This window comes from Streptomyces sp. (genome assembly GCF_019510245.1).
GTDB lineage: Bacteria > Actinomycetota > Actinomycetes > Streptomycetales > Streptomycetaceae > Streptomyces.
Map to the genome: position 1 here is coordinate 59,361 of NZ_JAEKKT010000142.1, position 56,296 is coordinate 115,656.

The 56,296-nt window shown below is 71.0% G+C and carries 51 protein-coding genes and 2 pseudogenes (1 of these 53 running past the window's edge); 21 read left to right on the forward strand and 32 right to left on the reverse strand.

The window, feature by feature from the left end:
• Together JF597_RS23745 and JF597_RS23750 are read left to right on the forward strand one after the other, a co-directional pair.
• A partial coding sequence (locus tag JF597_RS23745) for an IclR family transcriptional regulator (protein WP_293998142.1) occupies positions 1–658 on the forward strand: 658 nt, incomplete at its 5' end.
• A complete protein-coding gene (locus JF597_RS23750) occupies positions 655–1,506 on the forward strand; it encodes an SMP-30/gluconolactonase/LRE family protein (RefSeq protein ID WP_293998144.1) in 852 nt (283 codons plus the stop codon). The genes JF597_RS23745 and JF597_RS23750, both read left to right, overlap by 4 nt.
• Before the next feature lie 141 nt (positions 1,507–1,647).
• Here the strand turns inward: JF597_RS23750 and JF597_RS23755 are convergent, their stop codons facing one another.
• The 3 genes from JF597_RS23755 to JF597_RS23765 are packed head-to-tail and all read right to left on the reverse strand — an operon-like array spanning position 1,648 to position 4,896.
• Positions 1,648–3,051, reverse strand: coding sequence for an FAD-dependent monooxygenase (locus JF597_RS23755; protein ID WP_293998147.1), 1,404 nt, complete (start codon positions 3,049–3,051; stop codon positions 1,648–1,650).
• A complete protein-coding gene (locus JF597_RS23760) occupies positions 3,044–4,276 on the reverse strand; it encodes an MAB_1171c family putative transporter (protein WP_293998150.1) in 1,233 nt (410 codons plus the stop codon). The genes JF597_RS23755 and JF597_RS23760 overlap by 8 nt, the downstream gene beginning before the upstream one ends.
• Positions 4,273–4,896: a toxin-antitoxin system, toxin component family protein gene (locus tag JF597_RS23765; protein WP_293998153.1), complete on the reverse strand. Its 624-nt coding sequence runs from the start codon at positions 4,894–4,896 to the stop codon at positions 4,273–4,275. The genes JF597_RS23760 and JF597_RS23765 overlap by 4 nt, the downstream gene beginning before the upstream one ends.
• A 275-nt stretch (positions 4,897–5,171) precedes the next feature.
• Between JF597_RS23765 and JF597_RS23770 the strand changes: the two genes are divergently transcribed.
• From JF597_RS23770 to JF597_RS23790, 5 genes are all read left to right on the forward strand, one after another.
• Positions 5,172–6,530 (forward strand): extracellular solute-binding protein, encoded by a 1,359-nt coding sequence (locus tag JF597_RS23770; RefSeq protein WP_293998156.1) that lies wholly within the window; start codon positions 5,172–5,174, stop codon positions 6,528–6,530.
• A complete protein-coding gene (locus tag JF597_RS23775) occupies positions 6,527–7,480 on the forward strand; it encodes a carbohydrate ABC transporter permease (protein WP_293998159.1) in 954 nt (317 codons plus the stop codon). The genes JF597_RS23770 and JF597_RS23775 overlap by 4 nt, the downstream gene beginning before the upstream one ends.
• Positions 7,477–8,337 carry a carbohydrate ABC transporter permease gene (locus tag JF597_RS23780; protein ID WP_293998162.1) on the forward strand — a complete coding sequence of 287 codons (861 nt, stop codon included), beginning with the start codon at positions 7,477–7,479 and terminating at the stop codon, positions 8,335–8,337. The genes JF597_RS23775 and JF597_RS23780 overlap by 4 nt, the downstream gene beginning before the upstream one ends.
• A 10-nt stretch (positions 8,338–8,347) precedes the next feature.
• Positions 8,348–9,319 (forward strand): arabinan endo-1,5-alpha-L-arabinosidase, encoded by a 972-nt coding sequence (locus tag JF597_RS23785; protein ID WP_293998165.1) that lies wholly within the window; start codon positions 8,348–8,350, stop codon positions 9,317–9,319.
• Positions 9,320–9,429: 110 nt separating this feature from the next.
• Positions 9,430–10,941: an alpha-N-arabinofuranosidase gene (locus JF597_RS23790; RefSeq protein WP_293998168.1), complete on the forward strand. Its 1,512-nt coding sequence runs from the start codon at positions 9,430–9,432 to the stop codon at positions 10,939–10,941.
• 89 nt (positions 10,942–11,030) lie between these two features.
• Here JF597_RS23790 and JF597_RS23795 read toward each other — a convergent pair whose 3' ends face one another.
• The gene (locus JF597_RS23795) at positions 11,031–14,012 is read right to left on the reverse strand and encodes a beta-galactosidase (protein WP_293998172.1); all 2,982 of its coding nucleotides are present in this window, start codon (positions 14,010–14,012) and stop codon (positions 11,031–11,033) included.
• 73 nt (positions 14,013–14,085) lie between these two features.
• On the opposite strand from JF597_RS23795, the gene JF597_RS23800 reads away from it, so the two are divergent.
• The gene (locus JF597_RS23800; protein ID WP_293998175.1) at positions 14,086–14,544 is read left to right on the forward strand and encodes an Rrf2 family transcriptional regulator; all 459 of its coding nucleotides are present in this window, start codon (positions 14,086–14,088) and stop codon (positions 14,542–14,544) included.
• Positions 14,545–14,742: 198 nt separating this feature from the next.
• Positions 14,743–15,411 carry a DUF4360 domain-containing protein gene (locus JF597_RS23805; protein WP_293998178.1) on the forward strand — a complete coding sequence of 223 codons (669 nt, stop codon included), beginning with the start codon at positions 14,743–14,745 and terminating at the stop codon, positions 15,409–15,411.
• Positions 15,412–15,486: 75 nt separating this feature from the next.
• Here the strand turns inward: JF597_RS23805 and JF597_RS23810 are convergent, their stop codons facing one another.
• Positions 15,487–16,473, reverse strand: coding sequence for a helix-turn-helix domain-containing protein (locus JF597_RS23810; RefSeq protein WP_293998181.1), 987 nt, complete (start codon positions 16,471–16,473; stop codon positions 15,487–15,489).
• 65 nt (positions 16,474–16,538) lie between these two features.
• Between JF597_RS23810 and JF597_RS23815 the strand changes: the two genes are divergently transcribed.
• Positions 16,539–17,204, forward strand: a complete 666-nt coding sequence (locus JF597_RS23815) for a Type 1 glutamine amidotransferase-like domain-containing protein (RefSeq protein ID WP_293998184.1) — start codon at positions 16,539–16,541, stop codon at positions 17,202–17,204.
• Here the strand turns inward: JF597_RS23815 and JF597_RS23820 are convergent.
• From JF597_RS23820 to JF597_RS23830, 3 genes are all read right to left on the reverse strand, one after another.
• A complete protein-coding gene (locus tag JF597_RS23820; RefSeq protein WP_293998187.1) occupies positions 17,201–17,728 on the reverse strand; it encodes a hypothetical protein in 528 nt (175 codons plus the stop codon). The two genes, JF597_RS23815 and JF597_RS23820, sit on opposite strands and share 4 nt — an antisense overlap.
• A gap of 796 nt (positions 17,729–18,524) precedes the next feature.
• Complete coding sequence (locus JF597_RS23825) at positions 18,525–18,767, reverse strand: DUF397 domain-containing protein (protein WP_293998190.1); 243 nt, start codon at positions 18,765–18,767, stop codon at positions 18,525–18,527.
• The gene (locus tag JF597_RS23830; protein ID WP_293998196.1) at positions 18,764–19,585 is read right to left on the reverse strand and encodes a helix-turn-helix transcriptional regulator; all 822 of its coding nucleotides are present in this window, start codon (positions 19,583–19,585) and stop codon (positions 18,764–18,766) included. Before JF597_RS23830 ends, JF597_RS23825 begins: the two co-directional genes overlap by 4 nt.
• Before the next feature lie 129 nt (positions 19,586–19,714).
• On the opposite strand from JF597_RS23830, the gene JF597_RS23835 reads away from it, so the two are divergent.
• A complete protein-coding gene (locus JF597_RS23835; protein WP_293998198.1) occupies positions 19,715–20,179 on the forward strand; it encodes an ATP-binding protein in 465 nt (154 codons plus the stop codon).
• A 16-nt stretch (positions 20,180–20,195) separates the two neighbouring features.
• On the opposite strand, the pseudogene JF597_RS23840 reads toward JF597_RS23835, so the two are convergent.
• Positions 20,196–20,549: pseudogene (locus tag JF597_RS23840) on the reverse strand (protocatechuate dioxygenase); the annotation flags it as partial.
• Between the two features lie 124 nt (positions 20,550–20,673).
• Here JF597_RS23840 and JF597_RS23845 point away from each other — a divergent pair.
• Both JF597_RS23845 and JF597_RS23850 read left to right on the forward strand, forming a co-directional pair.
• A complete protein-coding gene (locus JF597_RS23845; RefSeq protein WP_293998201.1) occupies positions 20,674–21,612 on the forward strand; it encodes a UTP--glucose-1-phosphate uridylyltransferase in 939 nt (312 codons plus the stop codon).
• 203 nt (positions 21,613–21,815) lie between these two features.
• Positions 21,816–22,109, forward strand: a pseudogene (locus tag JF597_RS23850) (FAD-dependent monooxygenase); the annotation flags it as partial.
• 140 nt (positions 22,110–22,249) lie between these two features.
• On the opposite strand, the gene JF597_RS23855 reads toward JF597_RS23850, so the two are convergent.
• From JF597_RS23855 to JF597_RS23890, 8 genes are all read right to left on the reverse strand, one after another.
• Positions 22,250–23,929: a histidinol-phosphate transaminase gene (locus JF597_RS23855; RefSeq protein WP_293998204.1), complete on the reverse strand. Its 1,680-nt coding sequence runs from the start codon at positions 23,927–23,929 to the stop codon at positions 22,250–22,252.
• A 195-nt stretch (positions 23,930–24,124) separates the two neighbouring features.
• Entirely contained in the window at positions 24,125–25,279 is a 1,155-nt protein-coding gene (locus JF597_RS23860; RefSeq protein ID WP_293998206.1) for an aldose epimerase family protein, read from the reverse strand.
• A gap of 161 nt (positions 25,280–25,440) precedes the next feature.
• On the reverse strand, positions 25,441–26,685 hold the full coding sequence (mmsB, locus tag JF597_RS23865) for a multiple monosaccharide ABC transporter permease (RefSeq protein WP_293998208.1): 1,245 nt from the start codon (positions 26,683–26,685) through the stop codon (positions 25,441–25,443).
• Positions 26,682–28,232 (reverse strand): multiple monosaccharide ABC transporter ATP-binding protein, encoded by a 1,551-nt coding sequence (mmsA, locus tag JF597_RS23870; RefSeq protein ID WP_293998211.1) that lies wholly within the window; start codon positions 28,230–28,232, stop codon positions 26,682–26,684. The genes mmsB and mmsA overlap by 4 nt, the downstream gene beginning before the upstream one ends.
• A 44-nt stretch (positions 28,233–28,276) precedes the next feature.
• On the reverse strand, positions 28,277–29,386 hold the full coding sequence (gene chvE, locus JF597_RS23875; protein WP_293998214.1) for a multiple monosaccharide ABC transporter substrate-binding protein: 1,110 nt from the start codon (positions 29,384–29,386) through the stop codon (positions 28,277–28,279).
• Between the two features lie 118 nt (positions 29,387–29,504).
• Positions 29,505–30,485, reverse strand: coding sequence for a hypothetical protein (locus JF597_RS23880; RefSeq protein ID WP_293998216.1), 981 nt, complete (start codon positions 30,483–30,485; stop codon positions 29,505–29,507).
• A 113-nt stretch (positions 30,486–30,598) separates the two neighbouring features.
• Entirely contained in the window at positions 30,599–31,603 is a 1,005-nt protein-coding gene (locus tag JF597_RS23885; RefSeq protein WP_293998218.1) for an alcohol dehydrogenase catalytic domain-containing protein, read from the reverse strand.
• Positions 31,600–32,757, reverse strand: a complete 1,158-nt coding sequence (locus JF597_RS23890) for a mandelate racemase/muconate lactonizing enzyme family protein (RefSeq protein ID WP_293998220.1) — start codon at positions 32,755–32,757, stop codon at positions 31,600–31,602. Before JF597_RS23890 ends, JF597_RS23885 begins: the two co-directional genes overlap by 4 nt.
• Positions 32,758–32,958: 201 nt before the next feature.
• Between JF597_RS23890 and JF597_RS23895 the strand changes: the two genes are divergently transcribed.
• Entirely contained in the window at positions 32,959–33,795 is an 837-nt protein-coding gene (locus JF597_RS23895; protein WP_293998223.1) for a hypothetical protein, read from the forward strand.
• 138 nt (positions 33,796–33,933) lie between these two features.
• Positions 33,934–34,407, forward strand: coding sequence for a carboxymuconolactone decarboxylase family protein (locus JF597_RS23900; RefSeq protein ID WP_293998225.1), 474 nt, complete (start codon positions 33,934–33,936; stop codon positions 34,405–34,407).
• 35 nt (positions 34,408–34,442) lie between these two features.
• Here JF597_RS23900 and JF597_RS23905 read toward each other — a convergent pair whose 3' ends face one another.
• Positions 34,443–34,892 (reverse strand): MarR family transcriptional regulator, encoded by a 450-nt coding sequence (locus JF597_RS23905; protein WP_293998228.1) that lies wholly within the window; start codon positions 34,890–34,892, stop codon positions 34,443–34,445.
• Positions 34,893–34,983: 91 nt separating this feature from the next.
• Here JF597_RS23905 and JF597_RS23910 point away from each other — a divergent pair, with 91 nt between their 5' ends.
• Both JF597_RS23910 and JF597_RS23915 read left to right on the forward strand, forming a co-directional pair.
• Entirely contained in the window at positions 34,984–35,982 is a 999-nt protein-coding gene (locus tag JF597_RS23910; RefSeq protein ID WP_293998231.1) for an NADP-dependent oxidoreductase, read from the forward strand.
• Between the two features lie 192 nt (positions 35,983–36,174).
• Positions 36,175–39,000 carry an NPCBM/NEW2 domain-containing protein gene (locus JF597_RS23915; RefSeq protein ID WP_293998233.1) on the forward strand — a complete coding sequence of 942 codons (2,826 nt, stop codon included), beginning with the start codon at positions 36,175–36,177 and terminating at the stop codon, positions 38,998–39,000.
• A 158-nt stretch (positions 39,001–39,158) separates the two neighbouring features.
• Here the strand turns inward: JF597_RS23915 and JF597_RS23920 are convergent, their stop codons facing one another.
• Positions 39,159–40,316, reverse strand: a complete 1,158-nt coding sequence (locus JF597_RS23920; RefSeq protein WP_293998236.1) for a serine hydrolase domain-containing protein — start codon at positions 40,314–40,316, stop codon at positions 39,159–39,161.
• A gap of 248 nt (positions 40,317–40,564) precedes the next feature.
• On the opposite strand from JF597_RS23920, the gene JF597_RS23925 reads away from it, so the two are divergent.
• Positions 40,565–41,353: an EI24 domain-containing protein gene (locus tag JF597_RS23925; RefSeq protein WP_293998239.1), complete on the forward strand. Its 789-nt coding sequence runs from the start codon at positions 40,565–40,567 to the stop codon at positions 41,351–41,353.
• Here the strand turns inward: JF597_RS23925 and JF597_RS23930 are convergent.
• The 3 genes from JF597_RS23930 to JF597_RS23940 form a co-directional block, all read right to left on the reverse strand.
• The gene (locus JF597_RS23930; protein ID WP_293998241.1) at positions 41,343–42,590 is read right to left on the reverse strand and encodes a pyroglutamyl peptidase; all 1,248 of its coding nucleotides are present in this window, start codon (positions 42,588–42,590) and stop codon (positions 41,343–41,345) included. The two genes, JF597_RS23925 and JF597_RS23930, sit on opposite strands and share 11 nt — an antisense overlap.
• Positions 42,591–42,880: 290 nt before the next feature.
• Positions 42,881–43,855, reverse strand: coding sequence for an aldose epimerase family protein (locus tag JF597_RS23935; protein WP_293998243.1), 975 nt, complete (start codon positions 43,853–43,855; stop codon positions 42,881–42,883).
• Positions 43,856–43,877: 22 nt separating this feature from the next.
• The gene (locus tag JF597_RS23940; protein WP_293998245.1) at positions 43,878–44,777 is read right to left on the reverse strand and encodes an SGNH/GDSL hydrolase family protein; all 900 of its coding nucleotides are present in this window, start codon (positions 44,775–44,777) and stop codon (positions 43,878–43,880) included.
• 253 nt (positions 44,778–45,030) lie between these two features.
• Here JF597_RS23940 and JF597_RS23945 point away from each other — a divergent pair, with 253 nt between their 5' ends.
• The gene (locus tag JF597_RS23945; RefSeq protein ID WP_293998246.1) at positions 45,031–45,525 is read left to right on the forward strand and encodes a DUF3145 domain-containing protein; all 495 of its coding nucleotides are present in this window, start codon (positions 45,031–45,033) and stop codon (positions 45,523–45,525) included.
• A gap of 149 nt (positions 45,526–45,674) precedes the next feature.
• Here the strand turns inward: JF597_RS23945 and fabF are convergent, their stop codons facing one another.
• The 5 genes from fabF to fasR form a co-directional block, all read right to left on the reverse strand.
• On the reverse strand, positions 45,675–46,937 hold the full coding sequence (gene fabF, locus JF597_RS23950; RefSeq protein WP_293998250.1) for a beta-ketoacyl-ACP synthase II: 1,263 nt from the start codon (positions 46,935–46,937) through the stop codon (positions 45,675–45,677).
• 85 nt (positions 46,938–47,022) lie between these two features.
• A complete protein-coding gene (locus JF597_RS23955; RefSeq protein ID WP_046425089.1) occupies positions 47,023–47,271 on the reverse strand; it encodes an acyl carrier protein in 249 nt (82 codons plus the stop codon).
• An 89-nt stretch (positions 47,272–47,360) separates the two neighbouring features.
• Complete coding sequence (locus JF597_RS23960; protein ID WP_293998259.1) at positions 47,361–48,392, reverse strand: ketoacyl-ACP synthase III; 1,032 nt, start codon at positions 48,390–48,392, stop codon at positions 47,361–47,363.
• Between the two features lie 17 nt (positions 48,393–48,409).
• Positions 48,410–49,330 (reverse strand): ACP S-malonyltransferase, encoded by a 921-nt coding sequence (locus JF597_RS23965; protein ID WP_293998262.1) that lies wholly within the window; start codon positions 49,328–49,330, stop codon positions 48,410–48,412.
• 89 nt (positions 49,331–49,419) lie between these two features.
• Positions 49,420–50,625 (reverse strand): fatty acid biosynthesis transcriptional regulator FasR, encoded by a 1,206-nt coding sequence (gene fasR / locus JF597_RS23970; protein WP_293998265.1) that lies wholly within the window; start codon positions 50,623–50,625, stop codon positions 49,420–49,422.
• Positions 50,626–50,698: 73 nt separating this feature from the next.
• On the opposite strand from fasR, the gene JF597_RS23975 reads away from it, so the two are divergent.
• Complete coding sequence (locus JF597_RS23975; protein ID WP_293998325.1) at positions 50,699–51,352, forward strand: pirin family protein; 654 nt, start codon at positions 50,699–50,701, stop codon at positions 51,350–51,352.
• A gap of 180 nt (positions 51,353–51,532) precedes the next feature.
• Here the strand turns inward: JF597_RS23975 and JF597_RS23980 are convergent, their stop codons facing one another.
• Both JF597_RS23980 and JF597_RS23985 read right to left on the reverse strand, forming a co-directional pair.
• Positions 51,533–52,357 carry a serine hydrolase domain-containing protein gene (locus JF597_RS23980; RefSeq protein ID WP_293998267.1) on the reverse strand — a complete coding sequence of 275 codons (825 nt, stop codon included), beginning with the start codon at positions 52,355–52,357 and terminating at the stop codon, positions 51,533–51,535.
• Between the two features lie 18 nt (positions 52,358–52,375).
• Entirely contained in the window at positions 52,376–52,846 is a 471-nt protein-coding gene (locus JF597_RS23985) for an N-acetyltransferase (protein WP_293998270.1), read from the reverse strand.
• 97 nt (positions 52,847–52,943) lie between these two features.
• On the opposite strand from JF597_RS23985, the gene JF597_RS23990 reads away from it, so the two are divergent.
• A complete protein-coding gene (locus JF597_RS23990; protein WP_293998273.1) occupies positions 52,944–53,411 on the forward strand; it encodes a MerR family transcriptional regulator in 468 nt (155 codons plus the stop codon).
• Positions 53,412–53,520: 109 nt separating this feature from the next.
• On the opposite strand, the gene JF597_RS23995 is transcribed toward JF597_RS23990, so the two are convergent.
• From JF597_RS23995 to JF597_RS24005, 3 genes are all read right to left on the reverse strand, one after another.
• Positions 53,521–54,372 carry a DUF4429 domain-containing protein gene (locus tag JF597_RS23995; RefSeq protein WP_293998276.1) on the reverse strand — a complete coding sequence of 284 codons (852 nt, stop codon included), beginning with the start codon at positions 54,370–54,372 and terminating at the stop codon, positions 53,521–53,523.
• Positions 54,373–54,439: 67 nt separating this feature from the next.
• Positions 54,440–55,657 carry an alpha/beta hydrolase gene (locus JF597_RS24000; protein WP_293998279.1) on the reverse strand — a complete coding sequence of 406 codons (1,218 nt, stop codon included), beginning with the start codon at positions 55,655–55,657 and terminating at the stop codon, positions 54,440–54,442.
• A 115-nt stretch (positions 55,658–55,772) separates the two neighbouring features.
• On the reverse strand, positions 55,773–56,296 hold the 3' portion of the coding sequence (locus JF597_RS24005; protein WP_293998282.1) for a TetR family transcriptional regulator. 103 nt of this gene lie beyond the right edge of the window; 524 of the gene's 627 nt are visible here — the last part of the coding sequence; its start codon lies beyond the right edge, outside the window — the gene reads right to left on this strand; its stop codon occupies positions 55,773–55,775.

Consider the following 56,296-nt stretch of genomic DNA (forward strand, 5'->3'; position numbering starts at 1 on the left):
CACCGTGCACGAGCTGGTGACCACGCTCTCCGCCCGGTCGTACATCGTGCCCGTACCCGGACAGCCCGGACGTTACCGGCTCGGCGTCCGTCCGTACCAGCTCGGCAGCCGGTACGCGGAGCAGCTCGACCTCGCCGCCGAGGGCCAGCAGGTCGCCCGGTCCGTCGCCGAGACCTGCGACGAGACCGTCCACGTGGCGATCCTCGAAGGCACCGACGTCATCTACATCGCCAAGGTCGACTCCACGCACGCGGTCCGCATGGTCTCGGCCGCCGGCCGCCGGCTGCCCGCCCACTGCACCTCGGTCGGCAAGATGCTGCTGGCCTCGCTGCCGGAGCCGGAGCTGACCGCGCGCATCCCCGACGACGCCGGCCTCGTCGCGATGACCCCGAACAGCATCACCGAGCCGGGCGCCCTGCGCGAGGCCCTCACGGAGATCCGCGCGCGCGGCATCGCGGTGGAGAGCCGGGAGTCCAACCCGGACGTCTCCTGCGTCGCCGCGCCGGTCCGCGACCGCACCGGCCAGGTGGTCGCGGCGCTGTCCATCTCCGTCCCGATGATCCGCTGGAGCGACGAGCGCCGCGGCGAGCTGGAGCAGCTCGCGGCCAAGGGTGCGGCCGAGCTCTCCGAGCGCCTCGGGCACCGGAGCGTGGCATGACGACGACGGCGTACGAGGTCGCGGTGGCGGCGGAGGCGACCCTCGGCGAGGGCCCGACCTGGGACGCGGCGACGGGCCGCCTGATATGGATCGACATCCTGGGTTCCCGCGTCCACACGTACGACCCGGCCACCGGCCGGCGCACGATCCGCACCACCGACCAGCACGTCGGCGCGGTCAAGCCGCGCGCGGGCGGCGGCCTGGTCCTCAACCTCCGGGACGGCGTGGGACTCCTCGACCCCGACGGCACGTTCCGCTGGCTGCACCGCGAGCCGGTCCCCGGCCGCCGCGCCAATGACGCGGCCGTCGCCCCCGACGGCTCCCTGTGGGCCGGCACGATGCGCTACGACGAGAAGACCGGGGGCGGCACGCTCTCCCGGGTGGCACCCGACGGCACGGTGACGACGCTGCTGCCGGACGTGACGGTCAGCAACGGCACGGGCTGGAGCCCGGACGGCCGCCTCGTCTACTACGTCGACACGCCGACCCGCCGGGTGGACGTCTTCGACTGTGCCGACGGACTCCCCGTCGACCGCCGCCCGCTGGTGACGATCGAGGAGGGCGCCGGCTTCCCCGACGGCCTCACGGTCGACGCGGACGGCTGTGTGTGGGTGGCGCTGTGGGGCGGGGCGGCGGTACGCCGCTACACGCCGACGGGCGAGCTGGACCGCGTCATCAGCCTCCCCGCCACGCTCACGACGGCGTGCGCGTTCGGGGGCGCCGATCTGACCGACCTGTACGTCACGACGGCCCGCGTGGGCCTCGACCGCCCGCACCCGACGGCGGGCTCCCTCCTGGTGATCCCGGGCGCGGGCAAGGGCATTGCCCAACCGGCGTTTCAAGGCTGAGCGCCCCGCAAGGGGCGCGGAGAACTGCGCGCCCAGCCCCCACGCGCCCGCAGGTGAACGACGGCCCTGCCGCGCCAGGCAGCAGACCGTCTGCGGCATCGTCGTGGCTGGTCGCGCAGTTCCCCGCGCCCCCATGGGGCGCTACTGCAAGCCGGCTCTCTTCAGCTCCTCGGCCGTCAGCGGTGGGCCGGTCAGGGCCGGCTTCAGGGGGCCCGCCAGGGCCGCCAGGAGGACGGAGGGGGTCAGGAGGACCTCCGCGCGGCGTTCCAGTGAGGTCACGTCCGTGACGCGGCGGGCGATGCGGCCGTTGCCCGTGGCCGTGTACATGAGCCGGGACACGTAGGCGGACAGGATCCGGTCCCGGGCCGTCGGCCCGTTCTCCGTCGCGCCCGGATATAACACGTCCTGCCCGATGGCGAGGTCCCAGGCCGCTCCGACCGGCCGGGCGACCGCCTTCTGGACGCGCCGGGACAGGCCAGGCGTGCCGAGTCCGTGGCGCCGGGTCAGGTCCCGCAGCAGCAGGGAGCTCTGCGCGCCCACGGCCAGTCCGTGGCCGTAGACGGGGTTGTACGCGGCCAGGGCGTCGCCGAGGACCGTGAAGTTGTCGGGCCAGGCACGCATGCGTTCGTAGAAGTACCGGCGGTTGACGGTGGCGCGGGTGACGGCGACGTCGGACAGCGGCTCGGCCTGCGCGAGCAGCTCGCCGATGAGGGGGTGCCGCAGCCGGTCGCGGGCGAACGGGACGAAGTCGTCGGCGGAGGACGTCGGTTCGCCTCCGCGGGTGCCGTTGAGGGTGACGATCCAGCGGCCGTTCTCGATGGGCAGCAGGAAGCCCGCCCGGCCGGGGCCGCCGTCCCGCGGGTCCGGCTGCACGTTGATCACCGGGAAGCCGGCCCGGGCCTGCTCGGGTGCGAGGTAGAGCCGGCTGGCGTAGGCGAGGCCGGTGTCGACCTCGCGCCGCTCCGGCGCGGGCAGCCCGAGGGCCGCGAGCCAGCGGGGGGCTCCGGAACCCCGGCCGGTGGCGTCGACGACCAGGTCCGCCCCGACGGTCCGCTCCCGGCCGTCGCGGTCCCGCACCCGCACCCCGGTGACCGCCGCCGCGCCGCCCGTGAGTCCGAGCACCTCGGTGCCCCCGAGCACCTCGACGTGTCCGTCGGCGAGGACCCGCGCGCGGACCGTCGCGTCCAGCAGGTCCCGGCCGGCCAGGAGCACGTGGTGGGACTCGGGCCAGCGGCGGAACCAGCCCTGTGCCGAGAGGGCGACCATGTCCGTGGTGACCGGGGCCCGGCGCGCACCGGCGTCCAGGAGCGCCGCGGTGACGCCCGGCAGCAGTTCCTCCATCGCCCGTACGCCGCCCGACCAGAGCATGTGGGCGTGCCGGGCCTGCGGAAGTCCCCTGCGGGGAGCGGCCGTCACGGGCAGTTCGTCGCGTTCCACGACGACGACCCGGTCGGCGAGGCCGGCCAGGGCCCGGGCCGCGAGCATGCCGGTGTGTGATCCCCCCAGGACCACGGCGGCTCTGGCGGGGGAGGGACGTTCACTCATGCGCGGACATGCTCTCTGCCGGGACGGTCGCACGGGTGCGTACCGCCGTGATCTCGTCGGAGTGGCCCAGGACCTCGGAGACGGCCTGGATCTCCTGGAGCAGGTACGAGGTGTCGGTCTCGCCCGTGCCGCCGTCCTCCCGGGCGTGCCGTCCGCTTCCGACGGCCTCGAGGATCGTCACGGCGGCGGCGAGGGACCGGGCCCGGCCGGGTTCGTGGCCGAGGGCGAGAGCGGCGTCGTAGGCCCGGCCGCGCAGCTTCTCGTCGAGGAACCGGGACAGTTGCAGGAGCGCGTCCCGGATGTACGTCTCGCGGCGGATCAGGCGCATCTCGGCGGTGGCGCGCAGGGCGAGCGGTTCACGGTCGCCCGTGACGGTCCGCACCAGCCGGGCGAGCGGCTTCAGGGCGCGGTGCCGGCGGCGCAGCAGCCAGCGGTCGTGGAAGTACTGCCCGGCGTGCGGGACGATGAAGCCGATCGCGACGAGCGTGGCGGCGATGCAGGCGGCCGACGGCGCGATGTTGGTGTTCAGCCAGTCAAGGTCGTGACCGGTCCAGCGGGCCACCACGGCCGTGAACTTGGCCGCGCTGAAGACCAGGTTCGTCGCGAAGCCGATCCCCAGGAACCTGAGTCCCCAGCGCAGCCAGGCGTCGAGGCCGTCGGTGCGGATCCAGTTCCACACCAGCCGGGTGGTGATCGCACAGGCCACGGTGTGGGCGAGGAGGTACAGCAGGATCTCCTCGCGCATGAACGGCGTACCGGCGTAGTACGTGTCCAGGTTCCGGACCTGTTCCACGGGCACGTCCGCGAGCGCGAACAGCACCCACAGGGCGACGACCACGGCCGCGTAGACGCAGACCACCCAGCGGGTCGCGCGCCGGGTCTGCGCCCGGCGGTCGGTGTGGCCGTTGCGCCAGTGCACGACCAGCAGCAGCCAGGACGCGGACAGCGCGGTGATCAGGGAGTACACCAGGGGCGCCGAGACGTTCGGCACGCCGGTGACCCGGTTCGTCCAGGCGATGGTGGCCGGAGCGGCGAAGGCGAACACCGCGCAGGCGAACAGCAGCAGGCCGCCGACGGCGCGCAGCAGCGGGTCCCGCCAGAGTTTGAGGATGCTGGGCAGCTTGATCACCAGGGCGGCGGTGAGCACGAGGCCCGGCAGCCAGAAGGAGACGTACAGACCGGTGAAGAACGCGGTCGGGCCCTCGGCCGACAGGGAGTACGTCACCGCGGTCCGCCTTCCCGTCCGCGGTAGCCGAGTGACCGCTGGACCGGGTCGGGCGCGGTCTCCCCGCCCCGTCCGGGCAGGAAGGGCCGCAGCGCGGCCGCGAGCCGGTGCCCGAAGTCGTCGGCCTCGGCCTCGTCGGTCTCCCGGGAGCCGTCGCGGGCGGCCACGGTCAGGGCGACGGAGTTCCAGTCGGGCCGTCCGGCGAGGGCGTTCGCCGCGGCCGCGTGGTGGTGCGTGTGACGCGCGTGCAGGTGCCACAGCTCATGGCCCAGGATGACCAGTTGCTGTACGGCCTCGGCCCGCTCCTCGACGATCACCAGGTCGAAGTCCTGGAACTCCACCCACAGTCCGGTGACCTCGATCTCGTCGGGGAACCGTTCGAAACGCAGCTCGACGGGCCGGCCCTCGCGGCCGCGGCTCATCTCGTCGCACAGCGCCCGGCACAACTCCCTCACCCCGGCCGGCCTCTTGGGTCTGGCGCGGACGGCGGCGGTGAGGTCGGCGGCGAGCCGGCGCATCCGCGCGTTCGCCCGGGACCGCCGCAGCCCCACGGCCGGCCGGGACCGCCGCAGCCCCGCGGCGATCCCGGCCCACCGGTGCCGCGCGCCGGCCAAGTCCATCGCTCCCCCTTCACACCGCCCCGACGGCGGTCACCGCGCTGCGTCGGCCCGTCCGAGACTACGCGGCCGGATGTGTCCGCGTCATGCCATCAGGGGCCGCCGGTTCGAGCGGTGGTTCAGATGACAACAACTGCCCGGTGCAGGAAAGTCACGCGCGACCCATTGACGCGCAAGCGCTTCGATTTTACGGTCCCGTTCGAAGTTACGAGCAGGAGCCGATATTTCGAACAAGGATCACGGGCGAGTACGACGGATCCCGAAGGTAAGGGCAGGCAATGGGACGACCTGGCCTCAGGCGCAGGCAACTACTGGGCACGGCGGGCGGGCTGGCGGTGGCGGCGAGCTTCGGCTTCGCGGCCCTCGGCACCGGCGCCGACGCACTGACATCGAGCGCGCGCACCCGCGTCCGCTACTGGAACCTCTTCTCCGGCGGCGACGGCGCCAACATGCAGGCCATGGTGGACGCCTTCCACGCGGCCCACCCGGACACGGACGTCAAGGCGTCCACGCTCACGTGGGGCGACCCGTACTACACCAAGCTCGCCATGGCGGCCGCCGGCAACCGCGCCCCCGACCTGGCCGTCATGCACCAGGGCCGGGTCACCGGCTTCGCGCCGGGGCGCCTCCTCGACCCCTGGGACATCGGCAAGCTCGCCGAACACGGGCTCCGCGAGGCCGACTTCAACCCCACCCTGTGGAAACGCGGCCTCGTCGGCGGCCAGTTGTACGCCCTGCCCCTGGACGTCCACGTCCAGCTGAACTTCTACCGCAAGGACGTCTGCCGGAAGGCGGGCCTGCTCGACGCGGACGGCCGGCTCCCGCACGCCACCTCCGAGGACGACTGGTTCGCCATGCTCAAGGCCGCCAAGTCCAAGCTCAAGGGCGGCCTGCAGACCCTCGGCATGCACGCCAACGACCAGAACTTCTCCTGGTGGTTCTTCGTCGCCTTCTACCAGCAGCTCGGCGGCGGCTACTTCGACGCCGACCAGAGCGGCGTCGTCTTCGACACCGACAAGGCCACCCGGGTCCTGGAGTTCTTCCGCAAGCACGTCACCGACGGCTACGCGATCGCGGGTTCCGACGACGCCGCGATGTTCCTGGCCGGGGCCCCCTTCGTCTGGGAGGGCGACTGGTCGGTCCCGGTCTACACCCCCGCGAAGCTCGACTACGGCGCGACCCCGCTGCCGCCCGTCTTCGGCACCCCCGGCACCCACGCCGAGTCGCACTCCTTCGTCCTGCCCCACCAGGCCGACCGCGGCGGCGCCGCGAACGAGGGCGCCTACGCGCTCGCCGCCTACCTGGTGAAGAACGCGGCCACCTGGGCCCAGGGCGGCCACGTGCCCGCCTATCTGCCGACCTTCAAGGACCCGGCGTACACGAAGCTCTCGCCGCAGCGCGAGTACTCCCAGGACGCCATGCAGCACCTCGCCACCGAGCCGCACATCTGGTTCGCCGGCTCCACCGGCACCCTCTCCAAGCGGGTCGGCCCCCTCATCGCCGGCTCCAACCTCGGCTCCACCAAGCCCGAGGCCACCGCCCGCGCCATGAAGAGCGCCCTGGAGGCCCTGCTCGCCTCGAAGAACCCGATGGACGGCAAGACCGCCGCCCAGGAGCTGAAGGGAGCCGGCGCATGAGCTCCACCGCCTCCACCACGGCCATCCCCGCCGCCACCCGCGCGGCCCGCACCGCCACCGGCGCCGACACCCTGCGCCTGCGCTGGGGCCGCCGCCTCCAGCACGGCGGCTGGTTCGTCACCCCGTTCTTCGTCCTCTACGGCCTCTTCGTCCTCGTCCCCATCGTCCGGGGGCTGTATCTCTCCTTCACCGACGCCAACATCTCCGGCGACCACACCAGCTTCATCGGCCTGGACAACTACCGCGAGGCCCTCCAGGACGACCTGGTCTGGCAGTCCCTGTGGCACAGCGTCAAGTTCACCCTCTGGGTGGTTCCGCTGATCGTCGTCATGGCGCTCCTGATGGCGCTGATCGCCCACCACACCGTCCACTTCAAGTGGCTGTGGCGGTTCTGCTTCTTCGCCCCGTTCCTGCTCCCGTCGGCCGTCGTCGCCAACCTCTGGTGGTGGCTCTTCCAGCCGGTCAACGGCCTGGTCAACCACACGCTCGGCCTCGACACCCCCTGGCTCACCCAGAAGTCCACGGCCCTGCTCGCGAGCGTCGTCGCCACCCTGTGGTGGACCGTCGGCTTCTCCTTCCTCCTCTACCTGGCCGCCCTCCAGAACATCCCCCAGCACCTCTACGAGGCGGCCGAGCTGGACGGCGCGGGCGCCCTCCAGCGCATGATCCACATCACGGTCCCGAACCTGCGCAACATCACCGGCCTGGTCATCGCGCTCCAGATACTGGCCTCGCTCCAGGTCTACGACCAGGTCGTCATCATGTTCCAGTTCGGTTCGGGCCCCGAGAACTCCACCCGGACCTTCGTCCAGTACATGATCGAGCAGGGCTTCACCAGCTACCGCGTGGGCTACGCCTCCGCGATCTCCATGATCCTCTTCATCATCATCGCCGCCGTCGCCCTGGCCCGCATGTGGCTGCTGCGCACCCGCGAGGAGGCCACCCGATGACCAGCACCACGCCCCCCGTCCTGCGCAAACCGCGCTCCACCTGGACCCCGGCCCAGATCGCCCTCACGATCGTCGCCGCCGGCCTCTCCCTGGTCTGGATCGCCCCCCTCTTCTGGGCCCTGTCGACCTCGCTCAAGACCTCGACCGAGTCGGTCGCCTCTCCGCACTGGATCCCGGACCACCTCACCTGGGACTCCTGGAAGGGCATCTTCGACGCCGGCAACATCCCCAACTGGTTCGTCAACTCGGTCGTCGTCTCGGTCTGCGTCACCTTCGTCGTGCTGCTCGTCGCGTCCCTCGCCGGATACGGCTTCGCCCGCACGGAGTTCCGCGGCAAGGGCGCCCTGCTCTCGGTCACCATGGCGGGCCTGATGTTCTCCCCGGCCATCCTCGGCGTCCCGCTCTTCACCACGGTCCAGTCGCTCGGCATGGTGGACACCTACTGGGGCATGATCCTCCCCCAGTGCGCCCCGGCCGCGATGGTCTACATCCTCTACAAGTTCTTCCAGTCGCTCCCCAAGGAACTGGAGGAGGCCGCCTTCATCGACGGCGCCGGCCGCTGGCGCATCTTCTTCACGATCGTCCTCCCCCTCTCCAAGCCGTCCCTCTCGGCGGTCGGCATCTTCACCTTCATCGCCTCCTGGAACAACTTCCTGTGGCCGTACATGGTGACCAACAACCCGGACCTGATGACGATGCCGAACGGCATCGCGACCGTGCAGAACGCCTTCGGCATCGTCTGGCCGCAGCTGATGGCCGGCGGCCTGATCGCGGGCCTCCCGCTGATCATCGTGTTCGTCTTCTTCCAGAGCCAGATCGTGCGCGGCGTGGCCCACACGGGCCTGGCCGGCCAGTGAGGAGCCGGAGTTGAAGCGCTTCCCCAGACTCGCCGCCCTGCTCGCGGCCGCGGCCGTCGCCCTCCTCCCCACCACCGCGACCGCCGACGTCACCTACCCCGACCCGCTGCCCCTGACCGGCCAGCAGATCATCCATGACCCCACCGTCCACCAGCTCGGGAACGGCCAGGACGTCGCCTACTCCACCGGCGGCATCATCGGCGCCCGCCTCTCCACGAACCTCCGCGACTGGACCGACGCGGGCAACGCGTTCACCGCACCCCCCAGCTGGTGGTACGACTACAGCTCCACCGCCGACCCCTGGGCCCCCGACCTCTCCTACCGCGACGGCCGCTACTGGCTTTACTACGCCGTCTCCTCCTGGGGCACCAACCACTCCGCGATCGGCGTCGCCACCTCCCCGACCGGCCTCCCCGGCACCTGGACCGACCACGGCCCCGCCTTCACCTCGGCCACCACCGACTCCTGGAACGCCATCGACCCGGCGCTCGTCCGAGCCGACGGCAAGCTGTGGATGGCCTTCGGCTCGTACTGGACGGGCATCCGCATGGTCGAACTCGACCGCAGGACGGGCAAGGCGGTACCGGGCGCCCCGGTCGCCCACCTGGCCACCCGCCCGGACGCCCCCTACGCCGTCGAAGGCGCGTCGATCCTCCACCACGGCCGCTACTACTACCTCTTCGCCTCCTACGACGCCTGTTGCGCAGGCGTGAACTCGACGTACAGGATCAGGGTGGGCCGCTCGACGACGGTGACGGGCCCGTACGTGGACAGCACGGGCACACCGATGCTGGAGGGCGGCGGCGACCTCCTCCTCGCCTCCCACGGCCGCTACATCGGCCCCGGCGGCGAGTCCACCTTCCGCGCCCACGGCAAGACGTGGCTGGCCTACCACTACTACGACGCCGACGACAACGGCACACCAAAGCTCGGGCTCAACCCCCTGAACTGGACAAAGGACGGCTGGCCAGTGCCCCTTTAGGGGCGCTGGGGGTACCCCCGGCCGAAGGCTCGGGGAGGAACTGCGCGACCAGCCACAACGCATCCGCACCCGCCCATGAAACACAAGGCACCCACCCCGAAAGGCGAACATTGCGCACCGCCCGCTTCACCCTCGACCCCGCCTTCACCACCGGCGAAGTCAACCCCCGCCTCTTCGGCTCCTTCGTCGAGCACCTAGGCCGCTGCGTCTACACCGGCATCTACGAGCCGACCCACCCCACGGCCGACGCCGAAGGCCTCCGCACGGACGTCCTCGACCTCGTCCGCGAACTCGGCGTCACCACCATCCGCTACCCCGGCGGCAACTTCGTCTCCGGCTACAAGTGGGAGGACTCGGTCGGCCCGGTCGAGGACCGCCCCCGGCGCCTGGACCTCGCCTGGCGGTCGACCGAGACCAACCGCTTCGGCCTCTCCGAATACATCGCCTTCCTGAAGAAGGTCGGCCCGCAGGCCGAGCCCATGATGGCGATCAACCTCGGCACGCGGGGCGTGGCGGAGGCCCTGGAACTCCAGGAGTACGCCAACCACCCCTCCGGGACGGCCCTCTCCGACCTCCGCGCCGCGCACGGCGACAAGGACCCCTTCGGCATCAAGGTCTGGTGTCTGGGCAACGAGATGGACGGCCCCTGGCAGACCGGACACAAGACCGCCGAGGAATACGGCCGCATCGCCGCCGAGACCGCCCGCGCCATGCGTCAGATGGACCCGTCCGTGGAACTGGTCGCCTGCGGTTCCTCCAGCCAGTCCATGCCGACCTTCGCGGAGTGGGAGGCGACGGTCCTCGCGGAGGCGTACGACCTGGTCGACTACATCTCCCTGCACGCCTACTACGAGCCCCACGACGGCGACCTCGACTCCTTCCTGGCCTCGGCCGTCGACATGGAGTCCTTCATCGAGAACGTGGTCGCCACCTGTGACCACGTGGGCGCCAGGCTGAAGTCGAAGAAGAAGATCAACCTCTCCTTCGACGAGTGGAACGTCTGGTACACGTCGAGGTGGCACGAGATCGAGAACTCCGCCGCGCGGGACTGGGCCGAGGCGCCCCGCCTCCTGGAGGACAACTACAGCGTCCTGGACGCGGTGGTCTTCGGCTCCCTCCTCATCGCGCTGCTCCGCCACGCCGACCGCGTCACGGTCGCCTGCCTGGCCCAGCTGGTCAACGTCATCGCCCCGATCTTGACCGAGCCCGGCGGCCCGGCCTGGCGCCAGACGACGTTCTTCCCCTTCGCGCAGGCGTCGCGGTACGGCAGGGGCCGGGTCCTGGACGTCCGGGTCGACTCCCCGACCCACGAGACGAAGAAGTACGGCGAGACCGACCTGCTGCACGCCACCGCCGTCCGCGCCGACGACGGCACGGTCACCGTCTTCGCCGTGAACCGCAGCCGGACGGAGCAGCTGCCCCTGGAAGTGGCCGTGGGCGGCCTCGGCCTGACACAGGTCACGGAACACAGCGTGCTGTCGGACGAGAACCCCGACGCCCGCAACACCTTGGCGGACCCGGACCGAGTGACCCCGCATCCGGCCAAGGGCACGACACTGACCGAGGGCACCCTGACGGCCGTTCTCGAACCCTTGTCCTGGAATGTGATCCGACTGGCGTAGGGGGCAACGCGCCCCGTCAGGGGCGCTGGGGGTACCCCCGGCCGAAGGCTGGGGGAGGAACTGCGCGAGCAATCACACACAGCCCGTAGTCAACGGCCGGGGGACGGAACCGTCTCCACGGAAACTCCCCCGACCGAACTGCCAAGCAACTCCAGCCGCACAACCCCCGGCCCTGCCTCACTCGTCCCATCCGAAAGCACGGCCAACGCCAACGTATTCGAACCCCGGGTCCGCAGAATCCCGTTCGGCAGCACGAACGTATGCTGCGGCCCCACATCATTCACGTACTGCCCGAGGTTCCACCCGTTCAGGAAGATCTGCACCCGATAGGCCCGCGCCGGATCGTCCTCCAGCACCAGCCCCACCGACGCGTCCACCCCACCCGGCACGGACATCCGGAACCCGGTCCGGTACCAGGTGACCCCCATCCCCTTGTCGGCGCGGGGAAGCGCGGCCTCCTCCCACCCTTCGTCCGCGAAACCGGGCAGGTGCCAGCCCTCCCGCTCCCCGTACAGCCCGCCGTTGTTCTGCGGCCCCCGCACCGGATCGGGAGCCGCGGCCCCCTGGATCCGCCAGCTCACCTTCGGCGAGACCCCCTTGAAGGAGACGGCCGTCAGCCCGCGCGCCACCTTGTGCGTGTCCAGCGACCCGCCGTCCATGTCGTGCTGCATCCGCCGCACCAGCACGGACAGCACGTGCCCCGGCTTCTTCCGCTGCTTCTTCTTCAGCGCTGCGGCGGAGAACTCGGCGGTGGCCGCCCAGCTCCCCTTGCGTACCGTCTTCGCATCCGGCACCGGCATCCGGTGCGAGCCCAGCGGCACCCCGTCCAGCCAGGCCATCAGCATGCCCTGGGTGCCCGTGCTGTAGGCGAGCGAGACCGACTCCAGGTCCTCGATGCTGCCCTCCACCCGCCCCCGGTACCAGACGTCCCCGTAGTGGAAGCCGTAGTCGTCGGCGAAGAGCACCGGCTGACCCGCCGGGACGGCCGTCGTGCTGAACGACGTCTTCCGGTCGGCGGCGGTCCACGCCGAGTCGTCGAAGCCGGTCGCGGCCTCGGGGTTCTCGGTCTTCCGGCGCCAGCCTCCCAGGACCGGCAGCGCAGGCCGCGGCGCCTCCGGCATCTCCGACAGGGCGACCAGGCTCTCCGAGACGGTCACCCGCGTCGGTACCGGCTGCCCGTTCCAGGTGACCGAGGTGATCCCGCGGGGCCCCCAGACCTCCACGCCGCTCGCCCCGACGATGTCCCCGGTGAGCCGGACCGCCGACCCGTCGAGCTTCGCGTGGCGCAGCAGTGCCGGGCCGTAGACCAGGAGTGTGCCGGACGGGGTGTCGTACGGGAACAGCCGTACGGAGGTCGCGTCGTCGGCGAAGAGGAGGAGCAGCGGGGTGTCGGACTCGCCGCGCTGGACCAGGACCCGGGTGAGCCCGCCCTGCCCGAGCGGAGCGGTGACGTGCAGGACGCCCTGGTCGTAGACCCAGGCCGCCTCGGCGTCGAGGCGCTGCACGAACGGCTCGGTCGGGCACTCCAGCACGAGGTGCGCCATCTCGCCGTGGCGGCCGGTGAACAGGGCGATGTCCTGGCGTCCCGCGGTGAGCACGAACATCGGCTGGGCGGTGCAGTAGCGCAGCTTCCGCTTGCCGAGGGAGAGGCCGGTGGTGACGAGCTTGGCGTCGTGGGCGGCGACGGTCAGCTCGACGTCGTCGCCGTCGGCGGTCCGCAGCGTGGAGGTGACCTCGTCGGCGCCGTCGTTGCGCAGGACGTAGACGTGCGCCTGGGTGTCCGGGTTGGTGAGGTGGTACGCCTTCAGCCCGGGCACGTGGACGTCGGCCGCGCGGTCCAGCTTCGCGAAGTCCGGGACGCGTTGCAGGAGGTGGCCGAGCTGGTGCATCGGCGCGATCTTCGTGGTGACGTTGCGGGCTTCGTCGATGGCGGCGCCGTAGTCGTACGACGTGTAGACGACCGGCGCCGGCAGCCAGCCCCAGGTGGTGCCGCCGTAGGTCATGTAGACGTTGTGGAGGGTGAGGCCGTTGGCGAGGTTGGTGAGGTAGAAGCGGCGTTCGTAGGCCGCGTCCCGGGTGCGCCGGGACTCGGCGTACCCCTTGCCGCCGAACTCGACGCCGCCCCACGGGTCGAACCAGCCGCCCCCGTACTCCGGCACGAACCCGGGCGTGCGCGGGCTCGCGGTCGCGCCGCCCTTGAGGCCGCCGATCCCGAAGTCGCCCCAGTCCGGCGGGGGCTGGGAGGGCGACGGGTAGCCGTCGAAGCCGTACAGCCACTTGCCCTTCTCGCCGCCGGTGTCGAAGGAGCCGGGGATCCAGTAGCCGTTGCGGCCCTTGTCGTTGTGGAAGAGGGGGACGTGGATGCCGTCGGCCCGCACCTTCCGGTAGAGGTGGGACATGTAGGCGGGGCCGCTGGGGTCCGTGACGTGGCCGTCGTACTCGTTCTCGATCTGGTAGAGCAGGACGGTGCCGCCGCCGTCGGTGTGCTGGTGGCGGCGGACGATGCGGTTGACGGCCGTCAGCCACTGGTCGACGTGGCCGAGGTAGGTGGGGTCGGTGCCCCGGGCGGCGCCCTCGGTGGCGGTGAGCCAGCCGGGGAAGCCGCCGGCGTCGACCTCGGCGTTGATGTAGGGGCCGGGGCGGACGATGACGTACAGCCCGGTCTCGGCGGCGGTGCGCAGGAACAGGTCGAGGTCGCGGACGCCGGTGAAGTCGTACGTCCCGGGCGCGGGGGAGTGGTAGTTCCACGCCACGTAGATGCTGACGGTGTTGTAGCCGTGCGCCCGCATCTTCTCCAGGACGTCCCGCCACAGGGAGGGGCTCGGGAGGCGGAAGGGGTGCATCTCGCCGGACCAGACCACCAGCCGCCGCCCGTCGACGACGAGGGAGTGGTGGTCGTAGCCGATGGTGTGCCGCTGTCCGTCGGCTCTCGGCGCGGCCGGTGCCGGGCCGGTCGGCACACTGCGTGCCGCGTAGGCCGCGGGCGCCCCGGGGCCGCCGCTGCCGCCCAGGGCGAAACCGAGCGCGGCCGAGCCGGCGAGGGCACTGAAGGTACGTCTGCTGAGCGCCAAGGGATCCTCCCGGGCGATCTTACGGGGCGCGGGTGCGGCCATTGTCCACGGGAGGACGCTCCACAATGGACGCATGAGGATCTCGGCACGAGCGGATTACGCGGTACGGGCGGTTCTGGAGCTCGCCGTACGGCAGGGTGAGGCCCCCGTGAAGGCGGAGGAGATCGCCGGCGCCCAGGACATCCCGCACAAGTTCCTCGAGGGCATTCTGGGTGACCTCCGGCGCGCCGGGATCGTCGACAGCCGGCGGGGCGGGGGCGGCGGCTACCGGCTGGCGCGGGAGGCGTCCGCCATCACCGTGGCCGACCTGATCCGCGCGGTGGACGGCCCGATCGTCTCGGTGCGCGGCGAACGCCCGACGGGGCTGGCCTACACCGGCACCGCCCAGCCGCTGCTGCCCCTGTGGATCGCGCTGCGCGCCAACGTCCGCAGGATCCTCGAGGGCGTCACGGTGGCGGACATCGCGGCGGACGCCCTGCCGGAGCCGGTCCGGGCGCTGGCGGCGGAACCGGCGGCCTGGGAGAACCCCTGAACCACTGAGTTTGCGAGCCTTGGGCGTCATGTGAAATCCGGCGGTGTGAATGGCCGGAGTTCGACCTGACCGGTTCATGCCATGGTTCCTACGATTCGAGCGCCCCGGTCTTCACAGGAAACGCACAGTTTCTTCAAAGTTGAACCTTGGGGACCGCGGGTGCAACCCCCCACTCGAATCACCCGAACTGGAGAAACCATGGCACCCAGGAGACAAGGCCTCCTGCTCGGCGGAGCGCTCGCGGCGCTGCTCACCGCCGGGTTGCCCGCCCAGGCCAACGCTTCGTCGTCACCGGTGTTCGACAACCCGCCGCCGGACAAGATCGTCATCACCGTCGCCACCGTCAACGGCTCCGGCTGTCCGGCGGGCACCACCGCGGTCGCCGTGTCCGAGGACAACGAGGCCTTCACCGTCACCTACAGCGACTACCTCGCCCAGGCCGGCGGCAACTCCGACCCCACCGCCTTCCGGCGCAACTGCCAGCTCAACCTGGTCGTCCACGTGCCGGGCGGCTTCACCTACGCCATCGCCAGCGCCGACTACCGCGGCTTCGCCTCGCTCCAATCGGGCGCCACCGGCACCCAGCGGGCCTCGTACTACTTCCAGGGCTCCTCGAACACCGCGTCCGCCAGCCACCCCTTCACCGGCCCCTACAACGACAACTGGCAGGCCACCGACACCACCGACTGGGCCCAGCTGGTCTGGGCGCCCTGCGGGGTCCAGCGCAACTTCAACATCAACACCGAGCTGCGCGTGAACGCCGGCAGCGCGAACCCCGGCAAGGTCAGCTTCATGACCATGGACTCCACCGACGGCGAGATCAGCACCGTCTACCACCTCGCCTGGAAGCAGTGCCCCGGCAAGTAGCCGCACGCCCGGCCCCGGCTCGCCCCGGCGCGACCCGTCCCGGTGACGGGACCCCGCGCCGGGGCGAGACCCTGCTCAGGCCTTGCTCACCGCCGTGGCCCGGAACGTGTTCCGGTAGGCCTGCGGGGAGACGCCGATCGCCGCGTGCAGGTGCTGCCGCAGTGACGTGCCCGTGGCGAAACCGACCTCGGCGGCGATGCGGTCGACCGACAGCTCGCTGGTCTCCAGGAGGTCGCGGGCCCGCCGCACCCGCTGCTGGATCAGCCAGCGCCCGGGGCTCGTCCCCGTCTCCTCCTGGAACCGGCGGGCGAAGGTGCGCCGGCTCATCCGGGCGTGATCGGCCAGCTCCTGCAGCGCGAGCGGCCGTTCCAGGTTCTCCAGGGCCCACGCCCGGGTGGCCGCCGTCCCCGTGGCCCCCTCGTCCGGCACCGGCAGTTCGATGTACTGCGCCTGGCCGCCGTCCCGCCATGGCGGTACGACACACTGCCGGGCCACGCTGTTGGCGACCGCGCTGCCGTGGTCGGAGCGCACGATGTGCAGGCACACGTCGATGCCGGAGGCGGCCCCGGCCGAGGTCAGAACGTCCCCGTCGTCGATGAACAGCACGTCGGGATCGAGGGCGACCTGCGGGAACATCCGCCGGAACCGCGGCGCCAGCGCCCAGTGCGTCGTCGCCGGCCGCCCGTCGAGCATCCCGGCCGACGCGAGCGCGAACGCCCCCGTGCAGATGGAGACGATCCGGGCCCCGGGCCGGATCCGCGCCAGCGCGGCGGCGACGGGCTCGGACAGCTCCTGGGTGATCCGCGCCATGTCGTACGGCGGCACGACCACGGTGTCCGCACTCTCCAGCGCCTCGGGCCCGTGCCCGACGGTGACGCTGAAGTCGGCGCTGGTCGTCACCGTACGGTCCGCGCTCGCCGCACAGGTCACCACGTCGTAGGCACCAGGCACGCAGGGAAAGACCCGGTTCGGGATCCCCAGCTCGAACGGGTAGACCCCGTCGAGGGCGAGCACGACGACGCGGTGCGGGCGGCCGGGCAGGAAGTCGATGTCGGCGGACATGGCACAATCCTATCGCTCACGGCCTATCCTGCCATCGGACGGGGACCCTACTCAGCGGGGGCTTGATGAAGCTGCTCCTCACCGACTCCGGTGTCCGGAACGAAAGCATCCGGGCGGCGCTGGTCGACCTCCTCGGCAAACCGATCGCCGAGGCCGACGCCCTCTGCATCCCCACCGCCGGGTACGGGGGCCCGTACGGGGATCCGGGCGGGCCATGGAGTTTCATCAGCGGCCGGTCCCCCAGTCCCATGACCGGGCTGGGATGGCGGTCGGTGGGCGTGCTGGAGCTCACCGCACTGCCCGGCATCGACAGGGAGTGCTGGGTCTCCTGGGTCCGGGCGGCGGACGCCCTGCTGGTGAACGGCGGCGACGCGCTGTACCTGTGCCACTGGATGCGGGAGTCCGGACTCGCCGACCTGTTCCCGTCGCTGCGTGACACGGTCTATGTGGGGCTCAGTGCCGGGAGCATGGCGCTGACCCCCCGCGTGGGGAAGTTCTTCGTGGGCTGGGAGCCCCCCACCGGCGACGACAGCGCGCTGGGAGTCGTCGACTTCTCCCTCTTCCCGCACGTGGGCAGCCCCGACTGCCCGCAGAACACCCTGGCCGAGGCGGAACGCTGGGCCGCCGGGATGGCGGGTCCGGCGTACGCCATCGACGCCCAGACGGCCGTCAAGGTGACCGACGACGGCGTCGAGGTCGTCTCCGAGGGGAACTGGAAGCGGTTCGACTAGCCGTCGAGGGGCTTGCCGAGGCGGATCCGGGTGTCGCAGCGCAGGTCCTGGTGATACGTGGTGGAGCCCTGCCGATACGTGTAGCGGCAGGTGGTCAGGTCACCGCGCACCGTGCCGGTCACCTTGACCCGGGCCTCGTAGTACAGGTCCGACGTGTCGTGCGCCTTGACCGGAATCGAACTGCCCTTGTGGGCGCCGGCACGGTCGACGGCCTCCGCGTCGCCGACGCGTATCGGCCCCAGGGGATGACCGCCGCCGCCGGAGCTGTTGATCCGGTACCCCGTGATGTGCAGCCCGGCCGGCACGTGGGCGATCTTCCCGCTCAGGACGGTGAGCGGCTCCCCCGACGTGTTGGACATCTGCGGCAGGCTCACCCAGTACTCGTCGCCGACCTGGGCGTGGTCGAACCCGGAGATGCCGTAGGTCTGCAGGCTGCCCCCCAGGGCCGTGCCCCCGCCGTCGGAGCACGAGGTGAGGGCGGCGGCGCTCAGCGCCAGGAACACGGCGAAAAGGCGTCTGGACATGGCTGGATCCCCCCGGTCGTCTCGCGGTACCGGGATCCAATCACGCCGTTCAGGAGATGTGTAGGTCAGGTGTGCGAAGTGTGTGCGCGCGTCCGTTGTAGAGGCACCGTCGGGCCGCCCGCTTCTGCGGCCAGTGTCGTGCTTCCGCGCCCCGAGTAAAGGGCGCTGCGCGCCGCCTTCGGCGATGGGCCTGCGGCCCACCCTTGACTCGGCGCGCTCCAGCACGGGGGAGAAGCGTGCGGGCGGCCGGAGGGGAACGGGGGCCGACCGGGGCGTTCCCAGCCGTCGGCCGAGCCCGCATCGACGCCGGGGCGCGGCCGCGCCTCGCAGGCACGCCGGGCGGGCAAAGCGGCGAACGGCCGGTGGCGGCCGCACCGTAATGCCCGGCTGGGCCCCCGCCGTTCCGGCGCCACGGGGGGTTTGGTGAACACTTCCCTGCCTGGCACACATCCTCCTGTCACCACTCCGGACGGGGTGGGAGGGAGCATGGCCGATGCGGAGCCGATGGCTCCGGCCCTGCCTTTCGGCCACTCACCACCGGCCGTTCGCCGCTTGGCCGTCCCGGCGTGCCGGTGAGGCGCGATCGCGTCCCTTCACGCCGGCCGCGTACGCAGCCGACCGTGGGGCCCGTTGGCCTGAGCCGCCCACTTTCCCGGGCTGCCCGCTCGCTTCTTCCCCGTGGTGGAACGACCCGTGTCAAGGGTGGGCCGCAGGCCCATCGCCGAAGGCGACGCGCAGCGCCCTTTACTCGGGTCGTGGAGGCACGACGATGAAAGAGAAGCGGGCGGCCCCACGGTCACTTTCCGGCGTACGTGAGGAAGTCGGTCCAGGCGGCGGGGGAGAGGGCGAGCTCGGGGCCCCGGCGGTTCTTGGAGTCGCGGATGTGGATGGTGGTGGGGCAGGTGGCGACCTCGACGCAGTTATCGCCGGATCCGCTGCTGTAGTTCGACTTGTGCCAGGTGAGGGCGACTTCGATGCAGTTGTCGCCGGAAGCGCTGCTGTAGCTGCTCTTGAACCAGGCCAGGTCGGACGTGTTCATAAGTCCCCTCGCATCCGTTGCAACAGGCTCACGGAGTCCTGGATGGTGAGAGCCTGCGAACGCATCCTGGCATACCGCCTCTGGAGAACGCTGACCACTTTCGGGTCGGAGATCAACTGCCCGCTTTCCTGGCCCTCGTTGTAGGCGTACCACCTGTTCTCGGGGGTTTCCAGCAGGCAGATCGGACCTTGTAGGCCCGAGTGTGCCTCCTGGACGAGAGGCATGACCTGGATCTCGACGTTCCGGAGCTCGGCGACCTCCAGGACGTGGTCGATGAGATTCCGTGTGACTTCAGGGCCCCCTGTGCGTCGGAGGAACAGGTGCTCTTCGAGGATGAAGCTGAAGGCGGTGTTCGCCCGTTCCCGTAGCAGCTTCTGGCGTTCCGCTCGCGCAGCCCACCGCTCCTCGATCTCCGCGTCGTCCAGGGGCGGTAGCTGAGCCGCGGACAGCGCATCCACGTAGGCCTTCGTCTGGAGAAGTCCCGGCAGCATGCGACTCTCGTAGGTGTACAGCGTGATCGCCGACGCCTCCATCCGCGCCCACCGCCGAAACCAAGCCGCAAGTCCCGGCTGCCGAGCCACATGCCCCGCCGCCCGCCGTAAGGCCCCCGTGTTGCCCAGGGCCTGTTCCGCCGCCTCCACGAAGGACTCGTCCGGCATGCGGCGGCCCAACTCCACTGACGCCACCGTATGTTTCGAGAACTGCACCCGCTCGCCGAACTCCTCCCTGCTGAGCCCCGCGTGCTCGCGCAAGGCCTGGACCACCGCCCCGAAAGTCCGCAGACTGTCCGACGACTCCGGCTCGACTCCGTCGCCCACGTAGGCCACCTCCCGGACCCATGGTCACGGAAGGTGATCAGTACAGTCCAGTAGGTCACCGAGTACGCGTGCGGGGAGTACGCGGCCGGTACCTGGAGAACCGGCCGTTGCGCGCGGCACATTGGGCGCATGGACGCACCCCCCACCACCGTCACCGTCAGTCGAACACTCGCCCAGCGGCTCAGCGGCACCCCGCGGGGTGCCCGGCTCGCGAGGCATCTCGCCGTTGCCCAACTCCATGCGTGGGGTGGCCGGTTCGCGTCGGCGGAGGTGATCGACAAGGTGTCGGTGATCGTCGCGGAGCTGGCCGCGAACGCCGTGACGCACGGGCGCGTGCCGGGGCGGGACTTCGAGCTGCGGCTCTCGCTGGTGACGGGGAGCGTGCGGGTCGAGGTCACCGACACGCGGGCCGAACGGCGGCCGCCCGGCCCCCGGGACGTGCGGCCGCCGGGGCCGCTGGACGCCGGGGGGCGCGGGCTCGTGCTCGTGGACGCGCTGGCCGATCGGTGGGAGGTGCTGGAGCGGGACTGCGACGGCGCACCGGGCAAGACCGTACGGGCCGAGGTGGACCTGCCGCTGCGTCGCAGTCCCTGAGCGGGCCCCGGGGGTGTCAGGTCGAGACGCCCAGGGTGAGGGTGCCGGTGTAGCCGGCGGACGTGGAGCCGGTGACGGTCATGAGGCCCGAGGGGGCGCCTCCGTCGTCGTGGATCCCGTCCTGCGCGAGGGTCGTGCGGGTGACCGTGTTGGTCGAGTAGGGCGAGACCTTGGCGACCGCCGTGGTGATGGTCTCGTTGATGAAGAGCTGTCCCGTGTGCAGGGTCGAACCGCCGGTGAAGGAGCCGTCGGAGGTGAGGGTGACGCCCGTGTGGACCTTCACGTGGATGTGCACGCACCGGCCCCGGTACCAGCCCGGGTAGATCGTGGTGATGTTGGCGACGCCGCTCGAGTCGGTGAGGACGCCGCCGAGGTGTCACCCGCACGTCACCCGGACGAAGCGTCCCCGGCAGCCCACGTTCTCCCGGCCGCACAGCCTGCGTTGATAGCGTCCCCGTACCCGTGTGCCACGCCGTCCGACCGAGAGAGACCTGATGTCCCCGACGATCCGCAGGGCCGTGATCCCCGCCGCCGGGCTGGGCTCCCGCCTGCTGCCCCTGACCAAGGCCACGCCGAAGGAGATGCTCCCGGTCGGTGACAAACCGGTCATCGAGCACACCGTGCGGGAGCTGGTGGACTCCGGGATCACCGACATCACCATCGTCGTCTCGGGCGGCAAGAGCCTGATCCAGGACCACTTCCGGCCCAACCCGGCCCTCGTCGAGCAGCTGCGCGCCGACGGGAAGACCGCCTACGCGGACGCCGTCGAGGAGGTCGCCGAGCTGGCCCGCAAGGGGCACATCACCTACCTCGACCAGTACGGGCCGTACGGCAACGGCACGCCCGTGCTGAACGCCGCCCGCTCCTTCGGCGACGAGCCCGTCCTCGTGCTCTGGCCCGACGACGTGTTCGTCGCCGAGGTGCCCCGCGCCCAGCAGCTGATCCGCGCCTACGAGCAGACCGGCTGCCCGGTGCTGGCCCTGCTGCCGATGGACCCCGCCGACTCCCAGCGCTACGGCGTGCCCATAGTCAAGGAGGACCTCGGCGACGGCCAGCTGCGCATCACCGGCCTCGTCGAGAAGCCCGCGCCGGCCGACGCGCCGTCGCCGTACGCGGCCATCGGCGGCTACGTCGTCACCCCCGGCATCATCGACGAGCTGCGCGAGCAGACCCGCCGCTGGTACGAGCACCGCACCGGCGAGGTGTACCTGACCGACGCCATCAACGCCTACGCCGGCAGCCGGGCCGTGTACGGCCAGGTCATCCAGGGCCGCTGGTACGACACCGGCAACCCGGCCGACTACCTCGTCGCGCAGATGGCCTTCGCCCTCGCCCACCCCGAGTACGGGCCCGTGCTGCGCGGTCTGGTCAGCAAGCTCGATGAGGGCGGGAGCACGGGCGACGTGCAGGGAGGCGTGCGGCGTACGGTATGATCGTTTCAGAGCTGGTCGCCGTAACTCACGGTGGTTGGTGCTGCGTTGGTGGTCCAAGGAAAGACGCCCCGCTTCCTGTGGGGAAATGCAGGTGCAAGGCCTGCCCGGCGCTCGATCCGGTGCCCGTTCGCGTTCGATGCGGACGGGCACCGTGCCGTTTCCCCCGTTTCCCGGCGCTGGCAACTCCAGGGGCGGGGCGGGGAATGACAACAGCACAGGCCGGCGTGGTGATCGTCGGCGCCGGTCCGGCCGGGCTCGTTCTGGGGAACCTGCTGCTGGACCGGGGCGTCGACTGCGTGATCCTGGAGCGGCGCGACCGCGCCGCGGTGGAGGGCCGGTCCCGCGCCGGACACCTCGCCGCCCACTCCGTGCGCGTGCTCACGGAACACGGCCTGGCCGGCGGCCTGTCGGCCCGCGGAAAGACCCACACCACCTGCCTGTTCCACAGCGACCGCGGCGAGTTCACCCTGGACTGCGGCAGGTCGGGCCCCGGTGAGCCAGGTCTGCCGCACGGTCGCCCCGCGAACTCGTCAGGCGCCCGACCGATGTGACTGGGTCGAGCGCCTGACGCTGCTTCAGTGAGGGGGGCAGGTCGGCCGATGGCGGGGTTGCCACCCGTCGAGTCGGCCGGCTGGAGTCAGCCCGCCTGCCCCATCCCCGCCGCGTTGGGCCAGCTCTGGGCGTTCGGCCAGCCGGTGGCCGGTGCCGGCGCCAGGTTCGGGACCGGTGGGGCGGGCGCGGTCATCCCGCGGACCTGCGCGGCCGTGAGACCACCCCGCGCGGGGACCCCGGGCGGCGTCGGACCGGCCGGCGCGGGAGCCGGAGCAGGTATCGGAGCCGGGGCCGGAGCAGGCACCGGTGTCGGCGCGGGGACGGGTGTCGGCATCTGCATGGGCATCGGTGCCGGCGCCGGTGTCATCGGAGTCACCGGTGCCATCATCGGCTGCTGCATCTGCTGAGGCTGCTGCATCTGCATGGCTGCCGCCGGCATCGGCATCCCGGCGCCACCCTGCTGCGCGGCGACGGGGAGCGGCATGCCGACGCCGGCGGCGGGAGCGGCGGCGAGTCCCGGGAGGGGCCCCGCGCCGACGGCCTGCGCGAGCTGGATGCCCGCCCCGTTGGTCTCGCTCACCAGCCGGTCCACCGCCGCCGTACCCGAGCTGTAGCTGGTCCCGGCGCTCAGCTCGGGCACGGCGGCTCCCCTCCTGGTCCCGTAGAGCACCTGTTCCATGGCGGACACCAGGCGACGCACGTCCACTTCGGGGCGCACCACGAGACGCAGGAAGCGGCTGGAAGACCCGATCTTGTTACCGCACTCGCGGACCAGGATCCGGTGCTCGGTGAGCATCCGGTCCCGCACCACGGTGCCCTCGGCGCCGACGGGAAGGCGCACGAAGAGGAAGTTGCCCTGCGAGGGGTAGACCGTCAGGCCGGGCAGGGTGGCGAGCTGGCTGGCCATCTCCAGGCGGTCCTTGCGGACCTGGAGCAGGCTCTGCGCGTACTCGACGCCGTGCTCCTTGAGCATGAAGACGACGTACTCGGCGAGCGCGTTGAGGTTCCACTTCGGGAGCATCGAGCGGACCTTGCCGGCCAGCGCGGGGTTGGCCACCATGTAGCCGAACCGGATGCCGTGCAGGCCGAAGTTCTTGCCGAGGCTGCGCAGCACGATGACGTTCGGCCGGAGCATCGCCTCCTGGACGACGCTGGGCTCGGCCTCGGCGTCGGCGAACTCCAGGAACGACTCGTCGACGACGATCAGGTCCAGGTCGGCCATGGCGTCCATGAACTGCACCAGCGCCTGCTTGTGCAGGAAGCCGCCGTCGGGGTTGTTGGGGTTGCAGATGACGGCGACCCTGGTGCCGCGCTTGCGGATGAACTCGGCGTACTGCGCGAGGTCGAGCGCGAAGCCGTTGGACTCCTGGAGCGGGAACATGTCGACGCGCTTGCCGGTCTCCATCGGCTGGTCGGTCCAGCGGCCGAAGGTGGGGACGGGGACGGCGAGGGACTCGCGGACCAGCAGGTGGTCGATCCAGGTGATCAGCTCGGTGGACCCGTTGCCCATGGCCACGGCCTGCGGGGGGAGCTGGAGGAGCTGGCACAGCTCGGCGGTGATGGTGTCGGCGCTGCTCGGGTAGAAGGTGATGATGTCCTTCAGCCGGGACGCCATCGTTTCCATCATGGCCGGGGTGGGGAAGTAGGGGTTGCAGGGAATGCAGAAGTCGACCGGACCGGTTCCGTCGCCCCCCTCGCGGGTCAGCGCCGCCATGGACGGGCTGTGGGCACCGCTGCGGAACAACGAGGTGACGCTGCCGGCCATTGAACCTCCGTATGAGGCGGGCCCGATGGGGACGTCCGGGCCCGTCGTCTTGGGCGGCCCGCGCGGGGGAGCACGGGCCGCCCTTGAGTACGGATGCGCCTGCGGCGTTGTTCAGCCAGTGTGAAAGAAGTGTGAGTTCACGTTTCTTCCCCGGCGTGGGCGCGACCAGCCCCTTACCGGCCGCGCCCACGCGCCTCAGGCGTCGAACGAATGGACCGTCCGCGTCCGGTAGACCTGTCCCGGTCGCAGCACCGTCGACGGGAAGTTCGCGTGGTTCGGCGAGTCCGGGAAGTGCTGGGTCTCCAGGCACAGCCCGTCGCCCTGCCGGTAGGTGCGGCCGGAGGTGCCGATGAGGGTGCCGTCGAGGAAGTTGCCCGAGTAGAACTGCAGACCCGGCTGGTCCGTGGCGATCTTCAGGGTGCGGCCGGAGCGCGGGTCGCGCAGCGTGGCGATGTGCTCGGGCCTGGCCGTGACACCCTTGTCGAGGACCCAGTTGTGGTCGAAGCCCTTGGCCTGCACCTGCTGGGGGTGACCCGCGCGGATGTCCCGGCCGACCGGCTTGCCCTTGCGGAAGTCGAAGGGGGTGCCGGCGACCGTGGCCAGCTCGCCCGTCGGGATCAGACCCGAGTCGGTGGGTGTGTAGCGGCCGGCGGCGATCGTCAGCTCGTGGTCCTCGATCGTGCCGTTGCCCTCACCGGCGAGGTTCCAGTAGGTGTGGTTGGTGAGGTTGACCACGGTGGCCTTGTCGGTGGTGGCCCGGTAGTCGATGATCCACTCGCCGTGCCGGTTGAGGGTGAAGGTCACCTTCGTCTTCAGGGTGCCCGGGTAGCCCATCTCGCCGTCGACGCTCGTGTAGTGGAGGTGCAGGCCGACGTCCGAGCCCGAGGTGAAGCCCTCGATGTCCCAGACCTTCGTGTTGAAGCCCTTGGCACCGCCGTGCAGGCTGTTGACGCCGTCGTTGACGGAGAGCTGGTAGGTCTTGCCGTCGAGGGTGAACTGACCCTTGGCGATCCGGTTCCCGTACCGGCCGATGGTCGCGCCGAAGAAGGTGGTCCCGGCGACGTACGCGGCGAGGTTGTCGTAGCCGAGCGACACGTTGGCGTACCTGCCGTGCCGGTCCGGGATCTCCAGGGACTGGATGATGCCGCCGTAGGAGAGGACCTTGAGGCGGGTGCCGCCGTTCTCCAGGGACCAGCGGTAGACCTTGGTCCCGTCGGCGAGCGTGCCGAAGAGCTCCTTCACCGGCTTCCTGCCTCCCGGGGCGGCCTCGGCACTCCCCGTGCCGAGGGTGGTGGCGGCGATGCCCGCGGCCGCGGCTCCCGCGATGACCGTGCGTCTGTTCAGTTCCATCTAGCGGCTCCTTGAAAAGAGAGTTGAAGGCGCCCGCTGGAACCCGCGCCCCGTAGGGGCGCGGGGCCGTGCCGAAGAGGCGGCTGCCGCCGCGCGGGCGCGACCAGCCCCCACCGGCCCGCAGCTTTTGTTCGGCCTTCCAGCGGAGCGTCGTCGCTGACTTACGAACCGGACTTGCGCTTGTTCCACACGTCGAAGCCGACCGCCGCGAGGAGGGCGAGGCCCTTGATGACCTGCTGCCAGTCGGTGCCGACGCTGAGGAGGTTCATGCCGTTGTTCAGCACGCCGAGGACGAGACCGCCGATGATGGCACCGAGGATGGTGCCGACACCGCCGCTCATGGAGGCGCCGCCGATGAACGAGGAGGCGATCGCCTCCAGTTCGAAGCCGTCGCCCGCCTTCGGCGAGGCCGCGTTCAGCCGGGCCGCTACCACCAGCCCGGCCAGGGCCGCGAGCACGCCCATGTTCAGGAAGACGTAGAAGGAGACCTTCTTGTCCTTGACGCCGGACAGCTTGGCCGCCGGCAGGTTGCCGCCGATGGCGTAGATGTGCCGGCCGAAGACCGCGTTGCGCATCACGTAGCCGTAGCCGACGACCAGCGCGCCGAGCACGATCAGGATGATCGGGGCGCCCTTGTAGCTGGCCAGCAGCATGGTCATGACGAGGATGGCGGCGACCAGCGCGGTCAGCTTCAGCAGGAACAGCCGGGTGGGCGGCACCTCCAGCGCGAACTCCTGCTGGCGGCGCCGGTCCCGGAACTCCTGCCAGACCACGGCGGCGATCAGCACGATGCCCAGCAGCAGCGTGATGTTGTGGTAGTTGGTGTTAGGGCCGACCTCGGGGAGGAAGCCGTTGCCCAGGTTCTGCAGCCCGTTCGGGAACGGGCCGATGGTCTGGCCCTGGAGCAGGATCTCGGTGAGACCGCGGAAGAGCAGCATCCCGGCGAGGGTGACGATGAACGACGGTATGCCCAGGTAGGCGATCAGGAACCCTTGCAGCGAGCCGGCCACGGCGCCCATCACCAGGCACAGGACCAGCGCGATGGGCCAGGCCACCCCGTGGTTGACCGTCAGCACGGCCGCGAAGGCGCCCACGAACGCGGTCAGCGAGCCGACCGAGAGGTCGATGTGCCCGGCGATGATCACCATCATCATGCCGATGGCCAGGATCAGGATGTAGCTGTTCTGGAGGACCAGGTTGGAGACGTTGCGCGGCAGCAGCAGGTCGCCGTCCGTCCACACCGCGAACAGGGCGACGATCAGGCCGAGCGCGATCAGCATGCCGTACTGGCGCATGTTGCGGCGCAGCCCGCCGAGGACCAGCTGGAGCAGGTTCCCGTCGGCGGCCGATCCGCTCTTGCCCGGCGGCGCGGGCGCCGGGCTCTTGGCGGTGACATCCGTGCTCATCGCGTTACCTCTTTGTCCTTCGTCATATGGCGCATCAGCACTTCCTGCGTGGCCTCGGCCCTGGGCACCTCACCGGTCAGACGGCCCGCGGCCATGGTGTAGATGCGGTCGCACATGCCGAGCAGTTCGGGCAGCTCGGAGGAGATGAAGACGACCGCCTTGCCCTGGGCGGCGAGCTGGTCGATGACCGTGTAGATCTCGTACTTGGCGCCGACGTCGATGCCGCGGGTCGGCTCGTCGAGGATCAGCACGTCCGGACCGGCGAAGATCCACTTGCTGAGGACGACCTTCTGCTGGTTGCCGCCCGACAGCTTGCCCACCGGCTCGAAGACCGTCGGCGCCTTGATGTTCATGGACTTGCGGTAGCCCTCGGAGACCTGCCGCTCCTCGTGCTCGTCCACGATCCCGCGCTTGGCGACCTTGTTCAGCGCGGTCAGCGAGATGTTGCGGTTGATGGTGTCGATGAGGTTGAGGCCGTAGTGCTTGCGGTCCTCGGTGACGTACGCGATGCCGTGCCGGACCGCCTCGGCGACCGACTTGGTACGGATCTCCGTGCCGTCCTTGAGGACCGTGCCGCCGTCGTAGCGGCCGTAGGTCCGCCCGAAGACGTTCATCGCGAGCTCGGTGCGGCCGGCGCCCATCAGGCCCGCGATGCCGACGATCTCGCCGCGCCGGACGTGGATCGACACGTCGTCGACGACCTTGCGCTCGTGGTCGATCGGGTGCCGCACGGTCCAGTTGCGGATCTCCAGGGCCGGCGCCGCGTCCGTCTCGCCCTCGTACGCGGTCCGCTCCGGGAAGCGGTGGTCCAGGTCGCGGCCGACCATGCCAGCGATGATCCGCTCCTCCGTCGTCTCCTTCGACTTCACGTCGAGGGTCTCGATGGAGTGGCCGTCCCGGATGATCGTCACCGAGTCGGCGACCCGGCGGATCTCGTTGAGCTTGTGCGAGATGATGATCGAGGTGATGCCCTGGTTCTTCAACTCCAGGATCAGATCGAGGAGTTTGCCGCTGTCCTCGTCGTTCAGAGCCGCGGTCGGCTCGTCCAGGATGAGCAGCTTCACCTTCTTCGACAGCGCCTTCGCGATCTCCACCAGCTGCTGCTTGCCCACGCCGATGTCGGTGACGCGGGTCTCCGGGTGGTCGTCGAGACCGACCCGGCGCAGCAGTTCGGTGGCGTGACGCAGGGTCTCCCGCCAGTCGATGAACCCGCCCTTGGCGTGTTCGTTGCCGAGGAAGATGTTCTCCGCCAGCGAGAGGTACGGCGACAGCGCCAGCTCCTGGTGGATGATGACGATGCCGCGCTGCTCGCTCGCCCGGATGTCACCGAACTTGCAGAGCTCACCCTCGAAGAGGATGTCCCCCTCGTAACTGCCGTGCGGGTGGACGCCGGAGAGGACCTTCATCAGGGTCGACTTGCCGGCGCCGTTCTCCCCGCAGATGGCGTGGACCTCGCCCTGGCGGACGGTCAGCGTGACGTCCGACAGCGCCTTGACGCCGGGAAAGGTCTTGACGATCGAGCGCATTTCCAGGACGGGTCCCGCCATGGTCGTGCCTTCCAATCAGTAGGACAACGTGTGGGGGACGGACGTCACTTGAGCTCGGCGTCGGTGTAGTAACCGCCCTTGACGAGGACTTCCTCGTAGTTGGACTTGTCGACGCTCACCGGCTGCAGCAGGTAGGCGGGGACGACCTTGGACCCGTTGTCGTACGTCTTGGTGTCGTTGACCTGCGGGGTCTTCTTGTTCAGGACGTCGTCGACCATGGTCGCGGCGACCTTGGCGAGCTGCCGGGTGTCCTTGTAGACGGTCTGCGTCTGCTCACCCGCGATGATCGACTTCACCGAGGCCAGCTCGGCGTCCTGCCCCGTGATGACGGGCAGCGGCTGGCTGCTGGAGCCGTAGCCGTCCGACTTCAGCGCGGCGATGATGCCGATCGAGATGCCGTCGTACGGCGAGAGCACCGCGTCGACCTTGGCGGACTTGTAGGACGAGGTGAGGATGTCCTCCATGCGGGACTGCGCGGTGGCACCGTCCCAGCGGAGCGTGGTGACCTTGTTGAGCGCGGTCTGGCCGGACTTGACCACCAGCTGCTTCTTGTCGATGTACGGCTGGAGCACGCTCATCGCGCCGTTGAAGAAGTACTTGGTGTTGTTGTCGTCGTTGGAGCCGGCGAACAGCTCGATGTTGAACGGGCCCTTCTTGCCGCTGTCCAGGCCCAGCTTGTGCACGATGTACGTGCCCTGCTCGACGCCGACCTTCTCGTTGTCGAAGGACGCGTAGTAGTCGACGTTCTTCGTGCCGAGGATCAGCCGGTCGTAGGCGATGACCGGGATGTTGGCGTCCGCGGCCTCCTGGAGCACGTTGTTCAGGGACTTGTTGTCGATGGCCGCGATGATCAGGCCCTTGACACCCTGCGTGATCAGGTTCTCGATCTGGGAGACCTGGGTGTCCGGGTCGTCCTCGCCGTAGACCAGCTTGGTCTTGTAGCCCTTGGACTGCAGGTCCTTGACGACGTTCTTGCCGTCCGCGATCCAACGCTCGGAGGACTTGGTCGGCATCGCGATGCCGATCGTGCCGCCCTTGGCGCTGCCGCTGCCCTCCTTGCTGCCGCCCTCACTGCTCTGTCCGCAGGCGGACAGCGTCAGAGCGAGCGAGGCGGCCCCGGCTATGAGGGTGAGGGCGCTTCTGCGAGTACGCATGGTGATCGGTCCCTGTTCTTCTCGTCGTTGAGAGGTTTCAAGCAAGGTCGGTGGAGCGCCCCGTAGGGGGCGCGGGGAACTGCGCGACCAGCCACTGACGGCCCGCAGTCCCCGACGCTCATTCAGCGGCACCCTCGACGGGGAACCGGCGGAGAGAACCCGGCAACCGCGACCCCAGCGGCGCCATCTCCCCGTCCGCCCCGTGCCGCGCCAGCAGGTCCAGCGCGAGCCGCCCCCGCCGCACCCGCTCCTTGGCGGTGCTGAGGGTCACCTCCCGCAGGTGGTTGCCCCACGGGTAGATGCCGGGGGCCTTGGACAGGCCGAACTTCAGGTACACCGGCGCGCCGCGCCGGATCAGCTCGGCGACCTCGTACATCCGGACGTAGCCGCCGAGGTCGTCGGGGGCCTCGATGTACATGTCCATGGGGGCACCCGACACCCGCCGGATCTCGGTGAGGTGATCGAGCGTCAGATCGCTCGGCACGTTGATGGAGTCGGCGCCCAGATGCTCGAAGACGGCGTACGAGGCCGGGTTGACGGGACCGACCAGCGCCGAGACCTTCAGGGTCGTGTCGGCCGGGATGATCCCCGCCTGCCGGGCCCGGTGCAGCGTCCACAGCACGCCCTCGTCGGCGACCAGCAGACACTTGACGCCCAGCTCCGTCGCCCGGACCGCGTCCTCGACACAGCCGGCGACGGCGTCGTGGCCGCGGGCACGCAGTCCGGCCCCCCGCGAGTCGGAGCGCACCGAGCCGCCGATGTCCCAGGTGCCGCGCGGGCCGGTGAACAGGCAGAGCTCGATGTCCCGTTCGTTCGTCGCCTCGACCATCTCGGTGATCTCGGCGTCGGTGAGCATCCACACCCCGCTGCCCTGGCTGATCCGGTGGATCGGCACGTCGAGCCGTGAGGACTCCTTGAGGACGACGGCCAGCGCCTCGGGGCCCTCGCAGGAGGGGATCTCGGTGCGCCACTTCCCGCCGCCCGGGAAGCTGTGGGCGGAGGCGTCGGCGGGGTCGAGGGCGGGCGCGCCCAGGCCGAGGGCGGCGAGCGCCTGCTCACCGGGTCGGCGGGCCGCCGTAACGGAAGCGTCGGTCGTCACAAGCTGTCCTTCGTGTTCGGTATTTCGGACAAGGTTCGCGGCTCGGGGCAGAGAAAGGGCTTGGTGGTACGCCGGCCACGGCGAGGTCAGGGCCCGCCGCGACCGGCGTACGACTAGGGGCGGAGCAGCACCTTGCCCACCTTCGGATCACCGGCCCCCACCAGCTCGATGGCCTGCGGGAACTCGGTCAGCGGCAGCTCGTGCGTGACCAGCGGCAGCGGGTCGAGGAGGCCGGCCCCGAAGACGCGGACCGTGTGCGACCAGGCGTCCGGCGGTGCCCCGAAGACGGTGTGCACCTCCAGTTGCCGTACGACGAGATCGGTCGGGTCCAGGCCGTCGGCGCCCGCGGCCGGGATCCCGGTCAGGACCAGGCGTCCGCCGCGCCTGAGCAGGGAGGCGGCGGTGCGCGCGGCGGACGCGGACCCGGCGGTCTCGATGACCACGTCGAAGTCGTCGGGGAGCTCCTGGTCCTTGGTACGGAAGTCGGTGGCGCCGAACTGGCGGGAGAGGGCCTCCCGGTCGTTCCGCGTGCCGACCACCAGCAGCTCGCCCGGCGAGATCGCGTGCAGGAACTGCACGGCGAACATCCCGAGCGTCCCCGTGCCGACCACCGCGACCCGCTCGCCCGGCTGGGCGTTGCCCTTGAGCGCGGCGGCCGCGATGCAGGCGGCCGGCTCCAGCAGGGCCGCGGCCGTCAGGTCGGCGTCGTCCGGAAGGGCGTGCAGCAGCCGGGCCGGGAGGGTGAGGGTGGCGGCCATGGCGCCCGGCTGGGTGAAGCCGGTCTCCTCGTAGCCGTCGGTGCACAGGGTGGTCTCCCCGGCGTGACAGCGGTCGCACACCTGGCAGTTCCGGAACCCCTCGCCGACCACCTTGCGGCCGACGAGCGAGGCCGGCACTCCGGCGCCGACCGCCCGTACCGTCCCGGACCACTCGTGGCCCGGCGTCAACGGGTAGCGCACGTACCCCTCGGGCCGGTTCCCCTGGTACACCTCACGGTCGCTTCCGCAAATCCCGACCGCGTGCACGGCGACCAGCGCCTCGCCGGGACCCGGCTCGCGGGGCGTGTGCTCCTCGACCCGGTGGGCGCCCGGCGCCTCGACGACGACCTGGGAGCTCACTTCGTGCCCTTCGGCTTGCGCTGCTCCCAGCCCTCGGCCCACAGGTCGAACCGGGCCTGCTGCTGCGGGAACTCCGCGGCGGCGTCGGCGTCGAACTCGACCCCGAGCCCCGGCGCGTCCGACAGGTGGAAGTAGCCGTCCACGACCTCCGGCGCGCCCCTGACGACCTTCTTGATCTCGGCGTCGGCGAAGTCGTTGAAGTGCTCCAGGATCTTGAAGTTCGGGGAGGTGAACCCGACCTGGAGGGAGGCGGCGGTCAGCACGGAGCCGCCGACGTTGTGCGGGGCGACCAGCACGTAGTGCGTCTCGGCGGTGGCGGCGAGCTTGCGGGTCTCCCAGATGCCGCCGATGTGGCCGACGTCCGGCTGGATGATGTCGACCGCCTGGCTCTCGAAGAGCTCGCGGAACTCGATGCGGTCGTGGATGCGCTCACCGGTGGCGACCGGGATGTCCACCTTGGCGGCGACCTTCTCCAGCGCCTTCAGGTTCTCCGGCGGGCACGGCTCCTCCAGCCAGGCCGGCTTGAAGGGCGCGAGCTCGCGCACGAGCCGTACCGCGGTGGAGGGCGAGAACCGGCCGTGCATCTCCAGCATCAGCTCGGCGTCCGGCCCGATGGCGTCCCGGACGGCCTCGATGAGCGACACGGCGTACAGGGTCTGCTCGTGGTCCAGCTCGAAGTGCCCGGTGCCGAACGGGTCGATCTTCAGCGCCTTGTACCCGCGCTCCATCACCCCCTGCGCGGCCTTGTGGTAGGCCTCCGGCGTCCGCTCGGTGGTGTACCAGCCGTTGGCGTACGCCTTGACCTTGTCGGTCACCTTCCCGCCGAGCAGCTGCCACACGGGCACGCCCAGCGCCTTGCCCTTGATGTCCCAGCAGGCCGTCTCGATCACGGCGATCCCGGACATGACGATTTCACCCGCCCGGCCGTAGTCGCCGTACTTCATCCGGCGTACCAGGTCTTCCACTGCGAACGGGTCCGAACCGAGAATGTGGTTGGCCTCGGCCTCTCGCAGATAGCCGATCAGCGCGTCGGTGTGACCGAGCATCCGGGTCTCGCCGACTCCGGTGATCCCCTCGTCGGTGTGCACCTGGACGTAGGTCAGGTTGCGCCACGGCGTCCCGACCACGTGTGTGCTGATTCCGGTGATGCGCACGGCAGTTGCCCCTCAGCTGTTCGAGATTTCGTCACACGTTCGAAATGCTGGCGTGACAGTAAGGACGGGGCGGCAGGGGTGTCAATGGGTCGAACAGGTAACGGTTTCGGCAAGGCTTGCGATACGTTTTTCGGTCCCCCACAGAACCTTCACAGAGGTGGCTGGTTAAGTGACTCGTGGGGAACTTAGTCTTCCCGCGTCATGGACTACTGCCACCCGTGCCGACGGCACCTCAACGGCGCCCTCGCCTGCCCGGGGTGCGGGACCGCCGCCGAAACGCTACGCGCGTCAGCGCCGGAGGCGGCCACCTCCGAACCGGTCACGCGCGGTGAAACGCCGTACACGGAGCCGGAGTTCGCCGACGGCGGGTACGGCCCCGGCCCGGAGGGCGACGAGAGTGACGAGGACGCCGCGGCCGACGGAGCGCCGGCGGGCGGCCGGGCCGAGCGGCGGCGGGCGGCGCGCGGGCGTGGCGGCCGGGGCCGGGGGCAGACCGCCGAGGACCCGGAGGAGCCGCTGTCGGCCCCTGACGGAAGCCGTCGCGACCGCAAGGCCGCGGCCCATCGCCGACGCCGCCGCAGGGTCCTCCTGGTGGCCGCGGCCTGCGTGCTGGCGGCGGGCGGCCTGAGCCTCGCCGAACTCGGCTCGGACGCCATACCGTTCACCAGCCCCGGCCCGGCCTCGGCGGGCGGCGACACGGCCGACGGCGGGACGTCGACGTCGTCCCCCGGCACCACGGCCCAGCCCCTGGACGACGCCTCCGGCGCGGCGGGCGCGACGAGCTCCGCCTCGGCCGGCCCCTCCACCTCCCCGTCCCCCTCCTCCTCGAAGGACAAGGCGTCCGGCTCCCCCTCGGCGTCCCCGAAGGACATGGACGCCCAGTCGGCGACGGCGGGTTCGGGCGCGGTGACGGCCCCGGCGGCGACCCCGACCACCACGACGGCCTCGACCCCCACGGCCGACCCGACGACGTCCGACCCGTCCCCGGCCCCGTCCCCGAGCCAGACGTGCAACCGGTTCTTGTGGTGGTGCACCTGAAGGAAGCGCCCGCTGGAGCGCCCCTTCACGGGTGCGGGGAGGAGCCCGCCAAAGCAAATCCAGCAAACGTGTCACATTCGGCGAACCCGCTCCGTCGTAGGTGCGTACCCCACTGAGCCACGCCACAGGGAGCGCCCCATGGAAGCCCGTCTGAACCTCTTCGCCATCCCCGTCGCCAACAAGCTGATCAAGGCCTTCAACGGCGCGGGCAAGGCCGCCGAGGGGACGTCGATCCCCGCCGCCACCCTGGAGCTGGTCAAGATCCGTGCCAGCCAGATCAACGGCTGCGGCTTCTGCCTCGACATGCACACCAAGGACGCGGCCGAGGCCGGCGAGACCCAGCAGCGCCTCCACATGGTCGGCGCCTGGCGCGAGGCGACCGTCTTCACCGAGGCCGAGCGCGCCGCCCTGGAACTGTCCGAGCAGGGCACCCGGATCGCCGACGCCGCGGGCGGGGTCCCCGACGAGGTGTGGGAGAACGCGGCCAAGCACTACACCGAAGAGGAACTCGTCGCGCTGGTGGCGACGATCGCCCTGATCAACGCCTACAACCGGCTCAACGTCATGTTCCGGCAGCCGGCCGGCGACTACCGCCCCGGCCAGTTCGCGTAACCCCGGGCGGGGGCCGGTGCCGTCGGGCGCCGGCCCTAGGCGTCCCGCATCCTGCGCAGCAGATCCCGCAGCGACAGCCGCTCCTCGTCCGACAGCCCCGCCAGCGGCTCGCGTGCGAAGCGCAACCCCTCGCGCAGGTCACGGGCGACCCGGCGGCCCTCGTCCGTCGCCGCGGCCAGCTTCACGCGGCGGTCGGCCGGGTCGGGCCGCCGCTCCACGAGCCCGCGGGCCTCCAGCCGGTCCACGATCCCCGTCACGTTGGACGGCTCGCACTTCAGCTTCTGCGCCAGCTTCCGCATCGGGAGCGGCTCCAGCGAGAGCAGGCTCAGCAGTCGCGCCTGCGCCCCGGTGAGCGCGTGCTCGCCCGCCGCGTCCTCGTAGTCCGCGTAGAAACGGGCCACGACGTCCCCGATGAGCTCGACGACCTCCAGGGTCAGGGCGTCGGGGCGGCGGGTCTTCGCTGAGCTGGGCTGTGGGGTGGACATGCGCTCCAGAGTACCGCGTTACTTGACATCCTGAAATATTCAGGAGCATGGTTGTTTCAGGTACTGAAGTAGTTTCGGAAAGGCGCATGTCATGATCAACCGCGAGTGGCACCTGCTCAGCCGTCCCGTCGGCTGGCCGAAGCCCGAGGACTTCGCCCTGGTCGAGGCGGAGGTCCCCACGCCGGGTGAGGGGCAGGTGCTGGTACGGAACAAGTACCTCTCCGTCGACCCGTACATGCGCGGCCGGATGAGTGCCGCGAAGTCGTACGTCGCCCCCTTCGAGCTGGGCAAGGTCATGCAGGGCGGCGCGGTCGGCGAGGTCGTCGAGTCGAACGCCGAGGGCATCGCGGCCGGCGACCACGTCCTGCACTTCTTCGGCTGGCGCGAGTACGCGGTCGTGGACGCGAAGAACGCCGTCAAGGTGGACGCGGCGGCCGCGCCCCTGTCGACCTACCTCGGCGTCCTCGGCATGACCGGCCTCACGGCCTACGCGGGCCTGCTGCGCACCGCCTCCTTCAAGGAGGGCGACTCCGTCTTCGTCTCCGGCGCGGCCGGCGCGGTCGGCAGCCAGGTCGGCCAGATCGCGAAGCTCAAGGGCGCCTCGCGCGTCATCGGCTCGGCCGGCTCGGACGAGAAGGTCAAGCTGCTGGTCGAGGAGTACGGCTTCGACGCGGCCTTCAACTACAAGAACGGCCCGGTCGCCGAGCAGCTGCGCGCCGCCGCCCCCGACGGCGTCGACGTCTACTTCGACAACGTCGGCGGGGACCACCTGGAGGCTGCCATCGGCCAGCTCAACCGGGACGGCCGGATCGCGGTCTGCGGCATGATCTCCGTCTACAACAGCACCGAGCCCGTCCCCGGCCCGAAGAACCTCGCCCGCCTCATCCAGACCCGCGGCCGGATCGAGGGCTTCCTGGTCGGCGACCACTACGACCTGCAGCCGCAGTTCGTCGCCGAGGTCGGCCCCTGGGTCGCCTCCGGGCAGCTCAAGTACCGCGAGACGGTCGTCGAGGGCATCGAGAACAACCTGGAGGCGTTCCTCGGGGTCCTGCGCGGCGACAACACCGGAAAGATGATCGTCAAGCTGTAGCGCGACCGCGATCGCTCGACGGCGCGCCGGAGGTCCCTCCGGCGCGCCGCCCGTCGTTCCGTGCCGGATCCTGTCGTGCCGGATCCTGTCGTGTTGGATCCTGTCCGAAGTCTTCCCTGGAGCTGTGCGTTCCTGTAGCCATGTGCGCGGAGGTGTTCGCCTCCGCTGGGTCTCATGGGTCGGGAGAGCCGCATGCTCCAGTTCGTCCGGTATCGCGCGCTGTCATGGCTCGCGGTCATTAGCTGCCTCGCCTTCGTGTTCGGCGCTCTGACATCGTTGTCAGCGCGGGCCGCCGCCACGGCCTCCACGCCGCCGTCCACCGCGATCACGGTGGACGGGTCCGGCACCGGCCGCACCTTCGACGGCATCGGTGCCATCAGCGGCGGCGGAGGCAACTCCCGCCTGCTCATCAACTACCCGGAGCCGCAGCGCAGTCGGATACTCGACTACCTCTTCAAGCCCGGCTACGGGGCCGCCCTGCAGCTGCTCAAGGTGGAGATCGGCGGCGACACCAACTCCACCGACGGCTCCGAACCCAGCATCGAGCACACCCGCGGCACCGTGCACTGCGACAGCGGCTACGAGTGGTGGCTGATGGAGCAGGCGAAGAAGCGCAACCCGGACATCGAGCTGTACGGCCTGGCCTGGGGCGCCCCCGGCTGGATCGGCAACTCGGCCAACACTCCGGGCGGCGGCGACTTCTGGTCCCAGGACATGATCGACTACCTGGTCGACTGGCTGGGCTGCGCCCGGCAGCACGGCCTGGACATCGACTACCTGGGCGGCTGGAACGAACGCGGCTACGACACGGTCTGGTACGAGAAACTGCACGCCGCGCTCGCCGCCCGGCACCTCCCGGTGCGGATCGTCGCCGCCGACTCGGGCCTGGACGTGGCCGACTCCGTCGCCGCCGACCCGCAGTTCGCGGGCTCCGTGGACGTCGTCGGCGTCCACTACCCGTGCGAGGGCGGCGACGGCGGCAGCGCGAACACCTGCTACAGCTCCGACACCGCCCAGGCCACCGGGAAACCCCTGTGGGCCAGCGAGAACGGCTCCCTCGACGAGAACACCGGCGCCGGTGCGCTGATCCGCTCCATCACCCGCGGCTACCTCGACGGCCGGTACACCGCCTACCTCAACTGGCCCCTACTGGCCGCGATCTACCCCAACCTGCCCTACGACACCGTCGGCCTCGCGGTCGCCGACGAGCCGTGGTCCGGTGCCTACCGGCTCGGCACCAGCCTGTGGACCACCGCCCAGGTCACCCAGGTCACGCGTCCCGGCTGGACGTTCGACGACCAGGCCAGCGGCTACCTCGGCGGCGACCGGGCAGACGGCAGCTACGTCACCCTCAAACCGGCCGACAACTCGGCCTACAGCACCGTCGTCGAGACCTCCACCGCGAGCACCGCGCAGACCGCCGACTTCACCGTCGGCGGCGGGCTGCCCACCGGCACCGTGCACATCTGGGCCACCGACCTCGCCGCCGGCGGCAAGGGCTTCGTCCACACCGGCGACGTGACCCCCCGGGCCGGGCACTTCTCCGTGACCCTCCAGCCCGGTCACGTCTACTCCCTGACCACCACCACCGGCCAGGGCCACGGCACCGCCGTCAGCCCGCCGCGGCAGCACCTCGCCCTGCCCTACCGGGACTCCTTCGAACGGCCCACCTCCGGCCGGGAGGCCACGTACCTCTCCGACATGCAGGGTTCCTTCGAGACCACGGCCTGCGGCGGCGATCGGCCAGGACGCTGCGTACGGCAGATGGCGGCGCAGCAGCCCATCGAGTGGCAGGACGACAGCGACGCGTTCGCACTGCTCGGTGACCCGGACTGGCGCGACTACACGGTCCGTTCGGACGTCTACCTGGAGCAGCCCGGCACCGTGGAGCTCATGGGCAGGGCCGGCGAGCAGCAGCGCCCCCAGTCCCACCAGGCGGGTTACTTCCTGCGGGCCGCCGACACGGGTGCCTGGTCCGTCGTCAGAAGCGACACCGCCGGCCGGCTGACCACCCTCGCCGCCGGCACCACCCGGGCGCTGGGCACCCGGCACTGGCACACCCTCGCCCTGAGCTTCGGCGGCACCACCATCACCGCGAGCGTCGACGGCCGCCGGGTCGGCGCGGTGGACGACTCCGCCTACCCGGCCGGGCAGGCCGGCCTCGGCGTCGTCGGCTACCAGACCGACGAGTTCGACAACCTGGCCGTCACCCCCGTACGGCATCCAGCCGCACCCCCGGCGGCCCTCACCGCCGGCCTGCCCGCCACCGTCCAGCGGGGCGCGTCGGCGACCCTCACCACCACCTTCACCCTCCCGGCGACCGGCGGCGCGGCCACCGGCCTCACCCTGACCCCCGGCACCCCGGCGAACTGGCGGGCCACCCCCAGCACGCCCGTCACCTTCGCGAGAATCGCCCCCGGCCACTCGGTCACCGCGAGTTGGACGGTCACCGCGCCCACGGCCACGGACACCCCGGTGACCAACACGTTCACGCCGCTGGCGACCTACGACCGCGGCGGGGTACGGCACTGGACCTACGGCGGCGCGAGCACACGGGTGCCGATTCCGGCGCCGACCGGGAACCCGTACCTGAGCGACCTGTCCTTCGTCTCCGCCGACAACGGATGGGGGCCGGTGGAGCGGGACATGTCCAACGGGGAGCAGGCGGCGGGGGACGGGCGGCCGATGAGCCTCCGGGGCACCGCGTTCGCCAAGGGGCTCGGCGCGCACGCCGCCAGTGACGTGGCCTTCTATCTCGGCGGCGACTGCAGCCGGTTCACCGCCACGGTCGGCGTCGACGACGAGGTGGCGCCCTACGGGTCGGTCGTCTTCTCCCTGGTCGGCGACGGGCGCACGCTGGCGACGACACCGGTGCTGACCGGGGAGTCGGCGGGGGCGGCGCTGGACGTCGACGTGACCGGCGTCCAGGAGTTGCGTCTCGTCGTCGGGGACGGTGGGGACGGGAACGCGCATGATCATGCGGACTGGGGTGGGGCGAGGCTCGCGTGTGGTGAGTAGGCCGCGCCCTCGGGGCGTGGGGTGCGGGCCACTCGTCTGCCGGGTTCGGCCTTGACGCCGGGTGCGGGTGGTCGGTGGTTGCTCGCGCCCACGCGGCGGATCCGCAAATCGGTACAGCCCCGCGCCCCCAAGAAGAGGGGCGCGTCCAGGCGAGGCACTCACATAGTCAGGGTTGCCTTGTGTACGGCCAGTGCGAGCCGGTCGTTCTCCGGGGCCGCGCCCCCCGGGAACGCGAACCGGCGCCTCGTGTAGCCGTAGGCGATGCCGCTGCGCGGGTCCGCGAAGGCCTGGGAGCCGGCCGCTCCGCTGTGGCCGATCGTGCCCGCGCCGAGGAACGGGTGCCAGGTGTCGGCCGTCGCCTGGAAGCCGAGGCCGTACGACTTGTGGGTGCGGGCCACCAGGTCGTACCCCACCGAGTGGATCTGGCCGAACTCCGCCACCGTGTCCTCCTTCAGCAGCGGGGCCTCGCCGCCGACCTCGCTGAGCAGGGCCGCGTACATCCCGGCCAGGCCGCGCGCGGACGCCACCCCGCCGAAGGAGGCCGGGCCCTTGGCGCGGACCCGCCGGTCGTTCGGGAGGGCCGCCAGGTCCGTGGGTTCGGCGGTGTGCTCGTTGAAGGCGATCCCCGCGAGGGTCTGCGGGCCGGACGGGACGGAGTCGAGCAGGGCCTGCTGGTCGGGTGTGGGCAGCATCGGCCGGGTGGTGCGGAAACGCGGCTCGTGCGCGGCCGGCAGGCCCAGGAAGAAGCCGAGGCCGTACGGCGCCCGGACCCGCTCCTCGTACACGTCCTGGAGGGTACGGCCGGTCGCGCGCCGTACCACCTCACCGGTGAGCGCCCCGAGGACGAGGGCGTGGTAGCCGAAGGCCGTGCCCGGGCGCCAGAACGGCCGCTGGTCGGCGAGGCGTTCGGCCATCGCGCGGTCGTCGGACAGCTCCTGAGCGTTGAACCCGGTGTCGGTGCCGACCAGGCCCGCCCGGTGCGCGAGCAGGTCCCGCAGGGTCAGCGTGCCCTTGCCCTCGGCGCCGAACTCCGGCCAGTAGTAGGTGACCTTGCGGTCCAGCTCCAGCGTGCCGTCCTGCACCAGCATCGCCACGACCAGGTGCGCCGCCCCCTTCGTGGACGAGAAGACGCCGTACAGGGAGTCTCCGTCCGCCCCCTCGCCCGCCCACAGGTCGACGACCCGCCGGCCGTGGACGTACGCGCACAACTGCCCCTCGTAGTCGGCCGGTCCGTCGGCGACGACGGCGGCGAACTCCTCGCGCACCGCTTCGAAGCCCTCCGCGACCGTGCCCTGGACGGTGATCTCCTGCGTCATCCGTTCTCCTCAACCGAGCCGCCCGGGGACGGCTCCCACTGTGAACAACGCCCTACCCGCCTGGGCGACCTACCCCTTCCTGAGATCGGTACGGCGAGATGTACCTGTTCGACTCAACCGGGGCACGCCGAGGGCGGACACACCGCGGGACCGCCCACGGCGGCGGGCCCGGCCCATGGCGACGATTCCCTCACTTCCGGGCAGCAGCCCCGGCGGTGCGCTCTTCGAGCCCCGGTAAAGTTTTGGCCATGCGTGATCTCGGGGCGGGTTTCGGATATCTCCTCAAGGGCCAGCGGTGGGTCGGCCGGCACGGCAGGCAGTTCGGTTTCGGTCTGCTGCCCGGCCTCATCACCCTCGTCCTCTACGCGGCGGCCCTGGTCGCCCTCGCGACATGGGGAGCGGACTTCGTCGCCTGGGCCACTCCGTTCGCCGACGACTGGTCCAGCCCCTGGCTCGGCCTCTTCCGCGGCTTCCTCACCGCCGTCCTGTTCGCCCTCGGCCTCCTCGGCGCCGTCCTCACCTTCACCGCGGTGACGCTGCTGATAGGCCAGCCGTTCTACGAGAACCTCTCCGAGAAGGTCGACGCGGACGTCTCGCCCGACGGGACCGCGCCCGAGTCCGGGCTGCCGTTCTGGCGCGAACTGTGGATCTCGGCCCGGGACAGCCTGCGCATCCTGGTCCGGGCCGGCCTCTGGGGCGTCCTGCTCTTCGCCCTCGGCTTCCTGCCCTTCGTCGGCCAGACCGTCGTCCCGGTCATCGGCTTCTTCGTCACCGGCTTCTTCCTCACCGAGGAACTCGCCGCCGTCGCCCTCCAGCGCCGGGGCGTCGACCTGCGCGCCCGGCTCACCCTGCTGCGCTCCCGCAAGTTGCTGGTGTGGGGCTTCGGGACCCCGCTGGGCCTGGCCTTCCTGGTCCCGTTCGTCGCGGTGTTCCTGATGCCGGGCGCGGTCGCGGGCGCCACCCTCCTCGCCCGCGACCTGCTGGACGAGGAGACGGTGGCGCAGGACGAGCGGGCGGGCGAACCCGTCAGTTCCTGAGGCCCGCGTCCGCGGCCACGGTCACGATCGCCCGTACCTGGTCGATGATGTCCACCCGGTTCCGCACGAACTCCGGGTCGGTCACCTGCGTCGTGTTCCCGGCACCGAACTGCAGCACCGGCGTGTGCACATGTCCGCCGGGCAGGGTGTCGTGCAGCCCGAGCCGGTCGCGCAGCAGCGTCGCCCGGTAGGCGATCTCGTTCGACAGGTAGTCCCCGCCGCCCCCGGCCCGCGCGGTGGACCCGGCGGTCGGCCCGTCCGCCCGTACGACGGGGTCGCCGCCCCCGGCCGGGATCTCCGTCACCTCGGTGTGGTCGTACACCGGGAACCGCCCCGTGTCCGCCGCCGTGATCGCCGCGTACGGGAGGGTGGTGGTCGTCCACTGCGGCTGCGAGGCCGGGTCGGTGACCGGCACGGTCCCGGTCCGGCCGAGGTTCTCGTTGTCGGGGAACCCGCCCCGCCAGGCGCCGTTCGTCCGCTCCACGTCGAACCGCCCGACGCGCCCCTGGCTCACGGTCGTGAACAGGTCCACCTTCGGCAGGTACGGCCGGAGCGTCCGCTCCACGGTCCCGGCCGCGAAGTCGTCCCACCGCACCGGGAACACGGCCGTCTCCACCCGCGCCGGCCCCTCGGCGGTCTCGAGCACGGTCCCGTCGAGGGCCAGCGCGCTCGCCCCGGACGGGTTGGAGATCCGGATGTCCCGGTCCAGCGTGAACGGGTCGAACCCGGTGACGAGGATCCGCCGCAGGCCCTTTCCGGGGTAGCGGATGTCCGTCTGGCCCCGCGACGTCCGCTCCAGCACGTCCAGCAGCGCGGCCCGCTGCCGGCCGCTCACCCCGAAGCCGGGCTCCCAGGTGCGTACCTGGCGCGTCATCCCGAGCCGCGCCCAGTACAGCGGCCGGTCGTCGTCCCGGCTTAGATCACCCCCGGCGGGACCCCGCCCCTGCGCCCGGTCCACGGCCCGCCGCCACAGCAGCGCACCCTCTCGTTCGACGACCCGTCGGGCCTGCGGGTAGGAGCGGGTGCCCGCCAGCGCTCGCGCGAGCTGCGGTGCCACGTCGTCGAACCCGGACCGCCGGAGTATCTCCTGCGGCACCGGCTTGTCGAGCCGCTGCTCCTCGACGGTGGGGGAGTCGGTGGCGGAGGGTGCGGTCGTGGCGTGCGCCGCGGTGGGGGCGAGTCCCCCGGCCAGCAGCACGATACCGAGGACGCCGATCCGAACACGTAGGGAAGTCAAGGGAGTTGGCCTTCCGTCGCAGTGGGGTGCGTGGTGCCGATCGGGCGCAGTATCGCGTGCGGGCCGCGATGTGGTCTACACCATGGGCGTCCCCGCGCTCTCGTGGGCGCTTGTGAAGGGTTCGTACGAGATCGCGGCGACGCGCCCGATGAGCGGCCGCCGGCTCACAGCCGGGGCTAAGGTCGGAGCCGGGACCCGCGTCCCCCTTGAGCAGCCCCGGTCCGGGACCTGACCCCTGGACCGGGGCTTGCGTGTCGGTGAGGCCTCGGTGACCGGCGTTCGCGGGGGAGTCAGCCCCGCACCCCGAAGCCGTACACCGTCGCCGAGCGGTAGGTCCCGCCCGGGTCCAGCCGGGTGCTCGGGAAATCGGGGCGGTTGGGTGAGTCCGGGAAGTGCTGGGTCTCCAGGGCGACGCCGTCGCCGGGGGCGAAGGGGCCGGTCAGGTGCTCGGCGGTGTAGAGCTGGATGCCGGGTTCGGTGGTGGCGACGGTGAGGGTGCGGCCGGACGCCGGGTCGTACAGCTCGCCGATCTCCACCGGCGTGTCCGTCACCCCCTTGTCCAGGACGAGGTTGTGGTCGTAACCGGAGCCGACCTTGCGGGCCGTACGGAAGTCGAAACGGGAGCCGGAGACGTCCGCCGGCACCCCCGTCGGAATGAGATCCGCGTCCACCGGGGTGTAGCGCGAGGCCGCGATCCGCAGCTCGTGGCCGCCCGCGTTGCCGGAGCCCGCCAGGTTGAAGTAGCTGTGGTTGGTGAGGTTCACGACGGTCGGCGCGTCGGTGACCGCCTCGTAGGAGATGTGCAGCGCGCCCGACTCGTCCAGCGAGTACGTCACGGCGACCTTCAGCCGCCCCGGGAACCCCTCCTCCCCGTGCGCGCTCACCCGCGACAGCCGCACCCCGTGCTCGACGGCCGCCACCTCCCACACCCGCTTGTCGAAGCCGCGGGCGCCGCCGTGCAGGGAGTTGGGGGCGTTGTTGGGCTCCAGGGCGTAGGTCACGCCGTCCAGCGGGAAGCGGGCGTGCGCGATCCGGTTGGCGTACCGGCCCACCAGGGCGCCGAAGTAGGGCCCCGGGTTCTCCAGGTACCCGTCCAGGTCGGCGAACCCCAGCACCACGTCCGCCGTCCGCCCGTCCCGGTCCGGGACCTCGACCGACTGCACGATCCCGCCGTACGACAGCACCCGCACCCGGGTCCCCGCGCGCTCCAGCGTCCAGCGGTGCACCTCGGTGCCGTCGGAAAGTGTGCCGAAAAGTTCGCTCATGGGGAAACCCTAAGGCAAGGGTCTAGTCCACCGGGTCCTTGGCGGTGATGGTCCGGTAGGCGATCGCGGCGAGCTTCGACTGGCCGTCGGTGCTCGGATGGAACCAGTCCCAGTGACTCAGCTGGCCGGTCCCGAACCGGTACGCGTACACCGCCCCGCCGTCGAAACGGCACCGCCGGTCCTTGGCACAGACGTCCTTGAGCACCTTGTTGTACTCCTCGACCCGCTGCTGCACCTTGTCCCGGCGCACGGTCGCCGCACTGGTCAGGTTGTCCGCGTCGGACAGCATGGACGGGCAGATGCCCAGCTTCCACACCTGCTTGCCCAGCGGGTTGGTCCGCCCCTCGGACCACAGCCGCTTCAGGTTCGGCACGCTCGCCACGTACACCTGCGTCTTCGGCAGCGCCTTGCGCAGGGTGGCCAGCGCGTCCTCGAACTCGCTGCGGAAGTCGGCCACCGAGGTCATCGCCCGCACCGACGTCCGGCAGGCGTCGTTCGCCCCCACCATCACCGTCACCAACTGCGGCCTGCGCACCACCGCGTCGGCCATCTGCCCCGGCAGGTCGGCCATCCGGGCGCCGGTCTCCGCGTAGTTCCAGCTGTGGTCGGCCGCCTGCGCCCGCCCCAGCAGCCGGACCGCGAGACTGTCCACCTGGTCACTGGTGCCGGTCGCCCAGGACACCTCGGGGCAGTCCGAGAGGACCGTGCAGGCATCGAAACCGCGGGTGATGGAGTCGCCGACGGCCGCGATCGAGGCCGGGCTGCGGTCCCACACCTGCACGGCCCGCGAGGCCCGCGTCCGCTCGCTCTTCGTCCCGGCGGAGGAACCGCCCAGGACACCGCACCCGGCCACCCCCAGCGCGGCGGTGACGGCGACGGCGCCTGCCAGGGCACGCGAACGCCGGCGTCGCTGCTTGCGCATACCCCTTCGGTCCTCTCCGTTTGCCCGATCGTCCCCCGTAATGACAACGCACGGGAGTTCCCGCCCCGCGCCCTGCAACGGTCCACCCCCGTACAAGCGTCCCCCTGGGTGAATGGCGGGGGTTTCCTGGCTGCGGGACCGACGGTACGTCACACTCCTTGCGCCACCGCACGGTAGCCTCGCCATCAAGGCGGCCGTCGTGCCACTGCCGCCGGCCAGCCAGCAAGATGTCCCGCTCAGCCCGGAGGTTCCGGTGACGACACGTGGAGTTCTGTACGTGCACTCCGCGCCCCGCGCGCTGTGCCCGCACGTCGAGTGGGCCGTCGCCGGGGTGCTCGGCACGCGCGTCAACCTCGACTGGATCCGCCAGCCGGCCGCCCCCGGCACCTGGCGCTCCGAGTTCTCCTGGCAGGGCGAGGTCGGCACGGCCTCCAAACTCGCCTCCGCCCTGCGCGGCTGGCACCTGCTCCGCTTCGAGGTCACCGCCGAGCCCTGCGCGAAGGCCGAGGGCGAGCGCTACAGCTGCACCCCCGACCTGGGCATCTTCCACGCGGTCACCGGAATCCACGGCGACATCCTCATCCCGGAGGACCGCCTGCGGGCCGCCCTGACCCGCGCACAGCGCGGCGAGACGGCCCTGGAGGCCGAGATCGCCAAGCTGCTCGGGAAGCCGTGGGACGACGAACTGGAGCCGTTCCGCTACGCGGGCGAGGGCGCGCCGGTGAGATGGCTCCACCAGGTGGTCTGACTAAAAGAAGGGGCGCTGCAGTGCGCCCCTTCAGGGGCGCGGGGAACTGCGCGACCAGCCCCCACCGGGCCGTCAGCCGACAACGAAACGCACTGTGGCCCGGACTCCGTCCAACGGAGTCCGGGCCACAAGCAGTTCTAAAGCGTCCCTCACACGGTCCTGAACGCAAGGACCACGTTGTGCCCCCCGAACCCGAACGAGTCGTTCAGCGCGGCGATCCTGCCCTCGGGCAGCTGCCGTGCCTCACCCCGCACCACGTCCGCGTTGACCTCGGGGTCGAGGTCGTCGAGGTTGATGGTCGGCGGCGCCGTCCGGTTCACCAGCGCCAGGATCGACGCGACGGTCTCGATACCGCCGGCACCACCCAGCAGGTGACCGGTCATCGACTTGGTCGCGGAGATGGCCATGTGGTCGACGTCGTCGCCGAACACCTTCCGCAGCGCCTTGATCTCGGCGACGTCACCCTGCGGCGTCGACGTCGCGTGGGCATTCACGTGCACGATCTCGGCCGGCTTCAGATCCGTGTTGTCGAGCAGGTTCTGCAGCGCGTGCGCGATCCCGTTGCCGGACGGCTCCGGCTGCGTGATGTGGTGCGCGTCCGCGGAGATGCCCTGGCCGACCGCCTCGGCATAGATCCGCGCCCCGCGCGCCTTCGCGTGCTCCTCGGACTCCAGGACGATCACGCCCGCGCCCTCGCCGAGGACGAAGCCGTCCCGGCCGGAGTCGTAGGGACGCGACGCACCCTCGGGGTCGTCGTTGTTCTTGGACATGGCCATCATGTTGCCGAACGCGACGATCGGCAGCGGGTGGATCGCCGCCTCGGTGCCGCCGGCCACGACGACGTCCGCACGGCCGGTGCGGATCATCTCGATGGCGTACCCGATGGCCTCGGCGCCGGAGGCGCAGGCCGACACGGGCGTGTGCACACCGGCCCGCGCACCCAGCTCGATACCGACGTTGGCGGCCGGCGAGTTGGGCATCAGCATGGGCACGGTGTGCGGGGAGACACGGCGTACGCCCTTCTCCTTGAGCACGTCGTACTGGTCCAGCAGGGTCGTCACACCGCCGATGCCGGAGGCGATGACGGCGCCGACCCGGTCGGGGTTGGCGGACACGTCCTCACCGGCCCTGGCGGTGAAACCGGCGTCCTGCCAGGCCTCCTTGGCCGCGATCAGCGCGAACTGCGCCGACCGGTCCAGCTTGCGGGCCTGGGGACGGGGGATGATCTCGCCGGGCTCCACGGCGATCTGTGCCGCGATGCGGACGGGCAGCTCGGCCGCCCAGTCCTGCTCCAGGAGGCTGACGCCGGACTTGCCGGCGACCAGGGCCTCCCAGAACGAAGCTGCGTCGCCACCCAGCGGTGTGGTTGCGCCGATACCGGTGACGACCACGGTGCGATTGGTCGGGCTCACGGGAATTCTTTCTCCAACGGATACGGGATTCGACGGCGCCACCGCCGGGTGGCGGGGCATTGTAGCCGGAGGCTAGTTAACTGCCTCAGGCCTGGTGCTTGAGGATGTAGTCGGTCGCGTCGCCGACGGTCTTGAGGTTCTTGACGTCCTCGTCCGGGATCTTGACGTCGAAGCGCTCTTCGGCGGCGACGACGACCTCGACCATGGACAGCGAGTCGACGTCCAGGTCGTCGGTGAAGGACTTGTCCAGCTGGACGTCCTCAACCGGGATGCCGGCGATCTCGTTCACGATCTCTGCGAGACCTTCGACGATCTCTTCCTGAGTGGCGGCCATGTCAGGCGCTCCTTCTTAGATGTTCCAGACGGTTGCTGCGGTACTGCGGACGGCGACCCGTACCGGATGCATGATCCGGCACGGAGTGCCTAGGGGAGGGTAACGACAGTGGCGGCGTAGACGAGACCCGCCCCGAACCCGATGACGAGTGCGGTGTCGCCGCTCTTCGCCTCGCCGGTCGCCAGGAGCCGCTCCATCGCGAGCGGGATCGAGGCGGCCGAGGTGTTGCCGGTGGTGCGGATGTCACGGGCGACCGTGACGTGCTCCGGCAGCTTGAGAGTCTTCACCATCGAGTCGATGATCCGCACATTGGCCTGGTGCGGGATGAAGACGTCCAGGTCGTCCGCGCTGATTCCGGCCGCGTCCAGCGCCTGCTGGGCGACCTTCGCCATCTCGAACACGGCCCAGCGGAACACCGCCTGGCCTTCCTGCGTGATCGCCGGAAACTTGATGTTGCCCTTGCTGTCCAGCGGAAGCGCGGACCGGTCACCGAAGTGGAAACGGTCCCAGGGGATCGTCTGCTTGATGGTCTCCGACTTGTCGCCCTCGGAGCCCCAGACCGTCGGGCCGATCGCCGGCTCCTGCGAGGGACCGACCACGACCGCGCCCGCGCCGTCGCCGAACAGGAAGGCGGTGGCCCGGTCCTCCAGGTCGGTGAGGTCGCTGAGCCGCTCCACGCCGATGACGAGCACGTACTCGGCGGAACCCTCCACCACCATGCCCTTGGCGAGCGTGAGGCCGTAGCCGAAGCCCGCGCAGCCGGCGGAGATGTCGAAGGCGGCCGCCTTGTTCGTGCCCAGCCTGTCGGCGATCTCGGTGGCGACGGCCGGGGTCTGGCTGAAGTGCGAGACGGTCGAGACGACCACGGCGCCGATCTGCTCGGCGTCGATGCCGGCGTCCGCGATCGCCTTGCCGGAGGCCTCGATCGACATCGCGGCGACCGTCTCCTCGGGGCCCGCCCAGTGCCGGGTCTCGATCCCGGAACGCGACCGGATCCATTCGTCGGACGAGTCGATCGTCTCCAGGATCACGTCGTTGGGCACCACGCGGGTCGGGCGGTAGCCGCCGACACCGAGGATGCGCGCGTACGGAGCACCCTTGCTGGGATTGATCTTCGACATCGCAATGGGCTCCTGATTCAGCTGTGCTCGGCGATGAGCTCGCGGGCCGCGTCGAGGTCGTCGGGGGTCTTCAGGGCCAGCGTCCGCACGCCGGGCAGGGCGCGCTTGGCCAGGCCGGTCAGCGTGCCGCCGGGGCACACCTCCAGGAGGGCGGTGACGCCGAGCTCCTTGAAGGTCTCCATGCACAGGTCCCAGCGGACCGGGTTGGCGACCTGGCCGACAAGGCGGTCCACGATCTCCGCCCCGGTGGCGACGGCCTGCCCGTCCTTGTTGGAGACGTAGGTGAACTTCGGGTCGAGCGGCGCGAGTTCCCCGGCGGCCGCGGCCAGCTTCTCGACCGCGGGGCCCATGTGGTGCGTGTGGAAGGCGCCGGCGACCTTGAGGGCGACGACCTTGCGGACACCCTCGGGCTTGTCCTCGTTCAGCGCGGCGAGCTGCTCCAGGGTGCCGGCCGCGACGACCTGCCCCGCGCCGTTGATGTTCGCCGGGGTCAGACCGAGCTTCTCCAGGTGCGCGACGGAGACCTCCGGGTCGCCGCCGAGCAGCGCCGACATGCCGGTCTCGGTGATCGCGGCGGCCTCGGCCATCGCCAGGCCACGCGTGCGGACGAGGCTCAGCGCGGCGGTGTCGTCCAGGACGCCCGCGAAGGCGGCGGCCGTGATCTCGCCGACGCTGTGCCCGGCGACCGCGCCCGGGGCGACGTTCGCGATGTCACCGAGTGCCGCGCCGGAGAGGATCCCGGCGGCGACGAGCAGCGGCTGGGCGATCGCGGTGTCCCGGATCTCGTCCGCGTCGGCGTGCGTGCCGTAGTGCACGAGGTCGAGACCGATGGCGTCCGACCAGGCACGCAGACGGTCCTCGACACCGGGAAGGTCGAGCCAGGGGGTCAGGAAGCCAGGGGTCTGGGCGCCCTGGCCGGGAGCGACGAGTACGAGCACTCTCACACTCTCTCTTGGGGACGGCCACGGCCGCCCGTGGGGACAGGGACGAAGAACACGAGGGGGTTTTGTGGGCCCCCGACAAAATCCTATGACTGGGGATCTCCATCGACCAGACGCCCCAGGATCAGCGCGATCCGCAGTGTGAAGGCGGATCGTACATCGGACGGTGACCATCCGGTGACGTCAGTCACACGTCGGAGCCGGTAGCGCACGGTGTTCGGGTGGACGAAGAGCATCCGGGCCGCACCCTCCAGGCTGCTCGCCTGCTCCAGATAGACGCTCAGTGTTTCCAGCAGCGCCGAACCGGCTTCTTCCAGCGGTCTGTAGATCTCCTCCACCAACTGCTCGCGTGCGCTCGGATCGCCCGCGATGGCGCGCTCCGGGAGGAGATCGTCCGCCAGCACCGGGCGCGGCGCGTCCTGCCAGGCGGAACACGCTTTCAGTCCCGCGGCGGCGGCCTGCGCGGACCGCGTGGCGGCCAGCAGGTCCGGTACGACAGGCCCCGCGACGACCGGCCCGGCCGCGTACGGCCCGATCAGCGACTTGGCCACGGCCAGCGGATTGTCGTTGCCGCCCGCGATGACGACGAGGCGGTCCCCGAGCACCCCCGTCAGCACCTGGAGCTTGGCGTGCCGGGAGGCCCGCCGGATCGCCTCGACGGTCAGTTCGCTGTCCCCGTCGGGCGCGGTCCCGAGCACGACGCACACATGGTCGGGCGAGTTCCACCCGAGCGCCGCGGCCCTGCTCACCGCGCCCTCGTCGGCCTCTCCGCTGAGCACGGCATTGACCACCAGCGACTCCAGCCGCGCGTCCCAGGCACCGCGTGCCTCGGCGGCCTGGGCGTACACCTGGGCGGTGGCGAAGGCGATCTCACGGGCGTACACGAGCAGCGCCTCGCGCAGCACGCTCTCGTCGCCCGGCGCCGCGACCTCGTCGATCGCGCTCTCCATCACCTCGATGGTGGTCCGCACCATCTCCACGGTCTGCCGCAGCGTGATCGCCCGGGTCAGCTCCCGCGGCGCGGTCCCGAACACGTCCGTCGAGATCGCCTGCGGGGCGTCCGGGTGCCGGAACCACTCGGTGAAGGCCGCGATGCCCGCCTGGGCGACGAGCCCGATCCAGGAGCGGTTCTCCGGAGGCATGGCCCGGTACCACGGCAGGGTCTCGTCCATGCGTGCGATGGCCTGGGCGGCGAGGCTGCCGGACGACTTCTCCAGCCGCTTCAGGGTCGCGGAGTGCGGGTGGACCGGACGAGCCGAGGGGTCGGACTTGCGCGTTACGGGTTCGGGCACGGGGACAAGACTGCCTTATCCGGACGGGAGCCTGCGCCGCCGGGTGCCGACTGCGGTCTACGGTGGTCCCGTGATGGACGTCAGGCGCGCCGCGGAGCGCTACCCGGGAGGCGACCCGGCAACCGGCATCGAGTCCCGGCACGCCTTCTCCTTCGGCCCGCACTACGACCCCGGCAACCTCCGCTTCGGGGCGGTCATCGCCTGCAACGAGGAGCGCCTGGCACCGGGCGCCGGCTTCGACGAGCATCCGCACAGCCACACCGAGATCGTGACGTGGGTGGTCGAGGGCGAGCTCACGCACCGCGACTCGGCGGGCCACGAGACGGTGGTCCGCCACGGGGACGTCCAGCGCCTCAGCTCGGCGGGGGGCGTCCGCCACGTGGAGCGCAACGACGGGCCGCTGCCCCTGACCTTCGTCCAGATGTGGCTGGCCCCGGTGCGGCCCGGCGGCGAACCCTCCTACGACATCGTCCGCGGCATCGCCGACTCCACCCCGTACGCGGTCCCCGAAGCCGGCGCGATGCTCCACGTCCGCCGACTCGGCACTGGGGAGCGGACGGCGGTGCCGGACGGGGCGTACGTGTACGTGCACGTGGTACGGGGGGAAGTCCGGCTGGACGGGGAGGAGTTGGGGCCCGGGGACTCCGTACGGATCACCGACGCGAAGGACTTGGAGGCGTCGGGGGTCACGGAGGCGGAGTTGCTGCTGTGGGAAATGGCGAGCTGACGACGGCCGTTGTCCGCCCGCGGCCCGGTGGGGGTTGCTCGCGCAGTTCCCCGCGCTCCTGAAGGACGTAGCCGCGGGCAGTCGTGCCTCCCCAGTGCCTGAAGGGCCTGGTGCCCCCAGGCGGCACGGGTGGGCGCGGCGGCAACCGGCCGGCGCCGGTGAGCGTCCCCCCAGCTGACCTCAGCCTCTCAGCTCCGCCAGCACCGCGTCCGTGAACGCCGGCCACGCCTCGATCGCCCAGGGGCCGAACGCCCTGTCCGTCAGCGCGACACACGCCAACCCCGCCTCCGGGTCCACCCACACGAACGTGCCCGCCTGCCCGAAGTGCCCGAACGTCCGCGGCGAGGACGAAGACCCCGTCCAGTGCGGCGACTTGGAGTCCCGGATCTCGTAGCCCAGCCCCCAGTCGTTCGGGTTCTGGTGCCCGTACCCCGGCAGCACGCCCTTCGTGCCCGGGTACTGCACGCTCAGCGTCGCCTCCGCCACCGTCCGCGGATCCAGCAGCTTCGGCGCCTGCAGCTCCGCCGCGAAGCGGAGCAGGTCCGACACGCACGACACGCCGTCCTTCGCCGGCGACCCGTCCAGCGACGTCGACGTCATGCCCAGCGGCTCCAGCACCGCCTGTCGCGCGTACTCCGCGAACGGCATCTCCGTCGCCTTGGCGACATGCTCCCCGAGCACCTCGAACCCGGCGTTCGAGTACAGCCGCCGCTCCCCGGGCGGCGCCATGACCCGGTGCTCGTCGAAGGCCAGCCCCGAGGTGTGCGCGAGCAGGTGCCGTACCGTCGCCCCCTCCGGCCCCGCCGGCTCGTCGAGCTCGACCGCCCCCTCCTCGTACGCGACGAGCACCGCGTACGCCGCCAGCGGCTTGGTGACGGAGGCCAGCGGGAAGCGGTGCCCGACCGGCCCGTGGGTCCCGGGGACCGTCCCGTCGGCGCGTACGACACCCGCCGCGGCGGTGGGGACGGGCCAGTTCTCGATCGAGGCGAGGCTGTTCAAGGACATGCCACGACCCTAAGCGGCTCAGAGCCGCAGCATCATCGTGGGGTCCGGCTTGTGGACGAAGCCGAGCGCGGCGTAGAGCGGCTCGGCCTCCGCGGACGCGGTCAGCATGACCTGCCCCGCACCCCGCTCACGGAACCAGGCCAGCAGCTCCTCCATGCACGCGCGCGCGTACCCGCGCCGACGGGCGTCCGGGTCGGTCGCCACGCTGAACACGTACCCGGAGCGGCCGTGCGGGCTGCCCGCCTTGCCGATCCGGTAGTCGACGGTCCCGGCGACCAGCGCGGCCAGCGCCCCCGGCCGGTCCGGATGGTCGACGACGAACGCGGCGAAGTCCCCGTCCGGCTCGCCCAGCCTCTCCTCCAGCGCCAGCCGCGCCTGGGCGTGCCATCCTGTGGAGCTGTCCCCGCCGGGCAGTGCGTCGATCATCACCTGGCGCAGACGCAGCACTTCCGCGGCGTCCTCGGCCGTGGCACGGCGTACGAGACTCATGCCCCGCACGCTACTCACCGCCGGGGCCGCCCGTCGTGGGTATTTCTTACCGGGTTCCGCTTGCTTCGAGTGCACTCGAAGGTCATAGCGTGGGCGCATGACGGTGATGCAGACCACGACCGCGACCCCCACCCAGCAGTCCGACCGCGCGCCCGCCGACATCTGTTCCGCCCCGCCCCGGCGGCACCCGCGCCCCGAGGGCCAGGACCGCTACACGATCAGCGAGGTCGTCGCCTTCACCGGCCTGACCGCCCACACCCTGCGCTGGTACGAGCGGATCGGCCTGATGTCCAGCATCGACCGCTCCCACACCGGCCAGCGCCGCTACAGCAACCGCGACCTGGACTGGCTCGACTTCGTGACCAAGCTCCGCCTGACCGGCATGCCGGTGGCCGACATGGTCCGCTACGCGGAGCTGGTGAGGGAAGGCGAGACGACCTACCCCGAGCGCCGCGCACTGCTGGAGCAGACGCGCAGGGACGTCGTGTCGAGGATCGCCGAACTCCACGACACGCTGTCGGTCCTGGACCGGAAAATCAGTTTCTACGAGACGGGTGGCAGCTGAAGCGCCCTCACGACAGGCGCGCCCCGATAGGGGCGCTGGGGGTACCCCCGGCCGAAGGCTGGGGGAGGAACTGCGCGAGCAACCCACCACCCGCACCCGACAACGCACCTCACAGCTCCGCCAGCAACTCCGCCTTCTTCGCGGCGAACTCCTCGTCGGTCACCAGCCCCGCCCGATGCAGCTCCCCCAGATGCCGGATCCGCTCCGCGATGTCCGCGGGGTCCCGCCGCCCCGCCGACACCGGCACCGCGGCGGCCCCCTTGGCCCGCAGGGCCTCCAGCACCGCCGCCGCGAACGGCAGCGACTCGTGCACCGGCCCGTATCCCAGCCCGAACACCACGGTCGCCGGATCCTGGTCGGCCGGGACCGTAGGAGCCGCCCCCGCGAGGTCCCGCCGCAGCAGCCGCAGGTGCCCCTCGAAGGCCTCGGGCGACCGCCACTCCACACCCCCGAGGTCGGCGACGGCGAAACTCTGGTCGCCGGCCTTCCACTTCGCCGTGGACGCGCCCGTCCACGACCACCGGAAGTGCACGGCCCTGCCGTCGAAGCTCGCCTTCCCGTCGTACGCCTTGAACTGCCGGGGCCCCTCGGGCGCGGCGACCAGGAACCTGTCCGCCGGTCCGGACTCCGTGAGCAGCGGTCGCAGCTCGTCGGCGTAGTACTCGGCGAGGGTCGCCCGCTCCGCCGGGACCACCAGGCGGTAGGGGTCGCTGCCGTCCTTCAGCTGTCCGGCAGCCGCCTCCAGCAGCGGGTCGGCACCGGGGCGCGGCTCGGCCTTCAGTACGACCGTGCCCCGCTTGCCGGGTGTGAGCGTCACGCCCTCCAGGGCGGCCAGCGGAACCCGGCGTTCGCCCAGGCTCTGGAACAGCTTGGGTGTTCGAATCCCCCGTTCGTAACGGATGAGCACGGAGTCGGACTCGAACTCCCAGGCGGCATGAAATCCGGCCAGTACGTCACCCATGCGGCTCATCGTATGCGGCACGTGCTTCCCAGTCCCATCCCCGCGCATACCGCACTTCCTGGTGTCTCTACGCGCGTCCGGCCATCAACGTGCCGGACAAACCCGCCCGGCACCCGTCATCGTCGTGGGCGCAGGTCACCGCGCCGTATGCGCCGACCCCGACGTCCGCGAGGTTGCGCAGGCTGTCCGTGCCCGGCTCGAAGTAGCCGGCGTGCCCCTTGGCGTCGTGCGCCGACAGCACCCGGGCGCCGAAGGAGGAGGAGACGGGGTCGGCGCCGTGGCCGAGTCCGCCGAGCTCCAGGTAGGGGACGTCCTGGATCCAGTCGGAGGCGTCCCGCATCGCCCACACCCGGGCCGAGGTGCCCAGGTGGGAGGCGTTCTCGACGCGCATGCCGGGGCTCGCGGCCACCGCTATGTCGGCCACTCGGTCCGGCATGGCGTGCGCGGCGACCCCGCAGACCACCGAGCCGTAGCTGTGGCAGAACATCGACACCGGCGCGTCCCCGGGCAGCGCGCGCAGCAGTGCGTTGAGGCGAACGGCGCCCTGCTCGGCGGCCATCCCGGTCGCCGCGTCCACGCCGAGGCCGTCGGGCGCGGTGTAGTCGGCCCAGGCGATGACCGCCGTACGGGTCGAGGGGCTCGCCGTGCGCTCCGCCCGGTACAGCGCCTTGGCCATGCCGACCGGCGCGGTGTACTGGCGGTTCGTCTTCTGGAAGGTGAGCAGGTCGGTGTCGACGCCGGGCACGACGACGGAGATCCGCTCGGCCTTCGTGAGGTCGCCGAAGACCTCCGCGACCCGGCCGCTGCCGTCCGGGTCGAAGGCGAGGATCTGCCGGCCCTTCGTCATCAGCGCCTCGTAGCGGTGCATACGACGGCCGGCGTCCTGTTGCCCGGCCGCGCTGAGCCGTGGGTCGTGCATACGTTTCTTCTCGACCGCGCGCTGCTGGTCGAGGGCGATGTCGTTGGCGCGGTAGCGCAGTTCGGCCGGGGCGCCGTTCATGTTGCCCACGGCGAGCGGGTAACGGTGCACGAGCCGGCCGCGCTCCTGCGCGGTGAGCGACGCGAAGAACCGGGTGAGCAGCGCGGGCGACGCCTCCGGGTCCGGCAGGTGCAGGCCGTGGACGCTCCCGCGCTCCCACTTGGCGAGGGAGGTCTGCAGGGCGGTGGTCTCGCGGTGCGTGCGCAGGGCGGTCCAGCCGGTGGTCGCGAGCATCACGAACACGACGGCCAGGGCAAGCAGTGCGCGCCAGACGTTGAGGGGCGGGGAGGTGTCGAAGGAAGTCACTGGGAGGACACACTAGGAGAACGAAGGGGTCTCGCGGTAACGGAGTGACAGTTATCACGTTTCGGCAAACGTGAGGCCTGTCTCAGGGCCGTGTGAAGGGGCATGTGAAGGAGCGTCAGCTCGCGCGCCAGTTCCCGGTGAGGGCCGGTCCCACCTGATCGAGGTACGAGGCGGTGAGTTCGCGGATCGCCGTGACGCTGAAGTCGTCACCGACCGACCAGCGCCGCTCGGTGACCCGGATGACCGCGCCGAACACGGCGACCACGAGCCGGGGCCGGGGATCGGTGTCCGGGTCGACGCCCTCCCGCTCGGCGACGATCCGCGCGATCTCCTCCTCCGTCTCCGACTGACGGCGCAGCCGGGCGGCGAACAGGGCCGGGGTCGCCTCGATCATCTTGTACGTGCGCAGGAACAGCTCGACCGGGACGTACCGCTCGATCGCCTGCTCGATGGTGTCCCAGCTGTCCATGACCGACCGGCGCAGCGCCTCCAGCGGGGGCTCCCCGGGCGGCCGGCGGCGCACGGCCTCGACGTAGTGCTCCTCGGTGAGCCGGGGCACGAAGAAGGCCACGTCCTCCTTGCTGGCGAAGTAGCGGAAGAAGGTGCGCTGTGAGACGTCGACGGACGCGACGATCTCGT

Excerpts from the sequence above, each read along its gene's own strand:
- JF597_RS23750 (WP_293998144.1), top strand. The coding sequence starts at position 655 with ATGACGACGACGGCGTACGAGGTCGCGGTGGCGGCGGAGGCGACCCTC.
- JF597_RS23755 (WP_293998147.1), bottom strand. The coding sequence starts at position 3,051 with ATGAGTGAACGTCCCTCCCCCGCCAGAGCCGCCGTGGTCCTGGGGGGA.
- JF597_RS23765 (WP_293998153.1), bottom strand. The coding sequence starts at position 4,896 with ATGGACTTGGCCGGCGCGCGGCACCGGTGGGCCGGGATCGCCGCGGGG.
- JF597_RS23770 (WP_293998156.1), top strand. The coding sequence starts at position 5,172 with ATGGGACGACCTGGCCTCAGGCGCAGGCAACTACTGGGCACGGCGGGC.
- JF597_RS23775 (WP_293998159.1), top strand. The coding sequence starts at position 6,527 with ATGAGCTCCACCGCCTCCACCACGGCCATCCCCGCCGCCACCCGCGCG.
- JF597_RS23780 (WP_293998162.1), top strand. The coding sequence starts at position 7,477 with ATGACCAGCACCACGCCCCCCGTCCTGCGCAAACCGCGCTCCACCTGG.
- JF597_RS23800 (WP_293998175.1), top strand. The coding sequence starts at position 14,086 with ATGAGGATCTCGGCACGAGCGGATTACGCGGTACGGGCGGTTCTGGAG.
- JF597_RS23805 (WP_293998178.1), top strand. The coding sequence starts at position 14,743 with ATGGCACCCAGGAGACAAGGCCTCCTGCTCGGCGGAGCGCTCGCGGCG.
- JF597_RS23810 (WP_293998181.1), bottom strand. The coding sequence starts at position 16,473 with ATGTCCGCCGACATCGACTTCCTGCCCGGCCGCCCGCACCGCGTCGTC.
- JF597_RS23815 (WP_293998184.1), top strand. The coding sequence starts at position 16,539 with ATGAAGCTGCTCCTCACCGACTCCGGTGTCCGGAACGAAAGCATCCGG.
- JF597_RS23820 (WP_293998187.1), bottom strand. The coding sequence starts at position 17,728 with ATGTCCAGACGCCTTTTCGCCGTGTTCCTGGCGCTGAGCGCCGCCGCC.
- JF597_RS23825 (WP_293998190.1), bottom strand. The coding sequence starts at position 18,767 with ATGAACACGTCCGACCTGGCCTGGTTCAAGAGCAGCTACAGCAGCGCT.
- JF597_RS23835 (WP_293998198.1), top strand. The coding sequence starts at position 19,715 with ATGGACGCACCCCCCACCACCGTCACCGTCAGTCGAACACTCGCCCAG.
- JF597_RS23845 (WP_293998201.1), top strand. The coding sequence starts at position 20,674 with ATGTCCCCGACGATCCGCAGGGCCGTGATCCCCGCCGCCGGGCTGGGC.
- JF597_RS23855 (WP_293998204.1), bottom strand. The coding sequence starts at position 23,929 with ATGGCCGGCAGCGTCACCTCGTTGTTCCGCAGCGGTGCCCACAGCCCG.
- JF597_RS23860 (WP_293998206.1), bottom strand. The coding sequence starts at position 25,279 with ATGGAACTGAACAGACGCACGGTCATCGCGGGAGCCGCGGCCGCGGGC.
- mmsB (WP_293998208.1), bottom strand. The coding sequence starts at position 26,685 with ATGAGCACGGATGTCACCGCCAAGAGCCCGGCGCCCGCGCCGCCGGGC.
- mmsA (WP_293998211.1), bottom strand. The coding sequence starts at position 28,232 with ATGGCGGGACCCGTCCTGGAAATGCGCTCGATCGTCAAGACCTTTCCC.
- chvE (WP_293998214.1), bottom strand. The coding sequence starts at position 29,386 with ATGCGTACTCGCAGAAGCGCCCTCACCCTCATAGCCGGGGCCGCCTCG.
- JF597_RS23895 (WP_293998223.1), top strand. The coding sequence starts at position 32,959 with ATGGACTACTGCCACCCGTGCCGACGGCACCTCAACGGCGCCCTCGCC.
- JF597_RS23900 (WP_293998225.1), top strand. The coding sequence starts at position 33,934 with ATGGAAGCCCGTCTGAACCTCTTCGCCATCCCCGTCGCCAACAAGCTG.
- JF597_RS23905 (WP_293998228.1), bottom strand. The coding sequence starts at position 34,892 with ATGTCCACCCCACAGCCCAGCTCAGCGAAGACCCGCCGCCCCGACGCC.
- JF597_RS23910 (WP_293998231.1), top strand. The coding sequence starts at position 34,984 with ATGATCAACCGCGAGTGGCACCTGCTCAGCCGTCCCGTCGGCTGGCCG.
- JF597_RS23915 (WP_293998233.1), top strand. The coding sequence starts at position 36,175 with ATGCTCCAGTTCGTCCGGTATCGCGCGCTGTCATGGCTCGCGGTCATT.
- JF597_RS23920 (WP_293998236.1), bottom strand. The coding sequence starts at position 40,316 with ATGACGCAGGAGATCACCGTCCAGGGCACGGTCGCGGAGGGCTTCGAA.
- JF597_RS23925 (WP_293998239.1), top strand. The coding sequence starts at position 40,565 with ATGCGTGATCTCGGGGCGGGTTTCGGATATCTCCTCAAGGGCCAGCGG.
- JF597_RS23935 (WP_293998243.1), bottom strand. The coding sequence starts at position 43,855 with ATGAGCGAACTTTTCGGCACACTTTCCGACGGCACCGAGGTGCACCGC.
- JF597_RS23940 (WP_293998245.1), bottom strand. The coding sequence starts at position 44,777 with ATGCGCAAGCAGCGACGCCGGCGTTCGCGTGCCCTGGCAGGCGCCGTC.
- JF597_RS23955 (WP_046425089.1), bottom strand. The coding sequence starts at position 47,271 with ATGGCCGCCACTCAGGAAGAGATCGTCGAAGGTCTCGCAGAGATCGTG.
- JF597_RS23960 (WP_293998259.1), bottom strand. The coding sequence starts at position 48,392 with ATGTCGAAGATCAATCCCAGCAAGGGTGCTCCGTACGCGCGCATCCTC.
- JF597_RS23975 (WP_293998325.1), top strand. The coding sequence starts at position 50,699 with ATGGACGTCAGGCGCGCCGCGGAGCGCTACCCGGGAGGCGACCCGGCA.
- JF597_RS23980 (WP_293998267.1), bottom strand. The coding sequence starts at position 52,357 with ATGTCCTTGAACAGCCTCGCCTCGATCGAGAACTGGCCCGTCCCCACC.
- JF597_RS23985 (WP_293998270.1), bottom strand. The coding sequence starts at position 52,846 with ATGAGTCTCGTACGCCGTGCCACGGCCGAGGACGCCGCGGAAGTGCTG.
- JF597_RS23990 (WP_293998273.1), top strand. The coding sequence starts at position 52,944 with ATGACGGTGATGCAGACCACGACCGCGACCCCCACCCAGCAGTCCGAC.
- JF597_RS23995 (WP_293998276.1), bottom strand. The coding sequence starts at position 54,372 with ATGGGTGACGTACTGGCCGGATTTCATGCCGCCTGGGAGTTCGAGTCC.